This window comes from Mesorhizobium sp. ESP6-5, from assembly GCF_020164695.1.
Taxonomy (GTDB): domain Bacteria; phylum Pseudomonadota; class Alphaproteobacteria; order Rhizobiales; family Rhizobiaceae; genus Mesorhizobium; species Mesorhizobium australicum.
Genome location: NZ_JAIUGR010000008.1, coordinates 1 through 57,671, shown reverse-complemented (window position 1 = coordinate 57,671; position 57,671 = coordinate 1). Strand labels below are relative to the sequence as shown.

At 62.7% G+C, this 57,671-nt stretch carries 48 protein-coding genes (1 of these 48 running past the window's edge); 32 read left to right on the top strand and 16 right to left on the bottom strand.

What is annotated here, in order from left to right; all coding sequences use genetic code 11:
* The 12 genes from LB524_RS14785 to lpxB all read left to right on the top strand — a co-directional run.
* Nucleotides 1-107, top strand: the 3' end of a protein-coding gene (locus LB524_RS14785; protein WP_015317782.1) for an aldo/keto reductase. 1,003 nt of this gene lie to the left of the window's left edge; only the last 107 of its 1,110 coding nucleotides appear in the window; the start codon falls outside the window, past its left edge; the stop codon is at nt 105-107.
* A gap of 150 nt (nt 108-257) precedes the next feature.
* Nucleotides 258-980: a UMP kinase gene (pyrH, locus tag LB524_RS14780; protein WP_224527712.1), complete on the top strand. Its 723-nt coding sequence runs from the start codon at nt 258-260 to the stop codon at nt 978-980.
* Between the two features lie 108 nt (nt 981-1,088).
* Nucleotides 1,089-1,643 (top strand): ribosome recycling factor, encoded by a 555-nt coding sequence (frr, locus tag LB524_RS14775; RefSeq protein WP_015317784.1) that lies wholly within the window; start codon nt 1,089-1,091, stop codon nt 1,641-1,643.
* A 32-nt stretch (nt 1,644-1,675) separates the two neighbouring features.
* Complete coding sequence (locus LB524_RS14770) at nt 1,676-2,410, top strand: isoprenyl transferase (RefSeq protein ID WP_140664120.1); 735 nt, start codon at nt 1,676-1,678, stop codon at nt 2,408-2,410.
* Nucleotides 2,407-3,222, top strand: coding sequence for a phosphatidate cytidylyltransferase (locus LB524_RS14765; RefSeq protein ID WP_140726965.1), 816 nt, complete (start codon nt 2,407-2,409; stop codon nt 3,220-3,222). The genes LB524_RS14770 and LB524_RS14765 overlap by 4 nt, the downstream gene beginning before the upstream one ends.
* Nucleotides 3,223-3,316: 94 nt before the next feature.
* On the top strand, nt 3,317-4,459 hold the full coding sequence (rseP, locus tag LB524_RS14760; protein ID WP_224527707.1) for an RIP metalloprotease RseP: 1,143 nt from the start codon (nt 3,317-3,319) through the stop codon (nt 4,457-4,459).
* A 217-nt stretch (nt 4,460-4,676) separates the two neighbouring features.
* Entirely contained in the window at nt 4,677-7,052 is a 2,376-nt protein-coding gene (gene bamA / locus LB524_RS14755) for an outer membrane protein assembly factor BamA (RefSeq protein ID WP_140824581.1), read from the top strand.
* Nucleotides 7,053-7,125: 73 nt separating this feature from the next.
* Nucleotides 7,126-8,181 carry a UDP-3-O-(3-hydroxymyristoyl)glucosamine N-acyltransferase gene (gene lpxD / locus LB524_RS14750; RefSeq protein ID WP_015317789.1) on the top strand — a complete coding sequence of 352 codons (1,056 nt, stop codon included), beginning with the start codon at nt 7,126-7,128 and terminating at the stop codon, nt 8,179-8,181.
* Complete coding sequence (gene fabZ, locus LB524_RS14745) at nt 8,174-8,641, top strand: 3-hydroxyacyl-ACP dehydratase FabZ (RefSeq protein WP_015317790.1); 468 nt, start codon at nt 8,174-8,176, stop codon at nt 8,639-8,641. Before lpxD ends, fabZ begins: the two co-directional genes overlap by 8 nt.
* 13 nt (nt 8,642-8,654) lie before the next feature.
* Nucleotides 8,655-9,488, top strand: coding sequence for an acyl-ACP--UDP-N-acetylglucosamine O-acyltransferase (gene lpxA / locus LB524_RS14740; RefSeq protein WP_140664109.1), 834 nt, complete (start codon nt 8,655-8,657; stop codon nt 9,486-9,488).
* Nucleotides 9,460-10,374, top strand: coding sequence for an LpxI family protein (locus LB524_RS14735; RefSeq protein WP_140873820.1), 915 nt, complete (start codon nt 9,460-9,462; stop codon nt 10,372-10,374). Before lpxA ends, LB524_RS14735 begins: the two co-directional genes overlap by 29 nt.
* On the top strand, nt 10,367-11,545 hold the full coding sequence (lpxB, locus tag LB524_RS14730; protein ID WP_015317793.1) for a lipid-A-disaccharide synthase: 1,179 nt from the start codon (nt 10,367-10,369) through the stop codon (nt 11,543-11,545). The genes LB524_RS14735 and lpxB overlap by 8 nt, the downstream gene beginning before the upstream one ends.
* A gap of 138 nt (nt 11,546-11,683) precedes the next feature.
* On the opposite strand, the gene gltA is transcribed toward lpxB, so the two are convergent.
* Both gltA and gltX read right to left on the bottom strand, forming a co-directional pair.
* Nucleotides 11,684-13,006 (bottom strand): citrate synthase, encoded by a 1,323-nt coding sequence (gltA, locus tag LB524_RS14725; protein ID WP_015317794.1) that lies wholly within the window; start codon nt 13,004-13,006, stop codon nt 11,684-11,686.
* A 183-nt stretch (nt 13,007-13,189) separates the two neighbouring features.
* On the bottom strand, nt 13,190-14,614 hold the full coding sequence (gene gltX / locus LB524_RS14720) for a glutamate--tRNA ligase (RefSeq protein ID WP_140718017.1): 1,425 nt from the start codon (nt 14,612-14,614) through the stop codon (nt 13,190-13,192).
* A 103-nt stretch (nt 14,615-14,717) separates the two neighbouring features.
* Here gltX and LB524_RS14715 point away from each other — a divergent pair, with 103 nt between their 5' ends.
* Nucleotides 14,718-17,171, top strand: coding sequence for a ComEC/Rec2 family competence protein (locus tag LB524_RS14715; RefSeq protein ID WP_224527704.1), 2,454 nt, complete (start codon nt 14,718-14,720; stop codon nt 17,169-17,171).
* Here LB524_RS14715 and lexA read toward each other — a convergent pair.
* Both lexA and LB524_RS14705 read right to left on the bottom strand, forming a co-directional pair.
* A complete protein-coding gene (lexA, locus tag LB524_RS14710; RefSeq protein WP_015317797.1) occupies nt 17,165-17,908 on the bottom strand; it encodes a transcriptional repressor LexA in 744 nt (247 codons plus the stop codon). The two genes, LB524_RS14715 and lexA, sit on opposite strands and share 7 nt — an antisense overlap.
* Nucleotides 17,909-18,318: 410 nt before the next feature.
* On the bottom strand, nt 18,319-19,092 hold the full coding sequence (locus LB524_RS14705) for a GntR family transcriptional regulator (RefSeq protein ID WP_224527701.1): 774 nt from the start codon (nt 19,090-19,092) through the stop codon (nt 18,319-18,321).
* 150 nt (nt 19,093-19,242) lie between these two features.
* Between LB524_RS14705 and LB524_RS14700 the strand changes: the two genes are divergently transcribed.
* Genes LB524_RS14700 through kynU form a run of 4 tightly spaced genes read left to right on the top strand, consistent with a single transcriptional unit; the run spans nt 19,243 to nt 23,292 of the window.
* Nucleotides 19,243-20,229 (top strand): ABC transporter substrate-binding protein, encoded by a 987-nt coding sequence (locus LB524_RS14700; protein ID WP_140873826.1) that lies wholly within the window; start codon nt 19,243-19,245, stop codon nt 20,227-20,229.
* A 58-nt stretch (nt 20,230-20,287) separates the two neighbouring features.
* Complete coding sequence (locus tag LB524_RS14695; RefSeq protein WP_015317800.1) at nt 20,288-21,067, top strand: ABC transporter ATP-binding protein; 780 nt, start codon at nt 20,288-20,290, stop codon at nt 21,065-21,067.
* 5 nt (nt 21,068-21,072) lie between these two features.
* Nucleotides 21,073-21,996 (top strand): ABC transporter permease, encoded by a 924-nt coding sequence (locus tag LB524_RS14690; protein ID WP_140664083.1) that lies wholly within the window; start codon nt 21,073-21,075, stop codon nt 21,994-21,996.
* A 48-nt stretch (nt 21,997-22,044) separates the two neighbouring features.
* Nucleotides 22,045-23,292 (top strand): kynureninase, encoded by a 1,248-nt coding sequence (gene kynU / locus LB524_RS14685; RefSeq protein WP_224528115.1) that lies wholly within the window; start codon nt 22,045-22,047, stop codon nt 23,290-23,292.
* 63 nt (nt 23,293-23,355) lie between these two features.
* Here the strand turns inward: kynU and kynA are convergent, their stop codons facing one another.
* On the bottom strand, nt 23,356-24,192 hold the full coding sequence (gene kynA / locus LB524_RS14680) for a tryptophan 2,3-dioxygenase (RefSeq protein WP_140726992.1): 837 nt from the start codon (nt 24,190-24,192) through the stop codon (nt 23,356-23,358).
* Nucleotides 24,189-25,814, bottom strand: coding sequence for an AMP-binding protein (locus LB524_RS14675; RefSeq protein ID WP_224527664.1), 1,626 nt, complete (start codon nt 25,812-25,814; stop codon nt 24,189-24,191). Before LB524_RS14675 ends, kynA begins: the two co-directional genes overlap by 4 nt.
* Nucleotides 25,815-26,125: 311 nt before the next feature.
* Between LB524_RS14675 and LB524_RS14670 the strand changes: the two genes are divergently transcribed.
* On the top strand, nt 26,126-26,956 hold the full coding sequence (locus LB524_RS14670) for an alpha/beta hydrolase (RefSeq protein WP_015317805.1): 831 nt from the start codon (nt 26,126-26,128) through the stop codon (nt 26,954-26,956).
* A 32-nt stretch (nt 26,957-26,988) separates the two neighbouring features.
* Here LB524_RS14670 and glp read toward each other — a convergent pair whose 3' ends face one another.
* From glp to LB524_RS14645, 5 genes are all read right to left on the bottom strand, one after another.
* Nucleotides 26,989-28,194: a gephyrin-like molybdotransferase Glp gene (gene glp / locus LB524_RS14665; RefSeq protein WP_224527661.1), complete on the bottom strand. Its 1,206-nt coding sequence runs from the start codon at nt 28,192-28,194 to the stop codon at nt 26,989-26,991.
* The gene (moaC, locus tag LB524_RS14660; protein ID WP_224527658.1) at nt 28,194-28,676 is read right to left on the bottom strand and encodes a cyclic pyranopterin monophosphate synthase MoaC; all 483 of its coding nucleotides are present in this window, start codon (nt 28,674-28,676) and stop codon (nt 28,194-28,196) included. Before moaC ends, glp begins: the two co-directional genes overlap by 1 nt.
* A gap of 66 nt (nt 28,677-28,742) precedes the next feature.
* Entirely contained in the window at nt 28,743-29,588 is an 846-nt protein-coding gene (gene trpC / locus LB524_RS14655) for an indole-3-glycerol phosphate synthase TrpC (protein ID WP_140790124.1), read from the bottom strand.
* 3 nt (nt 29,589-29,591) lie between these two features.
* Nucleotides 29,592-30,602, bottom strand: coding sequence for an anthranilate phosphoribosyltransferase (trpD, locus tag LB524_RS14650; protein ID WP_224527655.1), 1,011 nt, complete (start codon nt 30,600-30,602; stop codon nt 29,592-29,594).
* Entirely contained in the window at nt 30,599-32,491 is a 1,893-nt protein-coding gene (locus tag LB524_RS14645; RefSeq protein ID WP_015317810.1) for a SurA N-terminal domain-containing protein, read from the bottom strand. The genes trpD and LB524_RS14645 overlap by 4 nt, the downstream gene beginning before the upstream one ends.
* 143 nt (nt 32,492-32,634) lie before the next feature.
* On the opposite strand from LB524_RS14645, the gene tpiA reads away from it, so the two are divergent.
* The 5 genes from tpiA (at nt 32,635) to LB524_RS14620 (ending at nt 37,872) form a co-directional block, all read left to right on the top strand.
* Nucleotides 32,635-33,405: a triose-phosphate isomerase gene (gene tpiA, locus LB524_RS14640; RefSeq protein ID WP_015317811.1), complete on the top strand. Its 771-nt coding sequence runs from the start codon at nt 32,635-32,637 to the stop codon at nt 33,403-33,405.
* Between the two features lie 167 nt (nt 33,406-33,572).
* Entirely contained in the window at nt 33,573-34,049 is a 477-nt protein-coding gene (gene secG, locus LB524_RS14635; RefSeq protein ID WP_224527652.1) for a preprotein translocase subunit SecG, read from the top strand.
* Between the two features lie 209 nt (nt 34,050-34,258).
* Complete coding sequence (locus LB524_RS14630) at nt 34,259-35,389, top strand: L,D-transpeptidase (protein ID WP_224527648.1); 1,131 nt, start codon at nt 34,259-34,261, stop codon at nt 35,387-35,389.
* 297 nt (nt 35,390-35,686) lie between these two features.
* Nucleotides 35,687-37,324, top strand: a complete 1,638-nt coding sequence (locus LB524_RS14625) for a CTP synthase (protein ID WP_083883046.1) — start codon at nt 35,687-35,689, stop codon at nt 37,322-37,324.
* Between the two features lie 8 nt (nt 37,325-37,332).
* On the top strand, nt 37,333-37,872 hold the full coding sequence (locus LB524_RS14620) for a DUF1697 domain-containing protein (RefSeq protein ID WP_140616436.1): 540 nt from the start codon (nt 37,333-37,335) through the stop codon (nt 37,870-37,872).
* Nucleotides 37,873-37,906: 34 nt separating this feature from the next.
* Here the strand turns inward: LB524_RS14620 and LB524_RS14615 are convergent, their stop codons facing one another.
* Complete coding sequence (locus LB524_RS14615; protein WP_140616438.1) at nt 37,907-39,364, bottom strand: NCS1 family nucleobase:cation symporter-1; 1,458 nt, start codon at nt 39,362-39,364, stop codon at nt 37,907-37,909.
* 252 nt (nt 39,365-39,616) lie between these two features.
* Nucleotides 39,617-40,519 (bottom strand): LysR substrate-binding domain-containing protein, encoded by a 903-nt coding sequence (locus LB524_RS14610; RefSeq protein ID WP_224527645.1) that lies wholly within the window; start codon nt 40,517-40,519, stop codon nt 39,617-39,619.
* Nucleotides 40,520-40,777: 258 nt separating this feature from the next.
* Between LB524_RS14610 and LB524_RS14605 the strand changes: the two genes are divergently transcribed.
* From LB524_RS14605 to LB524_RS14570, 8 genes are all read left to right on the top strand, one after another.
* Entirely contained in the window at nt 40,778-42,292 is a 1,515-nt protein-coding gene (locus tag LB524_RS14605) for a leucyl aminopeptidase (protein ID WP_224527624.1), read from the top strand.
* A 39-nt stretch (nt 42,293-42,331) separates the two neighbouring features.
* The gene (locus tag LB524_RS14600) at nt 42,332-43,237 is read left to right on the top strand and encodes a proline iminopeptidase-family hydrolase (protein ID WP_224527621.1); all 906 of its coding nucleotides are present in this window, start codon (nt 42,332-42,334) and stop codon (nt 43,235-43,237) included.
* 18 nt (nt 43,238-43,255) lie between these two features.
* Nucleotides 43,256-44,917 carry an ABC transporter substrate-binding protein gene (locus LB524_RS14595; RefSeq protein ID WP_224527619.1) on the top strand — a complete coding sequence of 554 codons (1,662 nt, stop codon included), beginning with the start codon at nt 43,256-43,258 and terminating at the stop codon, nt 44,915-44,917.
* A gap of 55 nt (nt 44,918-44,972) precedes the next feature.
* Entirely contained in the window at nt 44,973-45,989 is a 1,017-nt protein-coding gene (locus LB524_RS14590) for an ABC transporter permease (protein ID WP_015317822.1), read from the top strand.
* On the top strand, nt 45,989-46,960 hold the full coding sequence (locus LB524_RS14585) for an ABC transporter permease (RefSeq protein WP_224527616.1): 972 nt from the start codon (nt 45,989-45,991) through the stop codon (nt 46,958-46,960). The genes LB524_RS14590 and LB524_RS14585 overlap by 1 nt, the downstream gene beginning before the upstream one ends.
* On the top strand, nt 46,957-47,916 hold the full coding sequence (locus tag LB524_RS14580; protein ID WP_224527596.1) for an ABC transporter ATP-binding protein: 960 nt from the start codon (nt 46,957-46,959) through the stop codon (nt 47,914-47,916). Before LB524_RS14585 ends, LB524_RS14580 begins: the two co-directional genes overlap by 4 nt.
* An 8-nt stretch (nt 47,917-47,924) precedes the next feature.
* Nucleotides 47,925-48,911: an ABC transporter ATP-binding protein gene (locus LB524_RS14575; RefSeq protein WP_224527593.1), complete on the top strand. Its 987-nt coding sequence runs from the start codon at nt 47,925-47,927 to the stop codon at nt 48,909-48,911.
* Nucleotides 48,912-49,030: 119 nt separating this feature from the next.
* The gene (locus LB524_RS14570) at nt 49,031-49,333 is read left to right on the top strand and encodes a DUF982 domain-containing protein (protein ID WP_015317826.1); all 303 of its coding nucleotides are present in this window, start codon (nt 49,031-49,033) and stop codon (nt 49,331-49,333) included.
* Between the two features lie 93 nt (nt 49,334-49,426).
* Here LB524_RS14570 and LB524_RS14565 read toward each other — a convergent pair whose 3' ends face one another.
* The 3 genes from LB524_RS14565 to LB524_RS14555 all read right to left on the bottom strand — a co-directional run bounded on the left by LB524_RS14565 (nt 49,427) and on the right by LB524_RS14555 (nt 56,408).
* Complete coding sequence (locus tag LB524_RS14565) at nt 49,427-50,953, bottom strand: HlyD family type I secretion periplasmic adaptor subunit (RefSeq protein WP_224527590.1); 1,527 nt, start codon at nt 50,951-50,953, stop codon at nt 49,427-49,429.
* Between the two features lie 3 nt (nt 50,954-50,956).
* The gene (locus LB524_RS14560) at nt 50,957-52,672 is read right to left on the bottom strand and encodes a type I secretion system permease/ATPase (protein ID WP_224527587.1); all 1,716 of its coding nucleotides are present in this window, start codon (nt 52,670-52,672) and stop codon (nt 50,957-50,959) included.
* Nucleotides 52,673-52,802: 130 nt separating this feature from the next.
* On the bottom strand, nt 52,803-56,408 hold the full coding sequence (locus LB524_RS14555; RefSeq protein ID WP_224527584.1) for a DUF5801 repeats-in-toxin domain-containing protein: 3,606 nt from the start codon (nt 56,406-56,408) through the stop codon (nt 52,803-52,805).
* A gap of 650 nt (nt 56,409-57,058) precedes the next feature.
* Here LB524_RS14555 and LB524_RS28985 point away from each other — a divergent pair.
* Nucleotides 57,059-57,523 (top strand): hypothetical protein, encoded by a 465-nt coding sequence (locus LB524_RS28985; protein WP_224527581.1) that lies wholly within the window; start codon nt 57,059-57,061, stop codon nt 57,521-57,523.
* Nucleotides 57,524-57,671 lie beyond the last annotated feature (148 nt).

Genomic DNA, 57,671 nt, shown 5'->3' with positions numbered 1-57,671 from the left:
AGATCCAGGTCCGTGTCGCGGGCGGTGTCGTGACCGGCGACAAGCCGTCAGGCTACGCATTGCCGGTCGTGGTCGAAGGCGAGGCGGTTGCCATCAGCAGCAACTGATCCAGAAAGCCTGGAATTTTGCACAAGGGCGCGGCGTGACATCGCCGCGCCCTTCGTGTATCCGGTCAACCCGTCATGACAGCACCGCCGGGCGAAGCAGGGGGCGTTTTCGCCTTCAGAGCTTGCCACGCCGGAATTTCGAGGAACCAGATGACGGTCAAGCCCCGCTACCGACGTGTTCTGCTGAAAGCTTCGGGCGAAGCGTTGATGGGCGAACAGCATTTCGGCATCGACGTCTCGGTCGTCGACCGCATCGCCGGCGACATTGCCGAGGCCCGTGCGCTGGGCATCGAGGTGGGTGTCGTTATCGGCGGCGGCAATATCTTTCGCGGCGTGGCGGTCGCATCCAAGGGAGGCGACCGCGTTACCGGCGATCACATGGGCATGCTTGCCACGGTCATCAATTCGCTGGCGTTGCGCACGTCGCTGAACAAGATCGGTGTCGATGCCGTCGTGCTGTCCGCAATTGCCATGCCCGAGCTTTGCGAGAGTTTTTCGCAGCGCCAGGCGACCGCCTACATAAACCAGGGCAAGGTGGTGATCTTCGCCGGCGGCACCGGCAATCCGTTCTTCACCACTGATTCGGCGGCGGCACTTCGCGCGGCCGAAATCGGCGCCGACGCGCTGTTCAAGGGTACACAGGTCGACGGCGTCTATTCGGCCGACCCGAAAAAGGACCCGAATGCGACACGTTTCGAGCGCATCAGCCACGCCGAAGTCATAAATCGCGGCCTTTCCATCATGGATACCGCTGCGATTGCACTTGCGCGCGAAAACAACATTCCGATAATCGTCTATTCGATCCACGAAAAGGGTGGTTTCGGCGATATTCTAAGGGGCGGCGGCCGCTGCACGGTCGTCGCGGACGAATGATCGGGGCCGATCCCTGGAAGGGGAAACCGGCTTTCGAACATCAGGCTCGAACACGGGGCCCTTGCCCCGAAGCAGTGAACCCGCGGCAGACGGGTCGAGGAGACTAAGATGAGTGGTGAGTACGACGATCTGAAGCGGCGCATGGATGGGGCCATCGCCGCGTTCAAGCATGACCTGGCTTCGCTGCGGACCGGTCGCGCCTCCAGCAATCTGCTCGATGCGATCCAGGTGCAGGCCTATGGCACCACCATGCCGATCAACCAGGTGGCCAACGTTTCGGTGCCGGAGCCGCGCATGATCTCGGTCTCGGTCTGGGACAAATCGATGGTCGGCGCGGTCGACCGCGCGATCCGGGAATCCAATCTGGGCTTCAACCCGATCGTCGATGGCACCAATCTGAGGATTCCGCTGCCGGAGCTCAACGAACAGCGCCGCAAGGAACTGGTCAAGATCTCGCATGGCTACGCAGAGAACGCCCGTGTCGCCGCGCGCCACGTGCGCCGCGACGGCATGGATTTCCTGAAGAAGGCGGAGAAGGACGGCGACATCAGCGAGGACGATCAGCGCAAGCGTTCCGACCAGGTCCAGAAACTTACCGACGAAACCATCAGCACCATCGATCATCTGCTTTCCGACAAGGAAGCTGAAATCATGCAGGTTTAGGGTTGGCCCTTGGCTGACCCGAAAGCGAGATCATGACAACGCCCGCGCATGTCGCGATCATCATGGATGGAAATGGACGCTGGGCCAAGGCGCGCGGTATGCCGAGGCTCGCCGGTCATCGCGCCGGCGTCGAGGCCCTGCGCAAGGCGGTGCGCGCCGCCCCGGGTCTCGGCATCTCCTTCCTGACCGTCTACGCTTTCTCGTCGGAGAACTGGTCGCGGCCGAAGTCCGAGGTCAGCGATCTTATGGGTCTGTTGAAGCTGTTCATCCGTCGCGACCTTGCCGAGCTGCACCAGAGCGGCGTACGGGTCAGGATCATCGGCGACCGCACAGGGCTGCAGGCGGACATCAGGGGGCTGCTCGACGAGGCCGAATCGCTGACGATCCACAACACCTCGCTGACGCTGGTGATCGCCTTCAATTACGGCGGACGCGACGAGATCGTCCGCACGGCGCGCAAGCTTGCCGCGGCCGTGGCGCGCGGCGAAATGGACAGCGAGGCGATATCAGCCGAAAGCTTTGCCGGCTCTCTCGACACGCAAGGCATTCCCGATCCGGAGCTGGTCATCCGCACCAGCGGCGAACTGCGCCTGTCCAACTTCCTGTTGTGGCAGGCCGCCTACAGCGAACTCGTCTTCCTGCCGTGCTACTGGCCGGACTTCAACCGCGAGCATTTCGCCGAGGCCTTGCGCGAATATGCCGGCCGCGAGCGCCGCTTCGGCGGACTGGGCCCGCAGGACGTTGCTTCGCGGCCGGCCGCGGGATGAGCAACCTTCAGCTGCGCGTCATGTCGGCTGTCGTGCTGGCCATTGTGGCCCTCGGCCTGACCTGGCTCGGCGGCCTGCCGTTCCGGCTGCTGTGCGCCGTCATGGCGGCAATGATCTTTTACGAGTGGACACGCATGTCGCGGCCCGCCGCGGCCGACGGGCTTGGTTTTCTCCCGGAAGCGCTAATGGTCATTTTCGTCGGCGCCTTGATCGCCGGCCTGCCCGCACGGTGGCTGCTGCCGCTCGTCGTGATTCTGGTTGCGACAGCTGCGATCACCGCTGGAGTTCGCAAAATCGGCCAGTGGGACGCCGGCGGCCTTGCCTATGCCTGCATGTCGGGCCTGTCGCTTGCCCTGCTGCGCGACGGCGACCATTCGGGCCTCGTCGCGATCCTTTTCCTGTTCGCGGTCGTCTGGGCAACCGACATTTTTGCCTATTTCGTCGGGCGTGCCGTTGGCGGGCCCAAACTGGCCCCTTCGATCTCGCCCGGCAAGACCCGCAGCGGCGCCCTCGGCGGGGCGGTCGGTGGTGTCGTGGCAGGGCTTCTGCTTGCCGCCTTCGCCGGCGCCGGCAACCTGGCGTTGCTGGGTGTTGTGGCGCTGGTGCTGTCGATCGTCGCCCAGGCCGGCGACCTCTTCGAATCCTGGGTCAAGCGGCGGCACGGCCGCAAGGATTCTGGCGTGCTCATCCCTGGGCATGGCGGCGTCATGGACCGTGTCGACGGGCTTGTCGCGGCCGCTCTTGCCCTATACGTCATCGGCTGGATCGCGGCGGGCGCCGAGCATCCGGCACAGGGGCTGTTTCCCATTTGAACGGTGTCATTCCACGATCTGGCGCGGGCGCCTTGGATTCGCCTGTATTGATGTCACAGTCACGCAGCGACGCGGAAGAACTTGAGGGCCTGAATTGAACGAGATTCTTCACGCGATTTTCAGCACGGAAGGCCTCTTTCTCGGCACGCTCGTGCCGTTTCTCTTCGTTCTGACCGTCGTGGTGTTCGTTCACGAGATGGGCCACTATCTCGTCGGCCGCTGGTGCGGCATCGGGGTCAGGGCCTTCTCAATCGGCTTCGGTCCGGAGCTCATCGGCTTCAACGACAGGCATGGTACGCGCTGGAAGCTTTGCGCCATACCGCTTGGCGGCTATGTCAAGTTTGTCGGCGACATGAACGCCACCTCCAGCCAGCCGACATCGGAAGAACTCGAAACGCTGACCGTCGAGGAACGCAAGGTTGCCTTCCACACCCAGGCGATCTGGAAGCGCGCGGCAACGGTGGTGGCCGGGCCGCTGTTCAACTTCCTGCTGACGATCGTCGTCTTTTCCGTGCTGTTTGCCGCCTATGGGCGTTATGTCGCGGAGCCCATGGTGGCGGAGGTTACAACAGACAGTCCCGCGGCCAAGGCCGGCATCTTGCCAGGCGACCGATTCGTCAGCGTTGACGGCAGCAAGGTCGAAACCTTCGGCGACGTGCAGCGGCTGGTCTCGGGCCGCGCCGGCGACACCATCACCTTCGTCATGCTGCGCGGCGGCAAGGAGGTCACGGTGACCGCGTCGCCGCAGCTGATGGAGCAGGAGGACGCGCTCGGCAACAAGGTCAAGGTCGCCGTGATCGGCGTCGTCAACAACAAGGAACTCGGCCAGCCCCGCCTCATCACCTACACCCCGGTCGGAGCCGTTGCGGCGGCCGTTGAGGAAACCGGCCACGTCATCGAGCGCACAGGACAGTTCCTGCAGCGCTTCGCCGTCGGGCGCGAGGACAAGTGCCAGTTGGGTGGCCCGGTCAAGATCGCCGACATGGCCGGCAAGGCGGCCAAACTCGGTTTCGAATGGCTGGTGCAGCTCGTCGCGCTGCTGTCCGTGGGGATAGGCATTCTAAACCTTTTGCCGATTCCCCCCCTCGACGGCGGCCATCTGTTGTTCTACGGGGTGGAGGCCGTCATCCGCCGGCCGGTGTCGGAACGGATGATGGAAATGGCCTATCGGGCCGGTCTGCTTCTGGTGCTGTGCTTCATGGGGTTCGTGTTCTGGAACGATCTCTTTGGGTGCTGAAATCATGAAGGAATTTGGCCTGAGCATGGCGGATGTTGAGACGCCGTTTACCATGCACGGGGATATGAGTGACGCGAAAGCCACGCAACAGGGTTAAGTAAATACAAATTAACCAGAAGCCTTGCGTGTAGGGAAAATCCGGTTAATACGGTAGGGGAAATGACCGCACGTCCGGTTTTCTCGCCGTGGGGACTACGAGAAAAGGTTATTAAGCCCGATGAAGGCAGCATCCAAGTTTCTAAACGCCGCGTCAGCGGCGGCACTGTCCGCCGCTCTGGTCGTACCAGGTGCGCTCGCAGTGCAGTTCGTTGCCACATCGGCGGCCGAAGCCGCGGTCGTAAGCCGGGTGGAGGTGAGCGGCAACCAGCGTGTCGACGCCGATACCATCCGCAACTACATCACCATCAAGCCCGGCAAGGCCTTCTCCAGCTCCGATGTCGATAGCGCGGTCAAGGCGCTGTTCGGCACCGGCCTGTTCTCGGATGTCCAGATCAACCAGGTCGGCTCGACCCTGGTGGTCAAGGTTTCGGAATACAAGGTCGTCAACCAGGTGCTGTTCCAGGGCAACAAGAAGCTCAAGGACAACGCGCTTCAGGCGGCGGTTCAGCTGAAGCCGCGCGGCACGTTCTCTCAAGCTACGCTGGATTCGGATGTCGAGGCGGTCAAGGCCGCCTACAGGCGTATCGGCCGTGACGATGCCGGCGTGACCGCGCAGATCATGGAGCTTGGCGACAACCGCGTGAACGTGGTCTTCCACATCACCGAAGGCGATCGCACGCAGATCGCGGCAATCAATTTCGTCGGCAACAGCGCCTATTCCAGCCGCCGCCTGTCTGATGTGATCAACACCAAGCGCTCGTCCTGGGTCTCGTTCATCCTGCGCGACGACGTCTACGACGAAGACAAGCTGCGCGCCGACCAGGAGCTGCTGCGCCGCTTCTATTACAATCACGGTTATGCCGACTTCCAGGTCGTGTCCGCCGTCGGCGAGCTCGACAATGCGACCAACAAATACACGGTCACCATCACCGTCCAGGAAGGCGAGCGCTACAATTTTGGCGACATCAGCGTCGAAAGCACGATTCCGGAAGTCGACTCCAAGTCGCTGGAATCGGTGGTCGAAACCCGCAAGGGCGATGTCTACAATGCCAAGAACGTCGAAGACTCCATCATTGCGCTGACGGAGAAGGTGGCTGGTTCGGGCTATGCTTTCGCCCAGGTGACACCGCGCGGCGACCGCAACTTCGAGAACCACACGATCTCGGTGGTCTACACCGTCGACCAGGGCACCAAGGCCTATGTCGAGCGCATCGAGATCCGCGGCAACGACCGCACGCGTGACTATGTCATCCGTCGCGAATTCGATGTCAGCGAAGGCGATGCGTTCAACCAGGTGCTCATCCAGCGCGCGAAGAAGCGCCTGGAAGACCTGAATTATTTTGACAAGGTCGACATTTCGACCGTGCCTGGCTCGGCCCCTGACCAGGTCGTGCTGGTGGTCGACGTGGTCGAGAAGTCGACGGGTGAATTCTCGGTTGGCGCCGGCTATTCGACCGGCGGCGATTCGGCTGGACCGTCCGTCGAAGGATCGATCACCGAGCGCAACTTCCTCGGCCGCGGCCAGTTCATCAAAGTGTCGGCCGGTGGCGGCAAGAACTCGCGCGACTACAGCCTGTCCTTCACCGAGCCCTACTTCCTCGGGCGGCGCATCGCCGCCGGCTTCGACATCTTCAAGTCGACGCGGGAATACAACAACAATTACGACAGCGATACCACCGGCGCGACGATCCGCTTCGGGTTGCCAATCACCAACAGCATCACGACCCAGTTGGCGTACAACATCTCGCAGGAGAAATATAAGGTCGACGACGGTTGCGATCCCACTCCTGTCGATCCCGACGGCAACTGCAACATTTCCCAGGCCATTCTGGATGGCATCGAGCAGAGCCCATGGATCAAGTCCTCGGTCAGCCTTGGGCTGGTCTACAATACCATCGATGACATGAAGAACCCGCATGAGGGTATCTATGCCAACACGACAGTGGAGGTCGCCGGTCTCGGTGGCGATGCCAAGTTCGTGAAGATCACCGGGCGCGGCAGCATCTACCAGACGCTGTCCGAGCAGCTTGACCTTGTCGGCCTCCTTTCGGGTGGCGCAGGACATGTCGAGGGCTACGGCAGCGACGGCGATCTGCGCATCTTCGATCACTTCCAGAGCACCGATCGCATGATCCGCGGCTTTGCCTATGGTGGCATCGGCCCGGTTGCTAACGACACCAGCGGTGACCATCTGGGTGGAACGACCTATTTCAACGCTTCGGCGGAGGCGCAATTCCCGCTGCCGGTCGTGCCTGAGAGCTTCGGCTTGCGGGGCGCGGTGTTCGCTGATGCGGCAACGCTCTATGGCAGCAAGATCGCCACTGGCTTGGTCGATCCAGATTCTACCGGCATGAAGGTGCGCGCCTCGGTTGGTCTCGGCCTGATGTGGGCGTCTCCGTTCGGCCCGATCCGTATCGACTATGCAATCCCGGTCAAGAAGGAAGCGAGCGACGACGTGCAGGAATTCAACTTCGGCATATCGACCCGCTTCTGATCGGCGGCCAACGATGCTCCCGGGTTTTGGATCCGGGAGAAATGTTCCGACCTAGCTGGATATAGCTTCTGGAATGACCGATCCGGTGTTCTTCGCGCCATCACGCCGGTATACGGCGGCCGAAGTCGCGAATCTGACCGGCTCGGTGCTTGTCGATTCCGGCCAATCCGACGTTTTGATCGAAGCGCTGGCGCCGGCCAATGAAGGCGGCGCCAATGCGCTTGTCTTCGTCGACGGCAGGCGTAATTCCGCGCTGATGCCGTCGCTGCGGGCGGCGGCGGTCCTGTGCACGGCCGAATTCGCAAACAAGGCGCCTTCCAGCGTCGCTGTCTTGACTCATCCACGGCCGCAGCAGGCTTTCGCGCTGGTTGGGCGCCTGCTGTTCCCGACAGCCGCCACGCCGGGGCCAATGACCAGTGAAACCGGTGTTTCGCCGCATGCCCATGTCGATCCGACGGCGCATGTCGAAGCCGGGGCTATCATCGAGGCCGGCGCGGTCATCGGGCCTGGTGTCTCGATCGGCAGCGGCACAGTCATTGCGCCCAACGCCGTCATCGGACAGTCCTGCCAGATTGGCCGTGACGGTTATGTCGGGCCGGGCGCCAGTATCCAGTACGCTCTGATCGGCAATCGGGTCATCATCCATGGTGGCGCCAGGATCGGCCAGGACGGCTTTGGCTTTGTCGGCGGCGCCAAGGGGCCGGAACGTGTTCCACAGATCGGACGCGTCGTCATCCAGGACGATGTCGAGATCGGCTCCAATTCCACCGTCGATCGTGGCGCCATGTCCGATACGATCATCGGGCAAGGCACCAAGATCGACAATCTCGTTCAGATCGCCCATAACGTCCGCATCGGCCGCAATTGTATAGTGGCCGGGCTGTCGGGTATTTCCGGTTCCGTGGTGGTGGGTGACAATGTCACCATGGGCGGCGGTGTCGGGCTTGCGGATCATCTGACGATTGGTACAGGTGCCAAGCTTGCAGCCAGAAGTGGATTTATGAGCAATGTTCCCGCCGGCGAGATCTGGGGTGGCTATCCGGCGCAGCCGATGGCGGAAGCCATGCGAGAGATAGCCATGTTGCGCACGATGGCCAGGGCACGCAAGCAGGGCAAGGACAATGGCTGACATGGTGGCGGCGACAACGCTGGAAGCGGTCGACATATTGGGGCTGATGAAGCTCCTGCCGCACCGCTATCCCTTCCTGATGATCGACCGCATCGTGGACATCGACGGCGACGACTCCGCCATCGGCATCAAGAACGTGACCATAAACGAGCCGCATTTTCAGGGGCATTTCCCGGAGCAGCCGGTGATGCCTGGCGTGCTGATCGTCGAGGCCATGGCCCAGACGGCCGGAGCCATCTGCATCCGCAGCCTCGGGGCGTCGAAGCCATCGCTGGTCTATTTTCTGACCATCGACAACGCCAAATTCCGCAAACCGGTCGTCCCCGGCGACCAGTTGAAGATCCATGTCAAGAAAATCAAGAAGCGCGGCAACCTGCTCAAATTCGCCTGTGAAGCCCTGGTCGAAGGTACCAAGGCGGCCGAGGCCGAGATTTCAGCCATGATGGTCACCGGCGACTGACGATCGAGTGCCTATGAAAATCAAGACGTCAATCCATCCTTCCTCCGTCGTGGAAGAAGGCGCCCAGATCGGCCAGGGTGTGCGCATAGGGCCGTTCTGCCATGTCAGCGCCGATGCCGTGATCGGCGACGGGGTCGAACTGGTCAGCCATGTCTCGGTGATGGGCGCGACCACTATCGGGGCGTCGACCAAGGTCTATCCGATGGCGACACTGGGCGCACCGCCGCAAAACACCAAGCACAAGGGCGGCCGCACGACGCTGGTCATCGGCGCCAACTGCACCATCCGCGAAGGCGTGACCATGCATGTCGGCACCGACACCAGCCGTGGCGAAACCACGGTCGGCGACAATGGCAATTTCCTCGCCTACGCCCATATCGCCCATGACTGTGCCGTCGGCAACAACGCCACCTTCGCCAATGGGGCGACATTGGGCGGCCACTGCGAGATCGGCAACAACGTCTATATTGGCGGCCTCAGCGCCGTCCATCAATTCGTGCGCGTGGGTGACAACGCCTTTCTTGGCGGGTGCTCGGCTTTTGTCGGTGATGTCATTCCCTATGCCATCGCCGTCGGTAACCGCGCCAGCCTGCGCGGCTTGAACATCATCGGCCTCAAGCGCGCCGGTCTGCCGCGTTCCGAAATCCATCTGCTGCGCAAGGCCTACAAGACGATCTTCGACCGCTCCCGCACCGTCGGCGAGAACATCGAGTTCGCCAAGGTGGAGTTCGCCTCGTCGCCGACAGCGATGAAGATCATCGACTTCATCACCAGTCGCGGCAAGCGGCACTATGCGGTGCCATCGCTCAAGGGCGGCGATGGCGACGATGCCGATGACGAAGGCTGAGACAGCCGCGGCTGGTCTTGATCTCCCGCCTGGTGCCAGGGTCGGCATCATCGCCGGCGGCGGCAGCCTTCCGGTCGAAGTCGCTGCCGGTTTGGCCGGACAGGGTCATCCGCCCTTCGTCGTGCTCATGGACGGTGAGGCCGACCGCCTGGCTGAATTGTGCCGTTACGAGCATGAGACCCTTGCCCTGGAAGCGATAGGATCGCTCATTCCGCTGCTCAAGCGTAACCGGATTACGCATCTGGTGCTTGCCGGCGAGATTAAGCGCAGGCCAAGGCTGACACAGATGCGCCCAAGCCTCAGCCTGCTCGCTGTGATACCCGTCGTCGTCATGGCGTTGGCGCGCGGCGACGACGGACTGCTCAAGGTGGTGGCGCGCGGGCTCGAGGCCCGGGGGATAAAGGTCGTGGGCGCCCACGAGATCGTGCCGAACCTTGTCGCCGCCGAAGGGGTGTTGACCAGGGCCACGCCCCGGAAGTCGGACTGGCGGGACATCGATGCAGGTTTTGCCGCGGCAAAAGCTATCGGGGCGCTGGATATCGGCCAGGCGGCGATCGCGGTCGGTGGCCGGACCATCGCGCTTGAAGGTATCGAGGGCACGGCCGGATTGCTGGACCGCGCCAGGCTGCTGCGCGGCCACGGCCGTATCGCCGGCAAGACGCGCGGCGTGCTGGTCAAATGCGCCAAGCCTGGCCAGGAGCTGCGCGCGGATCTTCCTTCCATGGGGCCTCAGACGGTAGAAGCAGCGCATGCGGCCGGGCTTGCCGGCATTGCCGTCGAGGCGGGACGCTCCCTGATCCTCGAAGGTCCCGCAACCCTCTCGCGTGCCAATGACCTTGGGCTGTTCATTGTCGGCCTGGCCGCAACGGAGTCAGGTCATGGCTGACAGGGCGCTGAAGATCGCGATCGTCGCGGGCGAGGAGTCAGGCGACCTGCTTGGCGCCGACATTGTCCAGTCGCTGCGCCAAATAACAGGACGCGAGGTGCAGCTCGTCGGCCTCGGTGGCCGCCACCTGCAGGCGCTTGGGCTGGTTTCGCCGTTCGACGCCAGCGAGGTCGCGCTGATGGGGTTCAGCGCCGTCCTGCGTGACCTGCCGCGCCTGATGCGGCGGATCGGTCAGCTGGCGGGGCTGGTTGCGGATGCCAAGCCGGACTGCCTCGTCACCATCGACAGCCCCGATTTTTCGCTGCGCGTCGCCAAAAAGGTGCGCGCCGCCAACCCGACGATCCCGATCGTCCACTATGTCTGCCCGAGCGTCTGGGCATGGCGGCCGGGCAGGGCGGTGGCGATGAAGCCGTATGTCGATCACATCCTGTGCATCCTGCCGTTCGAAGTGAAGGAGCTCGATCGGCTGGGTGGCCCGCCCGGCACCTATGTCGGCCATCGCCTGACGCATGATCCAGGCGTGCTGTCGGCCGCCAGGGCGCAGGCCCAGCCGCGTGATCTTTCACCAGACCGCGTGAAGACGCTGCTTGTCCTGCCCGGCTCGCGGCGCGGCGAGGTGCGGCGGCTGCTCGAGCCGTTCGGTGAGACCGTGTCGATGCTGCGGGCACGCGGGCATCGGCTTCGGCTGATGTTGCCGACGGTGCCGCATGTCGCGGACACCGTACGATCCGCGGTCACGCGCTGGGATGAAAAACCCGAGATTATCCTGGAGCCGGAGCGCAAATGGCAGGCCTTCGGCAAGGCCGACGCGGCGTTGATCGCGTCCGGCACCGTCTCCCTGGAACTGGCACTGTCCGGCGTGCCGATGATCTCTTGCTACCGGCTCGACCCTGTCGCACGTGCCGTGGCGCGGTATTTCGTTTCCGTCTGGTCGGCGCTGCTGCCCAACCTGATCTCGGATCGCGCACTGATCCCGGAGTTCTACGACGAATACGTCAGGCCGAACAATCTGGCACGCCAGCTGGAAGCGCTGTTGGCCGACAGTGGCATGCGCGCCTGGCAGAAAGACGGGTTCGCCGAGATTTCACGGCGCATGGCAACGGACAAACCGTCCGGTGAGATCGCGGCGCAGGTGGTGATGGGGTGTATCAAGAGAGTGAGTAGGCAGTAGTGAGTGGTGAATAGTGAGTAGTGAGTAGTGAGTAGTGGTTAGTGAGTAGTGAATAGTGAGTTAGAAAACTCTCTAACCTGACTACTCACTAGTCACTACTCACTACTCACTACTCACTACTCACTCTACTCACTCGTCTCAGCGCTTGGCGATCGGCACGTAGTCGCGCTCCGGCGCGCCGGTGTAGAGCTGGCGCGGACGGCCGATCTTCTGGCGTGGATCCTCGATCATTTCCTTCCACTGGGCGATCCAGCCGACCGTGCGGGCAACCGCGAACAGCACGGTGAACATGGTGGTGGGGAAGCCCAGCGCCTTCAGCGTGATGCCGGAATAGAAGTCGACGTTCGGGTAGAGTTTCTTCTCGATGAAATAGGGATCGGTCAGCGCGATCTTTTCCAGTTCCATCGCGATGTCGAGCAGCGGATCGTCCTTGATGCCGAGTTCGCCCAGAACCTCATGCGCCGTCTTCTGCATGATCTTGGCACGCGGATCGTAGTTCTTGTAGACGCGGTGGCCAAAGCCCATCAGGCGGAACGGATCGTTCTTGTCCTTGGCGCGGGCGATGAATTCCGGGATGTGATCGACATGCCCGATCTCGCCCAGCATGTTGAGCGCCGCTTCGTTGGCGCCGCCATGGGCCGGGCCCCACAGGCAAGCAATCCCGGCGGCGATGCAGGCGAACGGGTTGGCGCCCGAGGAACCGGCGAGGCGAACGGTCGAGGTCGAAGCGTTCTGCTCATGATCGGCATGCAGGATGAAGATACGCTCCATGGCGCGCGCCAGCACCGGGTTGATCTTGTACTCCTCGCACGGCACGGCAAAGCACATGTGCAGGAAGTTTGCCGCGAAACCGAGATCGTTCTTCGGATAAATAAAGGGCTGGCCGATGTGGTACTTGTAGGCCATGGCCGCGATCGTCGGCATTTTGGCGATCAGGCGCATGGAGGCAACCATGCGCTGGTACGGGTCGGAGATGTCGGTCGAGTCATGATAGAAGGCCGACAGCGCGCCAACCACGCCGCACATCACCGCCATCGGGTGCGCGTCGCGGCGGAAGCCGGTGAAAAAGCGCGACATCTGCTCGTGCACCATTGTGTGGCGCGTTACGCGGTAGTCGAAATCGTCCTTCTGCGCCTTGGTCGGCAATTCGCCGTAGAGCAGGAGGTAGCAGACTTCGAGGAAGTCGCCATGTTCGGCCAGCTGGTCGATCGGATAGCCCCGATGCAGGAGGATGCCGGCGTCGCCATCGATGAAGGTGATTTCCGACTCGCAGCTTGCCGTCGAGGTAAAGCCGGGGTCATAGGTGAAGGCGCCGGTGGTGCTGTAGAGCGAGGCGATGTCGATGACGTCAGGTCCGACCGAGCCGCTTCGCACCTTGAATTCGTGAGTCTTGCCGGCGAATTCCAGCGTTGCCGTGGCCTCTTGGCCGCCCACATCCAGTTTTTTCGCAGCTTCGGTCATTGCAAACTCCTTCTTGTTTCCTCATGCCGGCAAAGGCAAATTCCGCAGAGCGACACGTCGAAATCACCGCAATGCGCGTATTCGCCACCGCATTCTAGGAGGTGCGTGCCAGATTGGGCCAAGGCCTAATGTTGCACTGCGAAACCCGCCTTTCAATGCCAATCTTCTTGGGCCAGTTTGCTCCTAATCGATTTGATCCGCTACGCGCGCCAGGCTTTCCTCACGCCCCAGAACGGCAAGCACGTCGAATACGCCCGGTGACGTGCTCTTGCCGGTCAACGCAGCCCGCAACGGCTGGGCCACGGCGCCAAGCTTGTGCCCGCCAGCCAGCGCAAAGTCGCGGATCGCGGCCTCGGCCGTGGCCGCCGTCCAGTCGCCTGACAGCGACTTCAAAGCTTCGTGAGCGCCACGCAGGATCTTGCGCGCGTCGTCATTGAGCAGGAGTGCCGCCTTGTCGTCGATCGGCAGCGGCCGCGCGGCAAACAGGAAGGCGGCGCCGTCGACAAGCTCGACCAGCGTCTTGGCGCGCTCCTTCAGGCCCGGAAGTGCTGCCAGCAGCTGCGCCTTGTTCTTCTCGTTGAGCCGCGCCGCCATCGCCGGGCCGCCCTCCAGATAGGGCAAGGTGGCGATAAAGATATCGAACAGCTCGGTGTCGGCCATACGTCGCATATGCGCGCCGTTGATCGCTTCCAGCTTGGCGAAATCGAAGCGCGCCGCGCCCTTGTTGACGTCGCCAATGTCGAACCACGAGACCATGTCCTCGATCGACATGATCTCGTCGTCGCCATGGCTCCAGCCGAGCCGCGCAAGATAATTGAGCAGCGCCTCCGGCAGATAGCCCATGGCGCGATAGGCTTCGACGCCGAGCGCGCCGTGGCGCTTCGACAGCTTGGCGCCGTCGGCGCCGTGGATCAGCGGGATATGCGACATCGACGGCACGTCCCAGCCCATGGCGTTGTAGATCACGGTCTGGCGGGCGGCGTTGGTCAGGTGATCGTCGCCACGGATGATGTGGGTGACGCCCATGTCGTGATCGTCGACGACGACGGCATGCATGTAGGTCGGGTTGCCGTCCGAACGCAGGATGATGAAGTCGTCGAGATCCTTGTTGGGGAAGCGCACGTCTCCCTGGACCCGGTCCTGCACCACCGTCTCGCCCTCGGCCGGTGCCTTGATGCGGATGGCGCCCCTGACGCCGGACGGCGCCTCCGACGGGTCGCGGTCACGCCAATGGCCGTTATAGCGTGGCGGTAGGCCCTTGGCGCGTGCAGCTTCGCGCATTGCCTCGAGCTCGGCTGAAGTCTCGTAGCTGTAATAGGCCTTGCCCAGGCGCACCAGCTCCTCGGCCACCTCGCGATGGCGCGGCGCGCGCTCGAATTGGGAGACCGCGTCACCGTCCCACGAAAGGCCAAGCCAGGTCAGGCCATCGAGAATGGCCGATGTGGCCGCATCGGTCGAACGCTCGCGATCGGTGTCCTCGATGCGCAGCAGCATCGTGCCGCCGGTATGCTTCGCATAGAGCCAGTTGAAGAGCGCCGTGCGCGCGCCGCCGATGTGCAGATAGCCGGTCGGCGAGGGGGCAAAACGGGTGATGACCTTGTCGGGCATGGAACTCTCGGAAAACGTCTGAAGCTGGGTGCAGAGCGTGCGGACTTTCGCGCGTTGCGCGTTCATGTAGCATAGGACGTCGAGGGTGCAAGGGGCAGACCCGATGACTGGACGAGGCCGGGGCTCGGATCGGGGCGAGGATGCCGCTATCGGCGTCAGCGAGCGATCCCTGTTTGCGGCGCCTGCGACGATCCCACTGCCATCTCCGCTCGTGGCTACACCCGAAACCAGGTCGCTGCAGGCAGGTGGGCAGGAGCCGGCGCCGGCTCCTGCCGCGGGCAGGATCGCGCGCGTGCGCCGGCAAGTCGGCCTGGTATCCTTGCCTCGCGTGCGCCATGGCGTGGCCAAGGCGGCGGAGCTCGAACTCGACCGGGGCATCGCGTTCCTGCTGGTGCCGGTCTGTCTGGCCGTTGGGGCGATCGCCTATTTCTCGCTGGCATCCGAGCCCGACTTTGCAAAACCCGTCGCGGTCGTGGTGCTGATGGCGGTCTGTGCCTTCGTCTCGCGCTCCTGGTCGAAAACCCATCTGTGTTTCATGGCAGTGCTGTTGTGCGCGCTGGGCCTACTCGCGGCGAAGGTCGAAACATGGCGAGCCGGAACCCGGATGCTGGGTTCGGAAATCTCCACGCAACTGACCGGCCGCGTGGTCTCGATCGAGGAGATGGAGAGCGGCCGCATCCGGCTGACCATGGACGTGATTTCGACCGCCCGGCCGAAACTGCGCTATGCGCCGGAAAGGGTCCGGCTTTCCGCACGCAAGATACCGCCGGGAATGACCGCCGGCTCGCTCATCACAGGCTACGCCAAACTGTTGCCGCCGACCGGCCCGGTGCGGCCGGACAGCTACGACTTCTCTTTTGACAGCTATTTCGCCGGCATCGGCGGCAGCGGCTTCTTTCTCGGCAATCCAACGGTTGTTTCCGCCGACGACGGTGAGATGCCGCTATCGGCTCGCCTTTTTTCAGGCATCGAAAATGCCCGCGAAGCCATCGCCGACCACATCAGGGGCAGCGTCGGCGGCGCTGAAGGCGAGATCGCGGCGGCGCTGATCGTCGGCGTGCGCGCCGGCATACCCGATGAAATCAATGAAGCGATGCGGCGTACCGGCATCTATCACATCATCTCTATTTCGGGACTGCATATGGCGCTTGTGGCCGGCACCATCATGGGTCTGCTGCGTGGTGCCTTCGCGCTGTTTCCAGACTTTTCCGCGCGCCGGCCGGTGAAGAAATACGCGGCCGCCGCCGCACTGTTCTCGATCGCGGCCTATCTCATCATTTCCGGTGTCGTCGTTGCCGCCGAACGCAGCTTCATCATGCTGGCGGTGATGCTGATTGCCGTCTTCTTCGATCGCGCTGCGCTGACCATGCGCAATCTGGGGATCTCGGCGATCGCCGTCATCCTGGTCTCGCCTCACGAGGTCGTCGGCCCGAGCTTTCAGATGTCGTTCGCCGCGACCGCGGCCCTGGTTGGCGCTTATGCCGGCTGGGCCGATCACCGTGCGGGAAAGACGCGGCCACCGCCGCCAAAGCGATCGCTGCCCGGGTTCCTGACGCGAAAATTCCTGCTGGCGACAGGTGGACTGGCCATGACGTCCATTATCGCCGGCAGCGCCACGGCACTGTTTGCCATCTGGCATTTCCAGCGGGTATCGCCGCTCAGCCTGTTCGCCAATCTGGCCGTGATGCCTATCGTGTCGGTCGTGATGTTCCTGGCCGTCGCCAGCGCGCTGTTGATGCCATTCGGATTGGATTGGCCGGCTCTCTACCTCATGGGCAAGGGCCTGACAGCAATGATCGCCGTGTCGGCGTGGATATCGGAGCGCTCTCCGGTCGATGGAGTCGGGCTGATTTCGCAGCAATCCGTGCTGCTGGTCACCGTCGCGCTGGTTATCGCGACGATGGCGACGACATGGCTGCGGCTCGCGGCGCTGCCATTCGCGCTCGCCGGCCTGTTGACTGTGTCGCACACACGCGCGCCCGATGTGCTGATCTCGGAAGATGCGCGGCTGGTCGCGCTGCCGATCGGCAATGGCGAACTGGCCGTCAACCGGGAACGTCCGAACGAATTCGCAACCGACAACTGGAAGCGCGCCCTGATCTCCGAAACAATCGTCAAACCGGAAATGTTCGACACGACAGACAGGCAATTCGATGTTGCCAGTCCCACCGACCTGCCGCCGGGATCGCCCTTCTACTGCCGCGAAGGCCTGTGCCTTGCCAGGCACCCTTCCGGCGCGATCATTGCCTATGTCGAGGACCGCAAGACCACCTGGAAAGCCTGCGCTTTCGCCGACCTGATCATCGTCAATGACGCAACCGCCTATGACGCCTGCCACAATCCACTGGTTCTCGTCGTCACCAAACGGCAGCTCGCCCGCAAGGGAAGCGCTGCCGTCTTCTTCAATCCCCAGTCGGCCACGACCCGGGCCGCGATCGCATTTGCCGTCGACGGACCATATCGGCCCTGGCACGAACAGCGAAAATTCTCACGCGAGGCGAGGGGGCTGCCGCCGTACAAAAAACCCGACAAGCCCGATGACAAGCCGGTTCAGTAGCGCCTGATCAACCCGACCAGCTTGCCTTGTACCTTGACCCTGTCCGGCCCGAAAATGCGCGTTTCGTAGGCTGGATTGGCGGCCTCGAGCGCGATCGAAGCGCCTTTGCGGCGGAACCGCTTCAGTGTCGCTTCCTCTTCGTCGACCAGTGCCACGATAATTTCGCCCGGGCTTGCCGTGTCGGCATTGCGGATAATGACCGTGTCTCCATCGAAGATACCAGCCTCGATCATCGAGTCGCCCTTGACCTCCAACGCATAGTGCTCGCCGCCCATGATCATGTCCGGCGGCACCGAGATCGAATGCGTCTGATGCTGGATGGCATCGATCGGCACACCGGCGGCGATACGGCCCATGACCGGGATGGACACGGCTGAAACCGCGTCGTCGTCGTTGCCGGCCGCGGGCAGGCGCGAAGGCGCAGCGGCCGGCCTGATCTGGCGTCCGAGACTGCCTTGGCCAAGGCTGCCTTGGATGACGCTTGGCGAGAACTTCTTTGCCGCATTGAGGCCCGGCGCGATCGAGTCCGGCAGCCGCAGCACTTCCAGCGCGCGCGCCCGATTGGGTAGCCGGCGAATGAAGCCGCGCTCCTCCAGGGCCGTGATCAGGCGATGGATCCCCGACTTGGAGGCAAGATCGAGTGCTTCCTTCATCTCGTCGAAGGAAGGCGGTATCCCGCTTTCCTTGAGCCGTTCGTGGATGAACATCAGCAGTTCATGTTGCTTGCGTGTCAGCATGGCGGCCCCCAAGACATTGAACGAAAGGTTGAACCAGAATCGAAAAAACAAACCCAGAACAAACACTATCTGTTCCAGTTGTGTTCTGCAACCGTTTAAAGTTTAATGAATTTGTTAAGGGGTCTGAAGTTTTTTGCCCGCGACGGCGGGCGGCAACCAGTCCTTTCCGCCGTCGGCAGGCGCATTGAAATCGTTTTGGTTAATGGCCTGTGGCCCATCCGCCGACGAGGCTTTGGCATCAGTTAGTTGGAAGGCTTCTCCTCGGAGGGACGTATAATTCGCGGAGCCATTATTCGCGGAACGAAACGAAACCAAAATGCCAACGATTGGTAGCTTCGGGCGGCCATGGATCGGGGCGTTCGGCGCACTCCGGCCAGCGCGTTCGAATAGGCGTCGCGGAAGCGCTGAAGTTATCCCGAACCCGCCTTCAAGCTGCCGGCGCGAGCGGCGTATCTGGTAGCGCCGCTGTCTTCGCTGTGGACATAGACGTGCAGTGTGTAGCCGATATGCGCCGTCATCAGCGCCTTGGCCCGCTCGACGTCACGGTCGAGCGCCGCTTCCATGATCGCGGTATGGTGTTCGATCGCAATCGCTTCGCGTAGCGCTTCGATTGCCTCTTCATAGCCATCCTTGAGGCCGGCCGCGGCCCGCAGTGTCGGCGCCAGACCAAGAAAGCGATGATGCCGGCGCAGCTGATCCGAGATCGTCGAGCGGAACCGCAACAGCCAGTCGCATGTGGCGGCGCTCAGCAGCGCCGCATGGAAAGCCTCGTGGTTCTCGTCCCATCTGTCGACGGCCGCGTCCGAGGGATCGTCGACCGCCGTCTTGCAACGCGAGAGCCGGTAGTGGGCGGTGACCACGGCATCCTCCCACTCCCTGCCGCCTTTTTCCATCGATTCGAGGAACAGGGGTATCTCGATCACCATCCTGGCGCGTGCCAGATCCTCCAGCTCGGCCCGCGACACCGGAGCCACGGCAAAACCACGATTGCTGATCGCGGTGACCAGGCGTTCGGCCTCGAGCCGCGACAGGGCTTCGCGCAACGGTGTCCAGCCGACGCCATAGGTGCCGCGCAGCGCACTCAGTTTGAGCGGGGCGCCGGGCATGAGGCGCGTGGTCAGGATGTCGCGCCGCAACAGCTGATAGGCGGCTTCCGTTTTTGTGGAACTCGTTTCATTCAGCATGGTGATCAATCCGTCGTCTGGCGAAAAGTATATATGATAGTGCGTCACAGCAACAATTATATATAATGTTTGACACAGACCAGCGGACTCACCATGATCGCCGTAGTAGCCGCGTTTCCAAGCGGCCCTGATCAAATCTGGGAGGAAATGATGTTGAAGTCGAAATCCGCTTGGTTGTCGGGCTTGGCCCTGGCAGGCGCATTGATGGTCAGTGCCGGCAGTGCCGCGGCCGATCAGATCCGTATCGGCATTGCCAATTTCGGCGAGCATCCGCAATTGAACGCCGCCATAGCCGGCTTCAAGAAGGCGCTGACGGATAATGGCTACGTCGAGGGTAAGGACGTCGTCTACACGGAGAGCCACACCAATTTCGATGCATCGCTGGTGCCGCAGATGATCGCCAAGCTGCAGGCCGAGCAGCCCAAGCTGATCTACACCATCACCACGCCGGTATCGCAGATCGCCAAGAAAGCGCTTGCCGGTTCCGGCATTCCGATCGTTTTTGCCGCGGTCACCGATCCGGTGGCGGCCAAGCTGGTGCCGTCATGGGACGCCGGAGACGAAGGCATGACCGGCGCCAGCGATCTGCAGGACGTCGCCGCGGTGATGGCCTTCACCAAGAAGCTGCTGCCGAACGCCAAGCGCTTCGGCGTGCCTTATAATCCCGGTGAGGCCAATGACGTTGCCTTGGTCGAAAAGATCAAGGCGGCGGCACCGGCCGCGGGCTTCGAGGTGGTGGAGGTCGGCATCGACAACGTCAATGACATCCAGCAACGCATCGCTTCGCTCGCCGGCAAGGCCGACGTGATCTACGGCCCGGCCTCGAACCTGATCCAGCCGGCGATCGCCGCTGTCTCCGCGGCCGCGCGCCAGGCCGGTATCCCGGTCGTCAACTCCGATGACAGTGCGGTCCGTAACGGCACCGTGCCGGCGAGCTTCGCGGTCAATTACACGCAGGTCGGCGTCAACGCCGGCAACATCGCCGCCGAGATCCTCAAGGGCAAGGATCCCAAGACGATCGCGCCGTCGCGCCCGGCCTACAAGGACCACATGGCAACGATCTCGCGCAAGGCGATGGCCGCGTTCGGCATCGAGATACCGGCTTCAATGGCCGATTGCGGCTGCATCGTCGACTAACATCGGAACTGCCGGGGTGACGGCGTCGGCGCCGCTATCCCGAGGTCAGGGAGAAACGATGCTCGAGATTCGATCCGCGCGCAAAGTGTTCTACAAGGGCCAGGCCGACGAGAAGGTCGCGCTGGACGGTCTCAGCCTGTCCTTGGCCACCGGAGAGTTCGGCATCGTCATCGGCTCCAACGGGGCCGGCAAGAGCAGCATGCTCAACGCCATTTCCGGCGCCCTGATCCTCGATTCCGGCCAGATCCTGATCAACGGCGCCGACGTGACTGCAATGCCGGTGCACAAGCGCGCCGCGAAACTGGCGCGCGTGTTCCAGGACCCGATGCGCGGCACCGCCGCCAGCATGACGGTTGCGGAAAACATGCTGCTGGCCGATTTGCGCAGCCAAAAGCGCACCTTGCGCCCGGGGCTGAACACCACCCGGCTTGCATCCTACAGGGAACGCCTGTCGATCCTGGGTCTCGGTCTGGAAAATCGTCTCGACACGCGCGTCGACCTGCTCTCCGGCGGGCAGCGGCAATCCTTGTCGCTGATCATGGCGGTCGGCGGATCGCCGGACTTGCTGCTGCTCGACGAGCATACCGCGGCCCTCGACCCGCGCACGGCCGAAATCGTCATGCAAGCGACCGTGCGCGCCGTCAACGCGCTGAAACTGACGACTTTGATGGTGACCCACAACATGCAACACGCCGTCGATTATGGCAGCCGGGTGATCATGCTCGATGCGGGCCGGGTGCTCCTGGAAGTCGCCGGGCAGGAGAAGGCGAGGGTCACGGTTATTGATCTGATCGGCCATTTCTCCGTCAAGACCGATCGCATGTTGCTGGCGAGCTGATCATCATGGATTTTGTTGGGGACGTTCTCACCAGCTTCGTCGCGATCATGCCGGTCACCCTGGCGCAAAGCCTGATCCTGGCCTTTGTCGTGCTCGGGATCATGATCCCGTTTCGCATGCTGAATTTTCCCGATCTCACCAGCGAAGGCGCTTTTCCGCTGGGCGGCTGCGTCTGCGGCGTTCTCCTTGCCGCCGGCGCATCGCCGCTGATGGGCGTTGCTGCCGCCCTTGTCGCCGGCTTCGCGGCGGGCTGCTGCACCGCCTTCATCCATCTGCGCTTCCGCATCCACACGCTGCTTGCGGGCATCCTGATGATGACGATGCTCTACAGCATCAACCTTCGCATTATGGGCAAGTCCAACCTGTCCGTCTTCGGTTCGCCCTCGGTGTTCGACTGGGTGCCGTTCGCGCGGCCGGGTTTCCCCGCCAGCAAGATTGTCGTCGCGGGTCTCCTCGCGCTTGCCGCCTTCATGCTGCTCTACATGTTCTTCAGGACCGAGAAGGGGACCGCCGTGCGCGCCGTGGGCGCCAATCCTGACATGGCCGAAGCGCAAGGCATCAATGTCTGGGCCGCGACCATAGGCGGTGTCGGGCTGGCCAGCGCTTTTTCGGCGTCAAGCGGTGCGCTGATGGTGCAGTCGCAAGGGTTCGCCGACGTCAATATGGGCCTGGGAATTCTCATCAACGGCCTTGCCGCGCTGATGATCGGCGAAGCCGTCGTCGGCAAGCAAACAGTGTGGCGGCAATTGCTGGCGCCCTTCGCCGGCGCGATCATCTACTACCAGCTGGTGTCGTTCTGCCTGGCGGCCGGCATGCCGCCGCCTGACCTGAAGCTTGCCACGGGCCTGTTCGTACTGGCCATGCTTGCCTTGCCCAGCCTCAAGCGCAGCCGGGGGCCCGCACCGGTTCGCGAAGCGATTCGTGAGTAACCCGGCGTGAATGACCAAGGCGTGAATAACCAGGGAATGTCACAAATGATGCCTACGACGCTCGATCTCGCAGCCGTCGATGCCATGGATGCGGCGGACCCGCTGCGTGCCATGCGCGACCGGTTCATCTTGCCGGAAGGCGTGATCTACCTCGACGGCAATTCACTCGGCGCCGCGGCACCCGCCGTCTTCGACGAGCTGCGGAAAGCCGCGACCCAGGAGTGGGCGCAGGATCTGATCCGTGCCTGGAACACCGCCGGCTGGTTCGACATGCCGGTCGCGCTCGGCGACCAACTGGGGCGGCTGATAGGCGCGGCGACCGGCCAGACGGTGGTCTGCGATACGACCTCGATCAACATCTACAAGGTGCTGCATGCCGCACTCGGCATGCGGCCGGACCGCTCGGTCATCGTCGCCGAGGGCGACAGCTTTCCAACCGATCTCTACATGGCCGAAGGCGTGGCCTCGACGCGCCCCGGCACGGTGTTGCGGCTTGAGGGCGTTGATGCGCCGACCATTGAGGAGCTGATCGACGAGCGCGTTGCGGTCATCCTGATCAACCACGTCAACTACAAGTCCGGCCAGCTGCGCGACATGGCGGCACTGACATGCAAGGCCCATCAGGTCGGAGCGCTGATCGTCTGGGATCTCTGCCACACCGCCGGCGCGCTGCCTGTCGAGCTCGACAGCGCCAATGCCGATTTCGCCATCGGCTGCACCTACAAATATCTCAATGGCGGCCCGGGCGCGCCGGCCTTCATCTACGCCGCCGAGCGTCATCACGATAAAGTCCAGCAGCCGCTCAGCGGTTGGTGGGGCCATGCGCGGCCCTTCGCCTTCGAGCAGGGTTATGCGGCCGGCAGCGGTATCCGCCGGTTCCTGTGCGGCACGCAGCCGGTGTTATCGATGCGAGCGCTGAAGGGGGCGCTGGATATCTGGGACGATGTCGACATGGCGACGGTGCGCAAGAAGAGCGTCGCGCTCACCGACCTGTTCATCCAGCTCGTCGAGACCAGATGCGGCGCCTACGGCCTGGAGCTGGAAAGCCCGCGCGACGGCAATCAGCGTGGCAGCCAGGTGTCCTTCCTCCACCCCAACGGCTACCAGGTGATGCGGGCCCTGATTGAGCGCGGCGTGATCGGCGATTTCCGTGCGCCGTCGACGATCCGCTTCGGCTTCACCCCGCTCTATGTCGGCTACGCCGATGTATGGCAGGCGGTCGAAGTCCTGGAAGATATCCTGCGCACTGGCGCCTGGCAGGATGCACGCTTCGCGGTCAAGACGGCAGTGACCTGAAGCCGGCGCGAAGTCGGGAAAAGTGTGACACGATTTCCCACAGGAATTGCGTCAGACGAGAGTTCAGAGCCGGGTGCGAACCGTCCACAGTTCCGGAAACAGGACGACTTCGAGCATCTTCTTGAGATAGGAGGCGCCCGACGTGCCGCCGGTGCCGCGCTTCAGGCCGATGATGCGCTCGACGGTGGTGACGTGGTTGAAGCGCCAGCGGCGGAAATAGTCCTCGAAGTCGACCAGCTTCTCGGCCAGTTCATAAAACATCCAGTAGCGCTGCGGATCGCGGTACACCGTCTGCCAGGCGACCAGGACTTCTTCGTTCTCGGTCCGCGTCTCGCGCCAATCCGTGCGCTTTGCGTCCGCCCCGATGTCGAAGCCATTGCGGGCCAGAAGCAGCAGCGCTTCATCGTAGAGCGACGGCTCGGCCAGGATCGCCTCCAGCTTCTGGCTGAGGTCCGGCCGGTGCTTGTGCGGCCCGAGCATGGCGAGGTTGCGGTTACCGGCCATGAACTCGATGGCGCGATACTGCCAGGACTGGAAACCCGAGGACTGGCCGAGCGCGTCGCGGAACTCGGTGTATTCGCTGGGCGTCATCGTGCGCAGCACGTCCCAGGCATTGTTCAACTGCTCGAAAATGCGGGCGACACGCGACAGCATCTTAAAGCTCGGTTCGAGGCGGTCGGCACGGATCGAGCGGATCGCCGCGCCAATCTCGTGCAAAGCGAGTTTCATCCACAATTCCGATGTCTGGTGCTGGATGATGAACAGCATTTCGTCATGCGCCGAGGACAGCGGTGTCTGGGCCTCCAGCACTTTCTCCAGGTGCAGATAGTCGCTGTAGGACATGCGCTCCTTGAACGACATCTCTGCGCCTTCAGAGGCCGGATCGTAAGGCTCGCTCAATTGATCTTCTCCGTGCGCAGCCGAAACCGCTGGATCTTGCCGGTCTGGGTCTTCGGCAGAGCGGCGATGAATTTGACCGATCGGGGATATTTGTAGGGCGCGATGGCTGCCTTGACGTGGTCCTGCAGGCGCTTGACGGTCATTGCGTCTGGCGGGACACCTTGCACCAGCACGACATGCGCTTCGACGATCTGGCCGCGCTCGCCATCCTCGGCACCGATGACCGCGCATTCGGCGACATCGGGATGCGACAGCAGCGCCGCCTCGACCTCGGGTCCGGCGATGTTGTAGCCGGCGCTGACGATCATGTCGTCGGAACGCGCGGCGAAGTGGAAGAAGCCGTCCTCATCCTGCGTAAAGGTATCGCCGGTGAGGTTCCAGCCGTCGCGCACATAGTCCTTCTGCCTGTCATCGGCCATGTAGCGGCAGCCGGTCGGCCCGCGCACCGCCAGCCGTCCGGTCTCGCCACGCGGCACCTCGCGCATCTCCTCGTCGACGATGCGCGCCTCGTAACCGCCCACCGGCTTGCCCGTCGAAGCGGGCTTCCTGTCGTCAAAGCGGTTGGAGATGAAGATGTGCAGCATTTCGGTGGCGCCGATGCCATCAAGGATAGGCTTGCCGGTCTTTCGCGTCCACTCTTCGAAGACTGGAGCCGGCAAGGTCTCGCCGGCCGAGACGGCAACGCGCAATGATGAAAGATCGGCGCCTTCGTCCATGGCCTTCAGCATGGCCCGGTAGGCGGTCGGCGCGGTGAAGGAAATGGTCGCTTTGTAGGTCTCGATGATGTGGACCATGTTGGGTGGCGTCGCCTGTTCCAGAAGCGTTGCCGCCGCGCCGAAGCGCAGGGGGAAGATGGCAAGCCCGCCAAGGCCGAAGGTGAAGGCGAGCGGCGGCGAGCCGACGAAGATGTCGTCGGGCGTCACCTGCAGGACTTCACGGGCGTAGGCATCGGCGATGATCAGCAGGTCGCGGTGGAAATGCATCGTCGTCTTCGGCACGCCGGTCGTGCCCGAAGTGAAGCCGAGCAGGGCGACATCGTCGCGGCCGGTGCTGACGGCGGTGAAGGTAACCGGCTTGTCGAGGGCGGCGCGGTCGAGCTCGGCGTCATGGTTGGCGGTGCCGTCGAAGCCGATCACCTGCTTCAGGAACGCGCTGTCCTTGGCGCAGGCGGTCATCTCGTCCATCAGCCTGGTGTCGCAGAGCGCGGTCGTGATCTCGGCCTTGTCGACGATCTTGGTGAGTTCACCGGCGCGCAACATCGGCATGGTGTTGACGACGACAGCACCGACCTTGGTGGCGGCCAGCCAGCAGGCGACCATTGCCGGGTTGTTGGCGGAGCGGATCAGCACCCGGTTCCCCGGCTTGACGCCGTAGTTCTCGACCAGCGCATGGGCAAGCCGGTTCGTCCAGTCGGACAGTTCCTTGTAAGTGCGGCGGCGGCCATTGCCGATCAGCGCGGTGTGGTCACCAAGGCCCTTCTCGACCAGCCTGTCGGTCAATTCGACACCGGCATTGAGGTGTTCTGGATAATCGAAGCCGTCGAGCAGGAAGTCGGGCCATTGCTCGGGTGGCGGCAGATTATCGCGCGTGAACGTGTCGGTATGCGCTGAAGGCCCAAGCATGTCGTCGCTGTCCCTGTCTGCCGCCGGCCAGCGCGCGAGGCACGTGGCGGGAGGCGGTAGATCTGAATTCCTGTCTCTCGCGGAAGGCTTCGTGCGGCCGGCTACACCCTTGTCGACATGTCACCGGAAAGGTGACTATTGGCGGTTCGGACGGCACAGCGGACCTCCCATTTTGTCGGCTGTTCTGAAGGCAGGATCGCACCAGTCGAAATTTGTTTCAAGCCTAAAATGTTTCACCCCAAAGCCTTGACGCACGGTATGGTGACGGCCATTGCTAGCACTGAGACGACGCTGTTTCGGGGAGGGTGCCGATGCTCGACCATCGCATTGCCGATTGGGACAATGCCTATGCCAACGGCGCGAATATTGCCGGCAGCGACCGTTGGCCGGCCGCCTGGTCGGGACCGGCGCAAGCGTTCCGTGACGCACTGTCGGGGGAGGGCCGGGCACGGTTCGACATCGCGTATGGCGATCGGCCGCGCAACCGGCTCGACCTTTTCCTGCCGGAGACCACGCCCAAGGGGCTCGTCGTGTTCATCCATGGCGGCTACTGGCTGGAGTCCGATAAAAGCGGATGGTCGCATCTCGCCAAGGGCGCGGTCGGCAACGGCTTTGCGGTGGCTATGCCTTCCTACACGCTGTGCCCGGACATCCGCATTGCCGGCATTGTCAGCGAAATCGGGGCGGCGATCGGCAAAGCGGCGGCAATGGTCGGGGGACCGCTGATGTTGACCGGACATTCGGCCGGTGGACATCTCGCCAGCCGCATGGTGACCACAACCACACCGCTCGCCACCGATGTCGTGCGGCGCATACGCCACGTCGTTTCGATTTCCGGCTTGCATGATTTGCGCCCGCTGATGCGCACCGGCATGAACGCCGTGCTGAAAATCGATGAGCATGAGGCGCTGACGGAAAGCCCGGCACTGCTGCGGCCAATCGATGGTGCCCGCATCACCTGCTGGGCCGGCGGCGGCGAGCGCTCGGAGTTCCTGCGACAGAATGCGTTGCTGGCCAACATCTGGACCGGGCTTGGCGCCACCACCAGTGCCGTGGTCGAGCCCGACCGGCATCACTACGATGTAGTTGATGGCCTGGCCGATCCGGCGCATGCATTGACGCGGACCTTGATCTCGGAATAAGCCCTGTGATCAGTAAGTTATTACGAAATACTTCAGCGCAACATCAGAACGCTGCAAGCGTCGCCCGCAGCGGATGCAGGGGCAAAAGGCGCGCGAACGACCAGTCCGTTGGCATCGGCCAGCATCCTCAGCATCGAGGAATCCTGGATGCCGAACGGCGTCGCCACCAGTTCGCCGTCATCCTCCCTGACCACCGCCCTCACATAATCCTGGCGCAGGTCATTGGCCGCCATTGCGGCGCCCAGCCGTGCCGGGCGGATATCCTGACGATGGTCGCGACCGCCCAGCCTTGCCAGAAGCGGCTTCAGGAACAATTGCGAGCAGACCAGGCTTGCTACCGGATTACCGGGCAGGCCGATGCATCTGATATCGCCGAGGCGCCCGAACATCAGCGGCTTGCCGGGACGCATGGCGATCTTCCAGAAGCCGAGCGTCATGCCTTCGCCGGTCAGCACGTCATGAACCAGGTCGTGGTCGCCGACCGATGCGCCGCCCAGCGTGACGATGACATCGGCACCCGCCGCGACCGCTTTCCTGACCAGGCCGGCGATGTCGTCCTTGCGGTCGGCGGCGATCCCGAGATCGAGCGCACAGGCACCGACCGATTGTGCCGCCGCGGCGACGCCGTAGGCGTTGGACGAGATGATCTGGTCAGGCCCGAGTTCGCTGCCGGGCGGCAACAACTCGTCACCGGTGGCGATGATGGCGACCAGCGGCCGTTTCACCACGCCTACTCGGGGATGATTGGCCGATGCCGCCAGCGACAGTGCCGCCGGGTCGAGCACGCGCCCGGTCTCCAGCAGCACGTCGCCCTTGGAAAAATCGAGGCCGACGCGGCGAATGTTACGCCACACGGCGGTGGGCTCGATCACTTCGATGTTGCCGCCGCCGAGATCCCGGACGTTTTCCTGGATGACGATGGTGTCGGCGCCGTCAGGCAGCGGTGCGCCGGTGAAGATACGCACTGCCTGTGCCTGGCCGACCGCGCCGTCAAAGCCGCGTCCGGCCGGCGCCATGCCGATCACCGAGAGTTTCGACCGCACCGACGCGACATCGGCGGCTCGCACCGCATAGCCGTCCATGGCCGAAGCGTTGAAGGGCGGCTGGGTGCGCAGCGCCATGACCGGCTCCGCCAGCACACGATCGATCGCCTCGATGAGCGGGACGCTTTCGCCGGCCAGCGGCACGGCGCCGTCGAGCAGGCGCTCGAGCGCGTCGGCGACCGGAACCAGTGCCATCAGAGCCCTGCCTTGTAGTCGCCGGCCTTGCCGCCGGTCTTTTCGACCAGCCGTATGCCGGAGATGACCATGGCGCGGTCAACCGCCTTGGCCATGTCGTAAATGGTCAGGCAGGCCACCGAGGCTGCCGTCAATGCTTCCATTTCGACGCCGGTCTTGCCGGTGACGCGTGCAAGGGCGGTGACCTTCAGGCCGGGCAGAGTATGGTCAGGCTCTATGTCGACGGAAACCTTGGTCAGCAGCAGGGGGTGGCAGAGCGGGATCAACTCATGGGTCTTCTTCGCTGCCATGATGCCGGCGATGCGCGCCGTGCCGAGCACATCGCCTTTTTTGGCATTGCCGGCGAGGATGGTCTTCAACGTCTCTGGCTGCATCGAGACGAAACCCTCGGCGATCGCGGTGCGCGTCGTCTCGTCCTTGCCGCCGACATCGACCATGTTGGCCTCGCCCTGTGCGCCAAGATGGGTGAGAGCGCCTGTCATCGTCAAATCGCCATAGAGCGACGTGCGTCCATTCGGACGCACAGAGTGCGCTCTGTCACTTTGACTCTATGCATCGTGCTCTCCGAAAATCGATTCCGATTTTCGGCCCGCATCGGACGCCTTGCCCGTGAGCAGCGAGCGCGTTGCAGCGGTCACGTCCCGTTGGCGCATCAAGCTCTCGCCCACCAGGAAGGCCCCGATGTCCATCCTTTGCAGTCTAAGGCAATCGTCATGCGAGAAAATGCCGCTTTCGCTGACCAGCAAATGACCCCCCGGCACCATCGCCCGCAGCCGCTCCGACGTATCGAGGCTGGTCTCGAATGTCCGCAGATTGCGGTTGTTGATGCCGATCAATTGCGATGACAGTTTCAGCGCTCGCTCGGTCTCGGCTTCATCGTGCACCTCGATCAGGGCGTCCATGCCGAGCTCGAACGCGGTCGATTCGAGTTGGCTGGCCATGGCATCATCGACGCTGGCCATGATGATCAAAATGGCGTCCGCGCCCCAGGCGCGCGCCTCGTAGACCTGGTAGGGGTCGAACAGGAAATCCTTGCGCAGGGCGGGCAGCGTCACAGCGGCTCGCGCCTCGGTCAGAAACTCCGGTGCGCCCTGAAAGGAGGGCCCATCGGTCAGCACGGAAAGACAGGCCGCGCCGCCTTTTTCATAGGCCCTGGCCAGGCTCGGCGGATCGAAATCGGCACGGATCAGCCCTTTGGACGGACTTGCCTTCTTGATCTCGGCTATCAGTGCGAAGCCACCCGATCCGCGCTTGGCTTCGAGCGCGGCGAGGAACCCGCGCGGCGCGTCGGCGTCCTTCGCGCGCGCCTTGATCTCTGCCAGCGGCACGCTTGCCTTGGCGGCGGCGATCTCGTCGCGCTTGTAGACTTCGATCTTGCGCAGAATGTCAGACACGGTTCACCCGTTCGAAATCTCGACCAGCCGGTCGAGCACCTGCAGCGCCCGGCCGCTGTCGATGGCCTGTGCGGCGATGGCGATGCCGTCACCGAGCGTCGTCGCCTTGGCCGCAATCACCAGTCCGGCGCCGGCATTCATCAACACCGTGTCGCGATAGGCGCCGGCGGTGCCGCCCAGCATATCGCGCAAGGCCTTGGCATTGTAGGCGGCATCACCGCCACGCAACTCATCCTTGGTATGACGCTTCAGTCCAACCTCTTCCGGGGTCAGCGTGAAGCTGCGGATTTCGCCGCCGACCAGTTCGGCTACCTGTGTCTCGCCTGTGGTGGTGATCTCGTCATAACCATCGCCGTGGGCGACCCAGGCATGCTCGGTGCCGAGCGCCTTCAGCGTTTCGGCCACCGGCATGATCCATTCCGGCATGAACACGCCGACCATCTGCCGCCTGACGCTAGCCGGGTTCGAAAGCGGGCCGAGCAGGTTGAAGATGGTGCGCGTACCAAGCTCGCCACGAACCGGACCGACATGCTTCATCGCCGGATGGTGCGCTGGCGCGAACATGAAGCCGACGCCGGCTTCATGGATGCACTTGCCGATTAGCTCCGGCGCGATGTCGATCCTGACGCCAAGGGCAATCAGCACGTCGGCCGCGCCGGTCAGCGAGGACAGGCCGCGATTGCCGTGCTTGGCGACCGGCACGCCGCTGCCGGCAATGACAAAGGCGGAAGCCGTCGAGATGTTGACCGAATGCGAATTATCGCCACCGGTGCCGACGATGTCGATGGCGCCGTCAGGAGCATCGACGCGCAGCATCTTGGCGCGCATCGTGGCGACAGCGCCCGAAATCTCGCTCACCGCCTCGCCGCGTACGCGCAACGCCATCAGGAAGCCGCCGATCTGCCCTGGAGTCGCATCGCCCGACATGATGATGTCAAAGGCCTCGCACGCCTCCTCGAAGGACAGGGCGGTGCCGGTCGCGACCTTGGCGATATGGGTTTTCAGCGCGCTCATCTTGTCGAGGCTTGGGCAACGGCGGCCTGGTCGACGCGGACGTCGTACTGCGTCTGCAACTGCGCCACCAACTGGTCGAGCAGGTCGTCGGACATGCCGGAGGTGAATGATTTCTGCGCGTCGTCCGGCACCGAGCTGGCGTCGGCGCCGGCCGGTTCGAACACTTCGGCGACCTTGAACAGGATCTGGCCATCGCCGGTGGGCGAGGGGATCAATCCGGTGCCGCCTTCGCCGACGCCGAACATGACGGCGGCGCCTTCCTTGCCGAAATCGGCATCGTCGGCTTCGCGCTTCAAGCCGCGCTTGGTCTGCTTCTCCAGCTTGAGTTCGCCGGCGATGACGTCGAGCGTGGTGCCGGCCTTGAGGCGCTTCTCGAGTTCGTCCGCCTTGGCGGCGAGCCGCTTGGCGGTCTCGGCCGCCGTCCAGTCGGCGACAACCTTTTGGCGCACCTCATCAAGAGTGCGGTCGCGGGCCGGTGTGATCGAACCGACCTCATAGAAGACGAAGCCGTTGTCCGCCGTGGTCAGCGCCTCGTTTTCGGTGTTCGGTTCCGCATCGAAGACGGCCTTGATCAGCGCCGGCGATTCCGGCAGGTCCTTGACGATGGAGCCATCGGGCCTCAGGCCGTTGCGATCGATGGCGTCGATGGTGATGTCCTTAAGCTTCAATTTGGCGGCGGCATCGGCCAGCGAACTGCCCGATGCGCGGGTGTCTTCATAATTGTCGTGCACATCCAGAAGGATGCGGCTTGCCTCGCCCAGCGCCAGGTCCTTGCGGATCTGGTCCGACACTTCGGCGAGCGGCTTCACCACCTCGGGCTTGATCTCGGTCACGCGCAGCAGCACCGGACCGAAGGCGCCCTGCACGACCTGGCTGACTTCGTTGGCGTTGAGCGCGAAGGCGGCATCGGCAACCGCCTTGTCGGCGATCTTGTCCTTGGCGAGCGTGCCAAGCAGCGTGTCGGCCGGGGTCTTGCCCTCGGCGGTCACCAGCTTGTCGAAGGTAGCGCCGGCCTTGAGCGAATCGAGCGCCGCCTTGGCGGCATCCGGCGTCTTGAACACAAGCTGCTCGATGGTGCGCATTTCGGGCGTGGTGTAGCGTGACTTGTTCTTGTTGTAGTCGTCACTGACCTGCTGGTCGGTGACCGCGGTCGTATCCATTATGTCCGCCGGTTCGAGGCGAACATACGAGAATTTGCGGTATTCAGGTGCGGCGTAGCTCTTCTTGTTGGCCTCGAAATAGGCCTGAAGCACGCTGTCGCTCGGCGCCGCGATCGGCTCGACCAGCGCCTTCGGCAAAGTCAAATAGTCGACGGTGCGGTCTTCACCGCGGTAGAGCGCGACCGCCTTGAAGAACGTGTCCGGCGCCTTGAGGCCGTCCGAGACCGCCTCGACGATCTGCTGGCGCACCGCCACCTGGGCACGGTTCTTCAGATAATCCTCGGGCCGCATGCCGACCTGGTGCAGCATGTAGTCGAATGTCCTTCGGTCGAACTGACCCCCAGGGCCCTTGAAAGCCGGGTCTTCGCGGGTGAGTTCGGCCAGCCGATCCTTGGAAAGGCCGAGGCCGAGCTTGCGTGCCTGCTCGTCGAGGACGGCACCGGAAACGAGTTGCGCCAGCACCTGGTTGTCGATGCCGAGCGCCTTTGCCTGTTCATGGGTGAGGCGCTGACCAAACTGCTGCGACATGACGGCGAGCTGGCGGTCATAGGCGAGGCGGTATTCGTTGATCGATACCTTGGTGCCGCCGGCCGTTATCACCGAATCGTGGCCCGCGAAGCCGCCCATCAGCCGTCCGGAGATGCCCCAGGCCGCGAAACTGACCACCAGCAGCGAAAGCAATGTCTTCGCGACCCAGGTACCCGCCGCGCTTCTCAATATACCAAGCATGGTTACTTCCGATTTATGCGCATTTTCGCATGCGCCGAGTCTGAACCAAGCGCAATAGCGCCCTTCCTGCCCACTGTCGATTGCTTTGTGGCCTGATTTTGGTAGTGAGGGCCAGAGCTTGATATCGCCCGGAGAAGCACACCATGACACCAGGAATTCGCCCGCTTGTCGCCGGCAACTGGAAAATGAACGGCACCAGCGCCTCGCTGAACGAGCTCAGGATGATCGGCAACGGTTTCATGAGCGGGCTCGACGCCGAAACCGAAGCGCTGGTCTGCGTTCCCGCGACGCTGCTTTCCCATGCCGCGGAGATTTTGTCGCGCACGCCGGTCCATGCCGGTGGCGAGGACTGCCATCCCAAGGAAAGCGGTGCCTATACCGGCTGTATCTCCGCGGAGATGCTGAAGGACGCAGGCGCCAGCCATGTCATTGTCGGCCATTCCGAATGCCGCGAGCAAAGCGGCGAGGACGATGCGACGGTCCAGGCCAAGGCCACCGCCGCCTGGCGGGCCGGGCTCGTGGCCATCGTGTGCATCGGCGAGACGCGGCAGGAGCGTGAGGCTGGAGCGACGCTGGAGGTGCTGTCGCGCCAGGTCGCCGGCTCGGTGCCGCCAAGCGCCACGCCATCGAACACCGTCATTGCCTATGAGCCGGTTTGGGCGATCGGCACCGGCCTGACGCCAACCGCGGCCGATGTGGCCGAGGCGCATGCGCATATCCGCGAAAAGCTGGCGGAAAAACTTGGGGCCGCCGCCGCCAGGATGCGCATCCTGTACGGTGGCTCGGTCAAGCCTTCCAATGCCGTTGAACTGCTGGGCGTCAGGAATGTCGACGGCGCGCTGGTCGGCGGTGCCAGCCTGAAAGCGGCTGATTTCCTGGGCATCGCCGAAGCCTATCGCAGCATTGCTGGCTGAGATTCACGAGGATGGACGGGTCTCGTCCCGTTCAAATTCGTTGCAAAGAGGGCGTTGCTTCCCATATTCCGGCCACGGGCTTGGAAATGCCGTGAAAGCATTGTATTGAGCCGCCTCCAATTCACCGGCCGTGTCCGCGGCCGGGCAGGGCCTTGCCAGGATAAATTATGCAAACCGTACTGATCGTCATTCATCTCATGGTCGTGCTCGCCCTTGTCGGCGTGGTGCTGCTGCAGCGCTCCGAAGGCGGCGGTCTCGGCATTGGTGGCGGATCGGGCTTCATGACCGCGCGCGGCGCGGCCAACGCATTGACCCGGGCGACGGCGATCCTGGCGGCAGCGTTCTTTGTGACGTCGCTGACCTTGTCGATCATTGCCCGCTACGGCGAAAAGCCGATCGACATTCTCGATCGGGTTCCCGCGACCTCGGATGGCGCCGGCAAGGGTGTGCTCAACCAATTGCCGGGTACGGCCACGCCGGCACCCGCCGGCAATACCACGCCGACGCCTCCGTCCGGCAACGACGCCGTGACAAAACCGCTGGCAACGGCCCCGGCCACCGCGCCCGCCGGCAGCACCACGCCGCCAGCGGCCAATGGAACCACCAACACCGCGCCGGCGTCGCCTCAGGTTCCGAACCAATAACCTTATGTTCTAAACCGCGATCTGTGTTCGTTTGAACACAGTCGCGGCAAATGCTGCGCAATCACGAAGATTCGACAGACCGCGGCGCGGTCTCGCGCTTGAGGCATACGCGCTTATTCGACTATAGATTGCACGCGGCATTTTCGGCGTCCTTGGGGGACGCCGGGCGACGCCGTGGGCAACAAGCATTGAACGATCGGATCTTCGCCATGCAGCTTCGCAGCTTCATTTTCCTGGGACTTTGCGCCGCAATCGGCATGAGTTCCCCGGCCTCCGCCGCCATGCCGGCAAACATGGCCGCACAACAGTCGGTGTCGCTTGAAAAGACCGACGCCATCCCCGTCGCGGCCAAAAGCGATGCGACGCAGTTGAAGCTTCTCAAGAAGAAGAAAAACCCTACGCCGGAGGATCTCGCCCAGATCAAGAAGATCGAGGCCAAGATCGTTGCCGACAAGGAGGTCGCCAAGGCCAAGGCGCTCGAGGCCAGGAAAATGGCGATGCGCGAGGCGGCCAAGGCCAGGGCTGACGCAGATCGGCAGGCGTTCCTGGCCAGCAAGGGCCAGAAAGCAGCGGCAACCGAAGTGGCCGATGCCAAGCCGGCCAAGAAGACCGTCAAGATCATCGAACCGATCGAACCTATCACCCCGATCCCGGCGGCCGAGCCGATCCCAGCCGAGGCGATGAATGTCGCTTTGACGGGCAACAATGGCGAACTGCGCAGCGAGGTCGTCGGCGGCCAGAAGCAGTCAAGCGGCGGCCTGTTCGCGGGTCTGTTCGGTGGAACATCGTCTGGCTCATCGATCAGCTATCTGCCCGAGACACGCGCGCTCGACTCGGCACTTGCCCAGAAGAACGCCAAGAAGCCGTTCAAGGTGAAGCCGGAATTCGTGCCTCAGGACGTGGAATTCACCGGCTATGACGCCGGCACAATCGTCATCGACACCAGCGCTCGCCGACTCTACCTCGTCGAATCATCGACCACCGCACGCCGTTACGCCATCGCGGTCGGCCGCGAAGGCCTGCAGTTCAAGGGCACGGTCGCGGTTGGTGACAAGCAGGAGTGGCCGCGCTGGATCCCGACGCTCGACATGCAGAAGCGCGAGCCCAAGCACTACGGCCAGTACAAGGACGGCATGGCCGGCGGCGGCCAGAACCCGCTCGGCGCCCGCGCCATCTATCTCTATGATGGCAGGAAGGACACGCATCTGCGTATCCACGGCACCATCGCGCCGCAGTCGATCGGCACCAGCGCGTCCAATGGCTGCTTCCGCATGATGAACGAGCACGTCATGGATCTATACAGCCGCGTCCGGGTCGGCACCAAAGTCGTCATCATCTGACGTTTCCGTCATCATGCCGAAGGGCCGGCTCAGCCGGCCCTTTTGTTTTGTTTAGAGCGATTCAACGTTTGATGGAATCGCCGACCGGCTCTAAGCCCTTGTTTTTACGCCATTCCGGACGGAATCGCTACGCACCTTCCTGGAATTGCTGTAAGACCCCCGGTCAAAACCCTTTGGCCGTGATGCCTGTCCGAAAGCCGGATCCCACTTTTCGGGATCATGGTCCGAGCGCCTTTTTGGGAAAAAGCCTTCGCGGCGGTTTTTTCTCTGGCGGAATCAATCCGGCCGCGTTAAGCGATGACTCCCATGGCGCGATATGTATTCATCACAGGCGGCGTGGTTTCCTCACTTGGAAAAGGCATTGCCGCAGCGGCCCTTGGGGCTCTCCTGCAGGCGCGAGGTTATCGCGCACGCATCAAAAAACTCGACCCTTATCTGAACGTCGATCCCGGCACGATGTCGCCGTACCAGCACGGCGAGGTGTTCGTCACCGATGACGGTGCCGAGACCGACCTCGATCTTGGCCATTACGAGCGCTTCACCGGCCGGTCCGCCAATCAGCAGGACAACATCACGACCGGGCGTATCTACAAGAACATCATCGAGCGCGAGCGGCGCGGCGATTATCTCGGCGCCACCGTGCAGGTGATCCCGCACGTCACCGACGAGATCAAGAATTTCGTCCTCGACGGCAATGACGACTATGATTTCGTGCTGTGCGAGATCGGCGGCACGGTCGGCGACATCGAGGCGATGCCGTTCCTCGAGGCGATCCGCCAGCTCGGCAACGATCTGCCGCGCAACAACGCCGTCTATGTCCACCTGACGCTGATGCCCTATATCCCGACGGCGGGCGAACTGAAGACCAAGCCGACCCAGCATTCGGTCAAGGAGCTGCGCGGCATAGGCATCGCGCCCGACATTCTTCTGGTGCGCGCCGACCGCGCCATCCCCAAGGAAGAGCGCCGCAAGCTGTCGCTGTTCTGTAATGTCAGGGAAAGCGCCGTCATCCAGGCGCTCGACGTGCCACATATCTACGACGTGCCGATGGCCTATCACAAGGAAGGTCTGGATTCGGAAGTGCTCGCTGCCTTCGGCATCGAGCCGGCGCCCAAGCCGCGCATGGAGCCGTGGCAGGCAGTCTCCAACCGCATCCACAATCCGGAGGGCGAGGTCACCATCGCCATCGTCGGCAAGTATACCGGCCTCAAGGATGCCTACAAATCGCTGATCGAGGCGCTTTCGCATGGCGGGCTGGCCAACCACGTCAAGGTCAAGCTCGACTGGATCGAATCGGAAATCTTCGAAAAGGAAGACCCGACGCCTTGGCTGGAGAAGGTGCACGGCATATTGGTGCCCGGCGGCTTCGGCGAACGCGGCTCAGAAGGCAAGATCCTGGCGGCCAAATTCGCACGCGAGCGCAAGGTGCCGTATTTCGGCATCTGCTTCGGCATGCAGATGGCGTGCATCGAGGCGGCGCGATCGCTGGCCGGTGTCGAACATGCCTCGTCGACCGAATTCGGCCCGACCAAGGAGCCGGTCGTCGGTTTGATGACCGAATGGCTGAAAGGCAACATGCTGGAAAAGCGCAGGGCGACTGGCGATCTCGGCGGCACCATGCGGCTCGGCGCCTATCAGGCCGAGCTCGCCAAGGGTTCGAAGATCGCCGACATCTACGGCGACACCCAGATTTCCGAACGTCACCGGCACCGCTACGAGGTCAATATCGACTACAAGCAGCGCCTGGAGGATTGCGGGCTGGTGTTTGCAGGCATGTCGCCCGACGGTGTGCTGCCGGAGACGGTCGAATACCCCGACCATCCCTGGTTCATCGGCGTGCAATATCACCCCGAACTGAAGAGCCGGCCGCTCGATCCGCATCCGCTGTTTGCCAGCTTCATCGAGGCGGCGGTGGAGCAGAGCCGCCTGGTCTGATCGCTCCCATGCGGACCTATGTCGCGCTTCTCTACAGCATCGTCCTGGGAGAGGGGCGGCGGGTCGTCATGTCCGACCTCAAGGCCATGGCGGAAAGTCTCGGCCTGAAGAATGTCCGCACCTTGGTGGCGACCGGCAACCTGGTCTTCGAGAGTGAAAAGACCTCGATCACCACGCTTGAGACCCGCCTGGAATCCGCCTTCGAACAGGCCTTTGGCCGCCATGTCGATATCATCGTGCGTGCCGCCGAAGACTGGCGCAAACTCGCAAGCGGTAATCCATTCCCGACCGAGTCGGTGGAAGCCGGCGACCAGGTGGCGGTGCGCGTAATGCGCAAACCTGTAGCCGAAGACGCCATATCCGGGCTTCAGGCCTGTGCCGCCGCGGACGAGAAAGTGCTTCTGGCCGGCGGAGACATCTGGGTCGTCTTTTCAAGGGAGAGGCCTAGCTCGCGCCTGCTTGCCGCCGCCAACCACAAGCGCATGGGCGTCGGCACCTCGCGCAATTGGAACACCGTGCGCAAGCTGGCCGAAATGGTCGCGCGGTAGAGCGGGGCGGCTCGGGCCGCCCCGCTCTGGTTCATCAAGCTTTCGCCACCTTGGCGCCGGCGCTCACGGCCGCGGTGCGCAGCACGTAGTAGATGACGCCGGCAATCGCCACGCCGAAGAACCAGCCATAGACGCCCCACCAGGACGGCAGCCAGTTGGTGAAGTTGGGCAGGATCGACGAGAAGATGGCGCCAATGCCGGCGGCGATGAACGCATTGACGTGCCAGCCACCCTGGAAGCGGAACTCGCCGTCCTCGCGATACAGCGCCTCGACGTCGACTTCACCTTTGCGGATCAGATAGTAATCGACCATCATCACGCCGAAGATCGGCCCCATCGTTGCGCCGATGACGTTGACGAAGGAAGCCGCACTGCCTTCCCACGGTGCGAAGGGATAGAGCACCAGCGCGATGACGGCCGCGATGTAGCCGCCTTTCTTGAAGTCGATCTGGCGGGGAAAGACATTGGAAAAGTCGAAGGCCGGCGAGACGAAGTTGGCCACGACATTGATGCCGAGCGTCGCCACCGCGAAGGTGAGCGCCGCGAGCGCGGCCAGGAACCAGCTGTCGAACTTGGCCGAGATCTGGTCGGGGTGCAGCAGCACCTCATGGTAGACGTCGTAGGCGGCGATGGTGGTGACGCCGGCGACCAGCGAGAACAGGATCAGGTTGATAGGCAGGCCCCAGATATTGCCCTTGCGCAGCGATGCCTGGTCGGGGGCATAACGGGCGAAATCGCAGAAGTTTAGATAGAGCGCCGAGAAGTACGTCACCCAGATCGCCGCCACGGCAAACAGTGCGGTCCAAGACCCTGGAGTACCAGGGACGCCCGCATCCTTGGTCTTTTCAAGTAATACATCCATTGGGATATCGCTGGTGAAAGCGAAGGTTCCTGATTTGACGCAGAGATAGATGGCCAGGATCAGCATCATCACCCAGACCGCCGGGCCGGCCCAGTCCTGGAAGCGGCGCACCGTTTCCATACCGCGCTGGATGATCAGCAGTTGCAGTGCCCATATGATCACGAAGCAGATCACCTCCAGGCCGGAATGGCCAAGGAAATGGGTATTGGCGTTGAAATCGGCGAACCATTGCGAGCGGATCAGCAATGCGACGATGGCGCCTGAGGCGGCCGCTGTCTGCGCGCCGTACCAGAAGCAGGCGACGATGGCGCGCACCAGTGCCGGAATGTTGGCGCCCCAGATGCCGAAGGAGGCGCGGGCGAGCACGGGGTAGGGCACACCGGTCTTCACACCGGCATAACCGACCATGTTCATCAATGCGTAGATGATCAGCGAACCGATGCCGATGGCGATGATGAAATTGACGAAGCCGCCGCAGAACAGAAACAGGCTGGCGGCGAGGTAGTAGCCCCACAGGCTATGGACGTCCGACGTCCAGACGTTGAAGATCGAAAACGGTCCCCAGTTTCGAACCTTGGCAGGAGCGAGGTCTTCATTATACAGGTCAGGCGATGCGCCTTGTATCGTCATTGCAATGTCCCCTTCTTGCAGCACGCGCCCTCACGCGTTGACCGCAGAGGTTACGCCTGACGCAGGGGAACCGGCAAGCAATCGATTTGCCGGCTTTGGCCTTAAAGATATTCAATGCGAACCGCGATTATCGAGAGCCCGTGATGGTGAGCCGCTTTTGAAACAGGCCTGCCTGTCGATTCGAATTCTCGATCCACGGCTTCCAAGCTGGACAAACCCGCGTTCCCGACGCCTATCGGCAAGCAAGGCTGCCTAGGCGATGGCCATCACCCGCTTGTGGTCCTCGACTTCGGAAAGCAGCCAATCCTGAAACAGGCCCGTACCCGGCTTGTTTCCGATGCTGCGGCGCTGATGCAGGTAGATGCCCGCCGGATAGGTATGGCGGGCGCTGAACGGGGCGACCAGTTTGCCCTGCTGCAGCAGATCCTGGGCCATCATCGTGTCGGCGAGCGCTATTCCAGCGCCATTGATCGCCTCGCGCATGATCAGCGTACAATCATCCAGCGTCGTGCTGGATTTCGGCGTCGTGTCCAACACGCCTTCCTGCTCCAGCCAGCGCTTCCATCGCATGGTCTCGCATTCGTGGATCAGGTGGTGGTTGACCAGGTCGGCGGGCGATCGCAGCGGCATCGGCCCTTCAAGCAGCGAGGGCGCACAGACCGGCGTCAGGACCAGCGGGATCAGCAGCGTCAGAGCCGGGCCGGCCTTGTAGACGAACTCGTCGACGATGGCCAAATCGAAATTGGCCCGCTTGCCCGATGTCGAGATCTCCAGATCCACGGACGGATGCCGCCGGCGAAAATTCGGCAGCCGGTCCGCCAGCCAAAGGTTCAGGACAGCAGGGACGCACAAAACCCGGACACGCTGGGTCCTGCCGTGGCTTGGGGCCCCGGCGAGACTGACATCATCGGTGGCCCGCCAGATGGCTTCGAATGCTTCGGAGAGGCTGCGTGCGTAATAAGAGCCCCGAATGGTCGGCGTTATCTGCCGAAAGCCGCGCTCGAACAGGTCCTGGCCGAGATTCCGTTCGAGTGCGCGGATGTGACGGCTGATAGCCGAGGGTGTCAGATGCAGCTCTTCGGCTGCGTCCTTGACGCTGCCGAGACGGGCGGCGGCCTCGAAAGCGCGCATGCCATTGAGTGAGGGTAGGGCCATCGGCCGATCATGAATTGCCAGTTGAGTTTTTGTCAATCGATATGGACAAAATTGGCGTTTGATCGCCTGACCCGTTCGGGGATACCCAAGAGGCAAGAGCAATTAAGTCGTCTCAAGAACGACAATTTGGGGACTTCGGCACGATCCAACCAGAGGTGACGGCCGGTTTGACCGGTTTCCACCGGCGGCAGGAGAAGCCTTGCGCAAACTGCAAGCCGCGCCTCGGCCAAATCCCCGCAAAGAGGAGAACGCCTACCTATGCCTCAATCGCCAGTGCCGGTCTTTGAAACGGCGGACAAGATTTCCGCTGAAACCTCCGTCGTCGTGATCTTGCAGGCCGCTCAAACCGGCTTTGGCCCGCGTGCAACGGCCCTGGACACCGAAATGGGCGGGATCCTCTCCCGGGCCTGTGCGGATGCGGCTGCCTTGGCTCAATCCGGCGCCTGTATCGATGTCATCGCCCCCCAGGCGGTATCGGCGCGGCGCGTGATTGTCCTGGCCATGGGCAAGGCCGAGGCCGTCACCGCACTCTCCTTGGCGCGTGCCGGCGGCCTGCTTGCCGCGCATCTGGAGGGCAAAGGGGAATGCGCGGCCACCCTGGTCCTGGACCCCATTGCCGGCATAAGTCTGCCGGGAGCGGAAATCCTGGCAAGAGTCGCGCTTGGCATGCGGCTGCGGCGCTATCGTTTCGACATGCGCAACCGGCGCCAAGGGGCGGGGGCCGATCGGACCCTTCGGGTGCAACTGGTCGGGGCCGGCGGTCCGGAGCTGAATTCGGCGCTGGCGCGGATCAATGCCATCGCGGATGGCGTCGAATATGCGCGCACACTGGTCAACCTGCCGCCGAACCATCTCCATCCCGACAATTTCCACGATCACCTGGAGCCTCTGCGCGAAGCCGGCATCGACGTCGAGATACTCGATACGGCGAAGCTCAGGGAATTCGGCATGAACGCGATACTGGCCGTGGGGTCGGGTTCGGTACGGCCGCCACGAGTCGCCGTCCTGCGCTATCGCGGCAAGGGTGCTCCTGCGCAGCCGCTGGCGTTCGTCGGCAAGGGTGTCTGTTTTGATTCCGGCGGTCTCTGCATTAAACGCGGCGAGCAGATGTTCGATATGAAGGCCGATATGGGCGGTGCGGCCGCCGTGGTCGGCCTGCTGATCGCCCTGGCCCGGCAAGGCAGCCCGGTGCACGTCGTCGGTGTGCTCGGCATTGCCGAGAACATGCCGTCAGGCACCGCGCTCAAGCCGCGCGACATCATCACGACAGCGTCCGGGCAAACCGTGGAAGTGTTCGACACGGATGCGGAAGGCCGCCTGATCCTGGCCGACTGCCTCTATTATGCCGCTTCGCGCTTCAATCCGTCGGTGATCGTCGACCTCGCCACCTTGACCTATTCGGTGATGCGCGGTCTTGGATCGGTATTCGCCGGTCTCTTCAGCACCGACGATGCCATCGCCTCGCGGATGATCGCGGCCGGAGAAATAGTCGGCGAGCGGTTCTGGCAGCTGCCGCTCGACCGGGCTTATGACGAGGGCCTGCAATCGCCGTTCGCGGACCTGCGACATCACGCCAAGGACATGGAAGACGGCGACGCTCCTTACGCGGCGGCGTTCCTGCGACACTTCACGGAAGACCGCCCCTGGGTGCATCTCGACATCGCCGGCAAGGAACTGACCGAGAAGGATCAGCCCCTGGGCCGGGAAGGCGCTACCGCATTCGGTGTGCAGATGCTGGAAGAATGGGTTCGCTCCAGCCGGGTTGCAAACTAGGTGACCAGCGGCATGCCTTCAAACATTCAGGAGATCGGGATGTCATCGGAGATCGTCACCAGGGAAGGGCGGGCCGATTTCGGCGACTACGAAACCTGGTATCGCGTCAGCGGTAACCTCGATGCTGACAAGGCTCCGATCGTCATTTTGCATGGCGGGCCGGGCGCCGCCCACAATTACGTCGATGCCTACAAGCTTCTTGCCCGAAGAGGCCGCGCCGTCATCCACTACGACCAACTGGGCTGCGGCAACTCCACCTTGCTGCCGGACAAAGGCGCCGATTTCTGGACACCCAGGCTGTTCATCGACGAGCTTGAAAACCTTGTCGACCATCTCGGCATCCGCGGCGGCTTCCACGTGCTCGGACAGAGCTGGGGCGGCATGTTGGGCGCCGAGTATGGGGTGACGCGGCCGAAGGGCTTGAAGTCGCTGACTATCGCAAACTCGCCGGCGTCCATGAAGCTCTGGGTAGAAGAGGCCAACCGGCTGCGCGCCGACCTGCCTATGGACGTACAGGAGACGCTGACCCGGCACGAACAGGCTGGCACGACGGATCATCCGGACTACCAGGAAGCAACGATGGTGTTCTACGAGCGGCATGTCTGCCGGATCGTTCCGTTCCCGGCCGAAGTGACCGAGACCTTCGCCCAGGTCGTGCGCAATCCGACGGTTTACAACGTTATGAACGGGCCGAACGAGTTCCATGTCATCGGTACGCTGAAGAACTGGAGCATCATCGATCGGCTGCCCGCCGTCGATGTTCCGACGCTGATCATTTCCGGCCGTTACGACGAAGCCACGCCCGCGACCGTGCAGCCGTTCAAGGACGGCATCGAGGGATCGCGCTGGCAGGTATTCGAGCATTCCAGCCATATGCCGCATGTCGAAGAGCAGGATCTATGCATGCGGGTGGTGGGAGACTTCCTGGACGACAACGACAACTGAAAAAAGGGGAACTGCGACATGAAGAAACTGCTCTTGGCGGCCTCAGCCGCGGCATTGCTGGCCGGCTCGTGGCTGGCTCCGGCACAGGCCGAATACCTCAAGGAACATCGCGGCGGCACTATTCGCCTGCTGGCCCGCTCGGCCGCCGGAACGCTCGATCCGCACATCAATTACACCGACCAGGGCTGGCAGATGTATCAGCCGATCTATGACGGGCTGGTCGCCTTCCGCAAGGCCGAGGGCATGGACGGCTTCACCATCGTCCCCGATCTGGCCGAGGCGCTGCCCGAGGTGACCAATGACGGCAAGACCTTCACCTTCAAACTGCGCAAGGGCATCAAGTTCTCCGACGGCAAGGATCTCGGCGTGAAGGACGTCGTTGCTTCCTTCCAGCGCATCTTTAAGGTCTCGGGGCCGACCTCGGGCACCTTCTATGCCGGCATCGTCGGCGCCGACAAATGCCTTGCCGAAACCAAGAGCTGCACGCTGGAAGGCGGCATTGTCGGCGACGAAGCGGCAGGCACCATTACGTTGAACCTCACCAAGCCGGACGCCGAGATCCTCTACAAGCTTGCGTTGCCGCATGCCGTGGTCCTGCCGGCGGACACGCCCGCAGAAGACATGGGCTCCAAGCCCATCCCCAGCACCGGCGCCTACATGATCTCCGCCTTCGATCCCAACAAGGGCATGACGGTGACCCGCAACCCCAATTTCAAGCAATGGAGCGAGGACGCCCAGCCGGACGGCTATCCTGATGTCGTCCAGTATGATTTCGGCCTCTCCGAGGAAGCTGCCGTCACCGCGATCCAGAACGGGGAAGCCGACTGGATGTTCGACGCGCTGCCCAGCGATCGTCTCGGCGAACTCGGTACCAAGGCCATGGACCAGTTGCATATCTCGCCGCTCTCGGCCTGGTGGTATGCGCCGCTCAACAACCGGCTGGCGCCGTTCGACAATGAAAAGGCGCGCCAGGCCGTTGCCTACGCGGTCGACCGCAACACGCTGGTCAAGCTGTTTGGCGGCAAGGTGCTGGCCTCGCCGGTGTGTCAGGTCCTGCCTCCGGATTTCCCCGGCCACGAAGACTACTGCCCCTTCACCAAGAACCCCGGCGCCAAGTGGTCGGCGCCAGACCTCGACAAGGCAAAGCAGCTCGTCGAGGAATCGGGCACCAAGGGCCAGAAGGTGACCATCATCGTCGAGGACACGGCCATTTCCCGCTCCATCGGCGTCTATCTGCAGAGCGTGCTGACCACCATCGGCTATGTCGCCGACGTCAAGCCGATCTCGTCGAACATCCAGTTCACCTACATCCAGAACACCAACAACAAAGTGCAGATGTCCGTCACCCAATGGTACAAGGACTATCCCGCGGCTTCGGACTTCCTGAACATCCTGTTCAGCTGCGCATCTTTCCGTGAAGGCTCGGACGCTTCGATCAACATCGCCGGCTTCTGCGACAAGGATATCGACGCCAAGATGCAGAAGGCATTGGACCTCGGTGTGACCGACCAGAAAGCCGCCGACAAAATGTGGGCCGAAATCGACAGGCAAGTCACGGACAAGGCACCGGCCGTCGGCCTCTTCACGCCGAAGCGGCTTGACTTCGTCAGCAAGCGCGTGGGCAATTTCAAGTTCAACCGGCAGTTCAACTGGATGATCACCCAGTCGTGGGTACAGTAATGGCCTGGGTACAGTAGTGGCCTGGGTGCAGTAACGAACCGCGGAGGGCACGTCCGTGTCGTACCAAGTCGCTGCCGTGCCGCGCAAAACGCGAGGGCCCTGGGCCGTCGCGTTTGCGAAGCTGGCAAGAAACAGGGCCGCCATGGCGTCCCTGGCCGTGTTCCTCGTCATCGTCCTTGCCTGCCTCAGTGCGCCTCTCTACGCGAAATGGGCAGGAACAGACCCCTTCGCCTCGACGCTCGACGCCGTCATTCAGATCGACGGTGCCGACGTTCCGGTGATGGAACAATCGACAGAGGGGCTCGGGCTTGGCTACACGCCGCTCGGCCCGACCTGGCGGGTCGGCAACTATTTCCTCGGTGCCGACAGCCAGGGGCGCGATGTCATGGCCCGGATGCTCTATGGCGGGCTGAGCTCGCTGCTGATCTCCGGGGCCGCGACCATCTTCACGCTGGTCCTCGGCACGGCGGCGGGATTGATCGCGGGGTATTTCGGCGGCGTTACCGACACGGTTCTGTCGCGCTTGCTGGATGTGCTCTGGGCATTTCCGATCTATCTCCTGGCGATTTCGCTTTCCATCGTCACAATTTCGCAAGGCATCTCGATCGGACCGATCGAGATCGAGTCCGGCAGCCTGTGGTTGCCGGTCATCATCATCGGTATCGTCTATATACCCTATGTGGCGCGTCCGATCCGGGGGCAGGTTCTGTCGCTGCGGCACAGCGAGTTCGTTCTGGCCGCGATCAATCTGGGCGTACCGGGATGGCGGATATTATGGCGCGACATCCTGCCCAACATCACCACCACCCTCATCGTGTTCATACCACTGATGATGGCGCTGAACATGCTTACCGAATCGGCGCTCTCTTTCCTCTCGATTGGCGTGCAGCCGCCCGCGGCGAGCTGGGGAACGATCATCCAGGACGGGCAGGCGCTGCTTTACACCAGGCCACTCGTGGCGCTGGTGCCGGGCCTGGCGATCGCGATTTCCGTCATGACCCTCAATGTCTTCGGCGACGGCCTGCGCGACGCGCTCGACCCGCGCTCGAAGGTTCGGCTGGGGCGCGACTGATGATCTACGCCATCCTGCGCCGTTTCGGTCAGATGCTGTTTGTGATGTTCGGCATCTCGGTCATCGTCTTCCTGATTTTCTTCGCCACGCCCGGCGCCGACCCCGCGGCCCGCATCGCCGGCCGCAATGCATCGCCCGAAGTGCTCGAGGCGGTACGCCACAGCTTCGGCTTCGACCGGCCGCTCTACGTGCAGTACGTGACGATGATGGAGAAGATCTTCGTCACGGGCGATCTGACTTCTTTCGTCAATCGCGGCTGGAAGGTGGTGCCGGCGGTGCTGGATTCCATACCCGTCACGCTCTCGCTGGTGTTCGGGGCGGCGATCCTGTGGGTGGTTGTCTCCATCGGCATCGGCATCATCGCCGCCGCCACACGCGACAGTTGGCTGGACAGGCTGCTGATGGCGTTGGGCTTGCTCGGCATTTCCATGCCGGTCTACTGGCTGGGCGAGGTGATGAACCTGGTCACCCAGAGCCGCTATCACGACAGCTGGGCGTTTTCCTGGGTGCCGCCGCTTGGCTACAAGAATTTTTCCGACGACCCGAAAGGCTGGTTCCTGACGCTGGTCATACCTTGGATCACGCTCGCCATCCTCTACATCGGCATTTACGGGCGGGTCTTGCGCGCGGCGATCATCGAATCCCTGCAGGAAGACTATATCCGCACGGCCCGCGCCAAGGGCCTTTCGGAGACCCGCATCCTGCTGCGCCATGCCTTGCGCACGTCGCTCATCGCCTTCGTCACCTTGTTCGGTCTCGACTTCGGCGCACTGGTGGGCGGCTCGGCCCTCCTGACCGAAGTGGTGTTCGGGCTGCACGGCATCGGCAAGCTCACCTATGACGCGCTGCAGAACCTCGATTTGCCAATGATCATGGCGACGGTGATGTACGCTTCCATGTTCGTGGTGGTCGCCAACGCGGTCGTCGATTTCGTCTACATCCTTCTCGATCCGCGCCTGAGGACATCATGATATTGTCGGTGCGTGATCTCCGTGTATCCTTCCGGACCGATGATGGCCTGGTGAGGGCCATCGATGGCGTTTCCTTCGACCTCGCGGAAAGCGAAATTCTCGGTGTCGTTGGCGAGTCCGGCTCCGGCAAGACCGTGTCGCTGCTTGCGGTGATGGGGCTTATCACCGATCCCAACGCCATCATCGAAGGCTCGATCCGCTACAAGGGTCGCGAGTTGGTCGGACTGCCGCCGCGCGAACTGAGGCACCTGCGGGGCAACGAGATCGCAATGATCTTCCAGGATCCGATGACGGCGCTGACGCCGGTCTACACCATCGGCTGGCAGATCGCCGAACAGATCCGCGCGCATCGCAACGTCAGCAAAACCAAAGCCATGGAGCGCGTGGAGGAACTGCTGGCGGAGGTGAATTTCCCCAATCCGCGCGAAGCAATGTCGCGCTATCCGCACCAGCTCTCCGGCGGCATGCGCCAACGGGCGGTGATCGCGATGGCGCTGTCCTGCAACCCGGCGCTGCTGGTGGCGGATGAGCCGACCACGGCGCTCGACGTCACGGTGCAGGCAGGCATTCTCGATCTGGTGCGCAAGCTGCGCGCCACGCACAAATCGGCGGTGGTCTTCATCACCCATGACATGGGCGTGGTCTCCGAACTCGCCGACCGGGTCATGGTCATGTATGCGGGCCGCATTGTGGAACGCGGCAGCCGCACGGAGCTGTTCTCCGACCCGCGACACCCCTATACGCGTGCATTGCTTGGTTCGATCCCGCCGCTGACCGGTGCCAAACCCCGCCGCCTGCCGGCCATTCCCGGGTCTCCGCCATCGCTGCTGCGATTGCCGCAAGGCTGCGCCTTCGGCCCGCGTTGCCCCGTCGGGTACGAGCCCTGCCTAACCAGGAAGCCCGAGCTTGGCGCCGCCACGCACGCGGCGGCCTGTTTCCGGGTGGCGCAGACATGAGCGGACCGATGATCGACAAAGACCGTCCAATCCTCGAAACGCGCGGGCTCGGTAAACGCTTCTCGATCGGCAGCCGTTTTTCCGCGGAGGGCAGGCGAACCGTCCACGCGGTCGACAATGTCTCCCTGACAGTGCGGCGCGGCGAAACTGTTGGATTGGTCGGCGAGTCCGGATGCGGCAAGTCCACGCTGGCGCGATGCCTGGTCAGGCTCTACGACATTTCGGACGGCAAGCTCCTGTTCGAAGGCGACGACATCACCTCGAAATCGCTGTCTGAACTGAGGCCGCTGCGGCGGCGCCTGCAAATGGTCTTCCAGGACCCGTCGGCCTCACTCAATCCGCGCCGGCGCGTCGGCGACCTGGTGGCCGAACCGCTGCGCATCCATGGCAGGCTTTCATCGCGCGAGATCGCCAGCCGCGTCGCGGAACTGTTCGACCTCGTGGGACTGTTGCCGGACCATGTCATGCGCTTTCCCCATGAATTCTCGGGCGGGCAGCGCCAGCGTGTCGGCATTGCGCGCGCCATCGCCCTGAATCCCGATCTCGTCGTTCTCGACGAACCGGTCTCCGCGCTCGACGTGTCCGTACAGGCGCAGATCGTCAACCTGCTTACCGATCTGCAGGAGAAGTTGGACCTCACCTATGTCTTTATCGCCCACGACCTGTCCGTGGTGCGTCAGGTCTCGACCCGCATCGCGGTCATGTATCTCGGCTCCATCGTCGAGGAAGGACCGGCGGAAGAGGTATTTTCAGCCCCGGCCCACCCTTACAGCCAGGCGTTGATCTCGGCCGTTCCCGTCGTGCAGGCGACGCCCAGTGGCACGCGCAAGCGTATCATCCTTACAGGCGACGTACCGAGCCCGCTCAATCCGCCATCCGGTTGCCGTTTCCATCCCCGATGCCCAATCGCGGTTGAGCGCTGCCGTTCGGAACGGCCGGAGCTGAGAGAGCACCAATCCGGCCGCAAAGCGGCTTGCCACTTCCCGACGGTATAGCCGACCTCATTCCGATCGCCAGAATTTTTTAAAAATTCTGTTTCCATATGGAACAAATCGCCAGGCGGGGCGTTTCATAAGGTTCGATCGAGCGCATCTCGATCGACCGGGAGGAAACAATGGACTACCTGCATTTCTTTGCGCCCGTGCGGATATCGCGCGGGCAGGGGCATCCTGTAGAAGAAGTGGATAGTGTTGCCGAGGCGATGGTTTTCTTGCGTAAATGGCCGACGGGACGACGTGGGCCAGTTTATCAGTGCGCGCTGAATTGCTGCTCGGCTGCCCTGTCGGGACAGATGTCGGCGGAGGAAGCCAGAAAGGCGTTCACCGGATTTGCCCGGATCACGCGGCTTCTCGACGATGACATGGCACTGCCGATGGGCAGCGACAGCATGGCGAGCATACACGCGCTGCGGCGATAGCCGCCACGCCCCTTTGCCTTTGGTGGATCGCGCCCCTTACGGGCGCGATGGAGGTTATGCTTGACCCTGGGGCAGGTCGGTGGGTATCGCTTCTCAATTCTCCCTGAACCCACGATTGAGCGAATCGCGAACCGGCGCCAACATATAGTCCAGCAGCGTGTGCTCGCCGGTCAGGATCATGACTTCCGCCGGCATGCCGGGCGATAGATGGATGTCATGCAGACCCCTGAGATCGGCCGCGTCGATCTTGACCTTGGCAAGGAAATAAGGCTCTCCGGTTCTCTCGTCCGTCAGCCGGTCAGCCGAAATCGAGGTCAGCAGGCCATGGATTTGCGGCAGGTGTCTGGTTGGAAAGGCCGACAGCACCACACGGGCCGGCATGTCCGGATGCACCACGTCGATATCCGTGGGCTTGATGCGGGAATCGATGATCAGATTGGCCTCGTTCGGGACGATGTCGAGAAGCGCCTGACCGCTGGAGATCACGCCCGATTCCGTTGTTACGCGCAGGTTCATCACCGTTCCGGCGATTGGCGCGACGATGTCCGTCCTCGCCAGCACGTCCTGGCGCGAAGGCAATTGGCTGCGCAATTCGGCGAGATCCGTGCGCGCTTTGGCAAGATCCTCGTTGGCGCTCTCGCTATCCTGCTGACGCAGGTTGAGGAGTTGGAACTGGGTCTCGCCGATCTGCTGATCGTTCTTCGCTATCTGCGCCCGGTTCGATGCCTGGTTGGCTCGAATGTCGGCCTGGGAGCGCTGAAGCGCCAATATCCGCGGCAGGCGTTCGAGGCCCTTCCTGTACATCTCCTGCGCGGAGGCGATCTCCTGGTCGATCAGGCCGAGTTGCTCGGCCTCGGCCGCCATGACATCCCTCGCTCCCGTGCTTTGCTCTTCGATCTGCGCGATGCGCTTGTTGAGGATCTGTGTGCGGCCTTCGCGGGTTGCGAGGCGGCTGTCGAGCAGCGCCTGTTCTTCGGCGACCACCTTTCGCGCGCTCTCGCTGTCGATAGAGGTCAGCTCCTTGGGGAAGGTGGTCCGGTCCCGACCGGCAAGTTCCGAAACAAGTCGCGCCTCGGTCGCCAGCAGGCGAACATAGCGCCCCTCCAGCTCGTCATATCGCCCTTGCGCATCGGTCGTCTTCAGGCTGATAAGCACTTGGCCGACGCTGACTTTATCGCCCTCCTTAACGTGGATCGCGCCGATGATGCCGCCCTCCAGATGCTGGATGGTCTTACGATAACCTTCGGGGCTGACGACGCCGTTGGCAACGACAGCGCTCGCCAGCAGGGCGACGCTTGACCAAGCAGCGGTGCCGCCTACGAAAAGGATGGCCGAAGCGTAGCCCAGCATTCGCGCCGGCCGCGTCCGCAGCTTCAGATTGCGCCTGCTGGCACGGTAGGCGCGCGAGCGTCGCCGGAGCAATCCCGCAATCAAGAGCAGGAAGAGCGCGCCAGCCACCGCCAGCAACATTATGCGAGACGGCGTGTCGGTCCCATCCAACCAAACCGATATCGCTGTGCTGAGGTCGTTGGCGGAGGCGGTCAGCCTGTCGGTGAGTTCGTGCAAGCTGTCCGTCAGCCGGTTCAGCGTCGTCGAGAAGTCGCCAAATCGATCGCTCATGGCTCACTCCGCTGCGTTCAGTTTCGCTGCCGCGTTGGCAGCAAGCTTTTCCCGCAAGGCCGCCGGCACAGGAATGCGCCTGGGCGGTCCGCCGAGCGCGCCGAGCACCTCGTCGCGCGTGCCGAACATCGAAACCGATCCGTCATGGAGGAAGACGACATGATCGGCGGTGCGCAGGAGATTGGTCTGGTGGCTGACGAGAATGACGGTGCGGCCCCGCTCCTTCAGTTGCTGGAGGACGTTGAACAGCGCCACTTCGCCTTCACCGTCCAGGCCGGTGTTCGGTTCGTCGAGAACGATCAGCCGCGGATCGCCGAACAGTGCCCGGGCCAGCGCGATACGCTGGCGCTGGCCGCGCGAAATGCGAGCGCCATGCGGTCCCACTTCGGTCCGGTAGCCGTTCGGCAGCCGCAGGATCATATCATGGATGCCGGCAAGCTGCGCCGCGGCGATGACCGCGTCGCTGTCGACGTCACGCAGGCGCGCGATGTTCTCGCCGATCGTTCCGGGGAACAGCTCGACCTGCTGCGGCAGGTAGCCGAGATGCATGCCAAGTTCGTCCGAAGGCCAGTTGCACACCTCCGCGCCATCCAGCCTGACATGGCCGAGCGAAGGCCGCAGCGCGCCGACGATAAGACGACAGAGCGTGGTCTTGCCGGAACCGGATTGGCCGATCACACCGCAGGTCTGGCCCGGCTCAACGCCGAAGCCTATGGCATTGACAAGCGCCTGGGACGTTCCCGGCGCGCAGTAATGCAGGTTCTCGAGCTTCAGCCTGCCTTGTGGGCGGGGCAATGTGACGCCAACCGTTTGCATCGATCTGGTGTCGGCGAAAAGCTTCATGAGATTGCGGCGCGCGGTTCGCGCGCTGACCAGGCCGCGCCAGGCGCCGATAGAGCGCTCGATCGGCGCCAACGCGCGGCTGAGCAGGATCGAGGCCGCAATCATCGAGCCTGGCGTCAGCTCGCGACGCAGGACGAGATAGGCGCCGAGCCCGAGCACCGCCACTTGGAGCGCTAGGCGAAGCGAACGCGACAAGCTGCCGATGACGGTGGTGCGCCGCAGGAGCCGGGTCTGGATATCCATCAGCGACTGCTGGTTTTCCTCCCAGCGCCGCAGCGCCGGCTCGGACATGCCGAGCGAGCGCAATGTCTCGGCGCCGTCGATAAACTGCCCTACGGCGGTCTGGCTGCGGCGCAGTCCGGCCGCGGCCTCCTGGCTCTTGCGGCGGGTGAGGAAATCATTGGCGAGCGCTGCACAGAACAAAAGCACAGCGCCGGCAAGACCGACCACGCCCAGCGCAGGATGCAGCAACCACATGAACGCCAGGAAGACCGGTGTCCATGGGGCGTCGAGAAAGGTCAGGATGCCGTCGCCGGCGATGAAACTGCGCAGGTCGGCTACGTCCTTCAGGCCGGCTTCGAGGCTGCTGCCGGCGAGCCGCGCGTCCATGGCGCGTTCGATCACCGGAACGCTGAGCTGGTCGTCCAGCCATTGGCTGATATGCCCCAGCATCATACGGCGGGCGTGTTCCAGCATGCCGTAGACGGCGATGGCGCCGACAACGGCCAATGTGAGCCAGAACAATGTGTCGATGGAACCGCTCGACAGTACCCGGTCGTAGATTTGCAGCATGTAAACGGTGCTGGCGAGCAGGAGAAGATTGGAGACCAGGCTGAAGAGGAGGAGGGCGGGGACCTGGTGGCGTGCCAGATGCATTACCTCCTGGAATTGCGGTCTTGGCTGCATCACGGATTTCCCCCGTTTCGATGCTACTGCGAGTGCCCGGGCGCTCAGCTGGGGCGTGGCGGGTGGGGGCAGCAGCAGCTGCTGCCCCCGTAGTTGACCGTCAGGCGATGTCGACGTGGATGAACTGCACGTTGGTCATGTCGCCGTCCGCGTCCGCCACTTGGACGCCGAAGTCGAGGTGCGCGTCCGGTGTCGTGGTCTGGGTCGAGGTGAAGCCGAGGTCGACGATCTTCAGCACATCGTTGTCGGTCGCGTCCCAGTTCACCAGTATGGTCTGGGAGCTACCACCACCAGAGCCAATCGCCCGTTGCAGGTCGATCGCAGTGTTGTCGCCTGTGATCCCGTTGCCGGATTGCATGATCTGGGCACCTTGGATCACCCAGTTCTCGCCGGCAGCGTTGTAGTCGTTCTTTTCGATGATCACGAGGCCGTCGTTGTTATCGAGCGGGAAGTCCGCCGCGTAGGCGGCAGGCACCTGCCCAGTCTTGTAGATATCGGCGTTGGAGATGTAGACCGCCTTGGAGGTGTGCACCGAACTGTCGGTGCTGCTGACCAGTTGAAGAATGACCATCAGGTCCTCGCTGCTGCCGATGCCGTCGAACTTGATCGCCATGTCGCTGGCCGCCTGGGTGGGAACGGTGTCCTCGGTGGCGATGCCGGGACTGTGGTCGAAGAACCGCAGCGTCAGCAATTCGCCCTTCTGGATGGTGTCACCAGCAACCCCGTTCGTACTCTGTGTGGCAGACACCCAATCCTCGTGGCTGTTTGTGACCAGGTCGCCGGGGTTCCACTGGGTGTCGGTAGGTGTCGCGCCGACCCCGTCACTGTCGCCGGTCGTGTTAAGCCCGAACTTAATGGTGTTGGTGGTCGAGTTCGCCGTGAACTGCACGAAGAAGTCACGGTCGGTCGTCTCCGGTGTACTGTCCGCCTCGAAGAGCTTCTCCACCACGATATTCGGGTGGCCGGTATTGCCCGTAGGCTCCTTGGATAGAAGCTCACTGGTGTGAAGAATGTCTTTGGTGAAGCCCTCCACCGCGTCGTTCAAGTTGATGGTGTAGGTGTCATTATCTTTGTCGAAGACAAGGGTGCCGCCCGCCGTTGCCGGGGGGTCGGCGGCCGAGTTGGGGTCGCTGTCGTAAGTGATTTGCCAGTTGAACGATGCCTGATGGGCGTCTTCCGACTGGAGCGTCGCGAACGAGCTGATGAACGGAGTCGCGCCTGGTGCAAGGCCGGTGAGGTTACCACCAAGGCTGAGCTGGATGCCGGAGAGCACGCTGTCCTGGTCGACAAAGTCCGAACCGCCACCCGTGTAGAAGGCAGCCGGATGAGCATCCGCGCCAACGTCGTAGCCGAAGGCTCCCATGGCTGATGCGCTGGTCGTATTGGCCAGAGTCTCGGGGGTGCCGGCAGTGCCGGTCTGGTCGCCGTCGAACGGCACGGTGATCGTCGGAGCATCGTCCTTGAAGATGAGACTCGTGCCGATGTTGACGGTGTCAGAATCCTGATCGCCGTCGCCATCCGTGATGGTTGCCGTCAACGTGATGAGATCATCGGACGTCAATGTTGTTTGCTGATCCGGCCCGGTGTCCGGCGAATGAATGATGGCGCGCTCCTGATCGAGTGTGACGTTACCGTCAATATCCACGCCAACCGTGAACACGACGGCGCCAGCGGCTGAGCCGGCACGACCGACCACGGCGCCGCTTTCGACGAAAAGCAGGACGGACTGGCCGCTTAAGGTATCGATCAGGCCGCTGTCGTTCGTGACCAGATTTATTCCGAGCGCATAGCTGATGTCACCACCATCTGCACCGGCATTCGACTGGAAGGCGGCAGAGAAATCGCCGCTGTTGTCGCCCAGGCTGGACTCGTCAACCGTGATCGTCGGCTTGGTGCCGTCCCCCGTGACGCTCGGGCCGTCATCCCTGATCTGTACCTTATCGCCGATGGCGACGCTGGTGTCGCTGCTGTCTCCGTCGCTGTCGACGGCATGGAGCTTGGCGACCAGCGCGCTGTCGAGCATTGTCTGCACGTCGTCCGCGTCGCCGGGATTCGAGTGGGCAATCGCCAAGTACTGCGCGATGCTGAGAATGCCGTTCTGGTCGATCGAGATAGCGAGCGCGATCGGGTCGCTGGCGACGCTGCCGTCATTGCCGACATCAACCCGGCCTATCACGAGGCCATTCTCGACATTAAGCAGGATATTATGGCCATCAAGCGAATCAAAGCCGGAGTCAGCGTTTGGCCCGCTGACGCCAAGCGACAGCGTCTCTGTGCCAGGTGCGTCCGCGCCGAAGTTCGAGTTAGGCGTGACAGCGGCGGAAGCGCTGGACGCCCAGCCAATAGCCGAGCCAAGCGCCACGAAGGCGGCGGGCAGGGAGCCGAGCGGCTGGTCATCGGAGTTGAGGTCGACACCGGATGTCTCGTCCTGCAGCAGCGTGGCCGTTTCCTCGATCAAACTGGCCGACGGGCCGTCGTCGTCGAAGTTGATAAAGGAGCCGACTTGTTCGGTGTAGGCGTTGGTTGATTGTCCACCAAAGTGAACTTCCTTCACATCGAAATAATCTTTCTGCGTATCAATGTTCTTGATGGTGAAGCGGTCAAAGGTAGCGTCTGCAGTGAAATCGACCGTCACGCCCTCGCCGACATCATGAAGGATCAGTCCAGGGCCGCTGTCATTAATGGTGATGCCCAGGGCTGCGGCCGTGGTTGTGACGCCGTTCAGTTTGAAGGTCACCGCGGAGATATTTATCTCTGCATCATTGTCATCGCCGGGCAACGCGGCGCCTTCCGCGTTGTCGTTATTGTTGTAGGCGTGGATCTCGATATCGGCCTTGGTATTGGTAGGTGTGGACTGCGAGACCGAAAAACCGGCGCTGATGACAGTTTCGATGTGGCTGCCGTAGTCTGGCGCGAGCGGCGAGTTGGTGAAGTTCTTGCCCGCGCTCTGGGTGCCACCATTGATGAGGTCAATCTGTAGCTCGCGGCCAAAGCGCACGTCCTGGGATGAGACACCCAGGCCTTGCGTGCTGATGTTGACTTCGGCTTGCACGCCATTGTCGTGAGCAGTGACGAGAATCTTCTGTGAGCTCGCCGCATCGGCGTCGAGAATGTACCATTTGTTGTGTCCGGGAGGGGCATCGCCAAGTTGGCTGAAATTGACGACGGTGGTTCCCGAGACCGATGCGAACACCTTGCCGGTCAGATCGATGCGGTCGTCTGGGTCGGCCGGGTTCAGATGGAGCAACGGCACATACTGAACCAGGTAGAGGTCCGCACTCGCGCCGGTGCCATCCAGCCCGAACGAGAAGGCGAGCGGGCCGTTCGCGTCTGGCGCGATGACCAGACTAGAGGTCCCAATGACGCCGATCACTACATTTGGGTGCCCCACGGCTTGGAATAGCCAGACATAATTGCCGTCGGCCGTCTGAATGCCGCTGTTCACACCGACGGTGGTGGAAAACGGGGTTCCGGAGGCGTTCTGCGTAAGAACGACTGAGTCGATGGTTTCCCCCGCGCTCGTCGAGGCCACCACGAAGTTGGACTGGAAGGCGACCTGCGGTGAGGCCAGCCCCCCCGCTCCGTCGCGGCTGAGGAGATATAGCAACGTGCCATTGCTGTTGCCGGTCGGGTCTATTTCACTGGGCTGCTGAAGGCCGGTCGTCTCGTCGATGATGATGTCTTGGGCGAGGATGTCGAGTGCCATCGGAATTCTCCCTGGTTATTGCGGCAGGCCCAAATCGGCCCCAACGCCGGCAACCGGCCGCATGGGCGCGCATCCGCCGGTACGGCCGGCGCTACGCGTCCTCGTTAAAGAAAGTGGAGTGGTGGAATGGATCGGGGGTAGGGCGTCGAGGGCGTTCCAAGCCCTTCGCTCATGCCCCGGTCAGGCGTTCCCGCGCGGACGTGTCCTGCGCGCGTGGATCATCCGCAGCCGGCGGATGCTATCAGGCAATAAATAGGCCATGATGATGACCCCCCTCCCTTGGCACGCACGGATGTGCATGCCGTCCTCCTTTTATTAGCAATAGCTAAAAAGCTACTCCAATTTGTGGATAATTCAATATGCCTATTGCATTTTTGAAATTCATATGAATCTAAACCGATTCAAACAGCATCGAACAGCCGTGAAATCGCGGCAATTCTCGCCTGCCAAGTGTTTGAAATGCAAAGAGAATGCAGTAGATTACAGGCTTTGCACGCTGTTCGGTGATCAACACTGACCAGCCTCGGCAGAGAGCAACTAAAATCAAACATGCTGGAAGCAAATTCGCCGACTGCACCTATGATGGATTGGACGGATCGGTATTGCCGGTTCTTCCGTCGCCAGTTGACGGCCCGCGGGCGAAGATCGACGTGGCCGATCCTCAGGTCGTCAATGAACTCCTATTCTCGCCCAACCTCTCCATCAATGAAACTGGCGCTCTCGATCCTGCTGCTTCTGTTGGTCGCGGGACGGTGACCGTCTTCGACACCACGTCTCGTGTAGAGACCGGCAAGGTCGAGTTCGAGGTCCCCGGCATTCGCCGCGAGGGCGTCCAGGCGGTCGACATCGAAATGGCACGCGACGGCGCCACTGCCTATGTCGCGCTCGGTTCGGCCAACCGGGTGGCCGAAGTGGATGCCAAGACGCTGGCGGTGCGCCGCCTCTATCTCGTCGGCCAGCGGCCGTGGCACTTGGCGTTGTCCGATGACCAGAAGCGCCTGGTCAGCGCCAATGGCAATTCCGGCGACATCTCGTTCATCGATCTGGAGAATGAGGAGGTGGTGAAGTCGGTGCCGGTGGGACGCGGCCCCTGGGGAGTGGTGATCGGTCCATGAAGGCGCTGTCGCTCGAGGGCCGTATCAGTTCGGCGGTCGAACTGATACGCTTCACGCTCTATCTACGCTTTGATCCCGTTTCCGCCCTTGTCGTTCTCGCCTGCCTCGTCGTGTTTTTCCTGGCGGCAGTGGTCGGCTACGACCCCGG

Coding starts and splice junctions, on each gene's coding strand:
- lpxB (WP_015317793.1), top strand. CDS start 10,367: ATGGCTGACAGGGCGCTGAAGATCGCGATCGTCGCGGGCGAGGAGTCA.
- LB524_RS14765 (WP_140726965.1), top strand. CDS start 2,407: ATGAGCAACCTTCAGCTGCGCGTCATGTCGGCTGTCGTGCTGGCCATT.
- LB524_RS14630 (WP_224527648.1), top strand. CDS start 34,259: ATGCAGCTTCGCAGCTTCATTTTCCTGGGACTTTGCGCCGCAATCGGC.
- LB524_RS14595 (WP_224527619.1), top strand. CDS start 43,256: ATGAAGAAACTGCTCTTGGCGGCCTCAGCCGCGGCATTGCTGGCCGGC.
- lpxA (WP_140664109.1), top strand. CDS start 8,655: ATGAAAATCAAGACGTCAATCCATCCTTCCTCCGTCGTGGAAGAAGGC.
- tpiA (WP_015317811.1), top strand. CDS start 32,635: ATGACACCAGGAATTCGCCCGCTTGTCGCCGGCAACTGGAAAATGAAC.
- LB524_RS14695 (WP_015317800.1), top strand. CDS start 20,288: ATGCTCGAGATTCGATCCGCGCGCAAAGTGTTCTACAAGGGCCAGGCC.
- LB524_RS14625 (WP_083883046.1), top strand. CDS start 35,687: ATGACTCCCATGGCGCGATATGTATTCATCACAGGCGGCGTGGTTTCC.
- lexA (WP_015317797.1), bottom strand. CDS start 17,908: ATGCTGACACGCAAGCAACATGAACTGCTGATGTTCATCCACGAACGG.
- LB524_RS14690 (WP_140664083.1), top strand. CDS start 21,073: ATGGATTTTGTTGGGGACGTTCTCACCAGCTTCGTCGCGATCATGCCG.
- LB524_RS14670 (WP_015317805.1), top strand. CDS start 26,126: ATGCTCGACCATCGCATTGCCGATTGGGACAATGCCTATGCCAACGGC.
- LB524_RS14570 (WP_015317826.1), top strand. CDS start 49,031: ATGGACTACCTGCATTTCTTTGCGCCCGTGCGGATATCGCGCGGGCAG.
- LB524_RS14735 (WP_140873820.1), top strand. CDS start 9,460: ATGGCGACGATGCCGATGACGAAGGCTGAGACAGCCGCGGCTGGTCTT.
- LB524_RS14620 (WP_140616436.1), top strand. CDS start 37,333: ATGCGGACCTATGTCGCGCTTCTCTACAGCATCGTCCTGGGAGAGGGG.
- LB524_RS14645 (WP_015317810.1), bottom strand. CDS start 32,491: ATGCTTGGTATATTGAGAAGCGCGGCGGGTACCTGGGTCGCGAAGACA.
- glp (WP_224527661.1), bottom strand. CDS start 28,194: ATGGCACTGGTTCCGGTCGCCGACGCGCTCGAGCGCCTGCTCGACGGC.
- frr (WP_015317784.1), top strand. CDS start 1,089: ATGAGTGGTGAGTACGACGATCTGAAGCGGCGCATGGATGGGGCCATC.
- LB524_RS14555 (WP_224527584.1), bottom strand. CDS start 56,408: ATGGCACTCGACATCCTCGCCCAAGACATCATCATCGACGAGACGACC.
- LB524_RS14605 (WP_224527624.1), top strand. CDS start 40,778: ATGCCTCAATCGCCAGTGCCGGTCTTTGAAACGGCGGACAAGATTTCC.
- LB524_RS14675 (WP_224527664.1), bottom strand. CDS start 25,814: ATGCTTGGGCCTTCAGCGCATACCGACACGTTCACGCGCGATAATCTG.
- LB524_RS14615 (WP_140616438.1), bottom strand. CDS start 39,364: ATGACGATACAAGGCGCATCGCCTGACCTGTATAATGAAGACCTCGCT.
- moaC (WP_224527658.1), bottom strand. CDS start 28,676: ATGACAGGCGCTCTCACCCATCTTGGCGCACAGGGCGAGGCCAACATG.
- LB524_RS14580 (WP_224527596.1), top strand. CDS start 46,957: ATGATATTGTCGGTGCGTGATCTCCGTGTATCCTTCCGGACCGATGAT.
- kynU (WP_224528115.1), top strand. CDS start 22,045: ATGCCTACGACGCTCGATCTCGCAGCCGTCGATGCCATGGATGCGGCG.
- fabZ (WP_015317790.1), top strand. CDS start 8,174: ATGGCTGACATGGTGGCGGCGACAACGCTGGAAGCGGTCGACATATTG.
- LB524_RS14560 (WP_224527587.1), bottom strand. CDS start 52,672: ATGCATCTGGCACGCCACCAGGTCCCCGCCCTCCTCCTCTTCAGCCTG.
- LB524_RS14585 (WP_224527616.1), top strand. CDS start 45,989: ATGATCTACGCCATCCTGCGCCGTTTCGGTCAGATGCTGTTTGTGATG.
- secG (WP_224527652.1), top strand. CDS start 33,573: ATGCAAACCGTACTGATCGTCATTCATCTCATGGTCGTGCTCGCCCTT.
- LB524_RS14600 (WP_224527621.1), top strand. CDS start 42,332: ATGTCATCGGAGATCGTCACCAGGGAAGGGCGGGCCGATTTCGGCGAC.
- LB524_RS14715 (WP_224527704.1), top strand. CDS start 14,718: ATGACTGGACGAGGCCGGGGCTCGGATCGGGGCGAGGATGCCGCTATC.
- gltX (WP_140718017.1), bottom strand. CDS start 14,614: ATGCCCGACAAGGTCATCACCCGTTTTGCCCCCTCGCCGACCGGCTAT.
- LB524_RS14565 (WP_224527590.1), bottom strand. CDS start 50,953: ATGAGCGATCGATTTGGCGACTTCTCGACGACGCTGAACCGGCTGACG.
- trpD (WP_224527655.1), bottom strand. CDS start 30,602: ATGAGCGCGCTGAAAACCCATATCGCCAAGGTCGCGACCGGCACCGCC.
- LB524_RS14575 (WP_224527593.1), top strand. CDS start 47,925: ATGATCGACAAAGACCGTCCAATCCTCGAAACGCGCGGGCTCGGTAAA.
- LB524_RS14705 (WP_224527701.1), bottom strand. CDS start 19,092: ATGCTGAATGAAACGAGTTCCACAAAAACGGAAGCCGCCTATCAGCTG.
- LB524_RS14770 (WP_140664120.1), top strand. CDS start 1,676: ATGACAACGCCCGCGCATGTCGCGATCATCATGGATGGAAATGGACGC.
- bamA (WP_140824581.1), top strand. CDS start 4,677: ATGAAGGCAGCATCCAAGTTTCTAAACGCCGCGTCAGCGGCGGCACTG.
- lpxD (WP_015317789.1), top strand. CDS start 7,126: ATGACCGATCCGGTGTTCTTCGCGCCATCACGCCGGTATACGGCGGCC.
- pyrH (WP_224527712.1), top strand. CDS start 258: ATGACGGTCAAGCCCCGCTACCGACGTGTTCTGCTGAAAGCTTCGGGC.
- LB524_RS14700 (WP_140873826.1), top strand. CDS start 19,243: ATGTTGAAGTCGAAATCCGCTTGGTTGTCGGGCTTGGCCCTGGCAGGC.
- gltA (WP_015317794.1), bottom strand. CDS start 13,006: ATGACCGAAGCTGCGAAAAAACTGGATGTGGGCGGCCAAGAGGCCACG.
- LB524_RS14610 (WP_224527645.1), bottom strand. CDS start 40,519: ATGGCCCTACCCTCACTCAATGGCATGCGCGCTTTCGAGGCCGCCGCC.